Origin of the sequence: Microbacterium sp. NPDC008134, assembly GCF_042957055.1 — a bacterium.
GTDB lineage: Bacteria > Actinomycetota > Actinomycetes > Actinomycetales > Microbacteriaceae > Microbacterium.
On record NZ_JBIBHO010000001.1, the window covers coordinates 1,585,840 to 1,642,314 of the forward strand.

54 protein-coding genes (2 of these 54 cut by a window edge) are annotated in these 56,475 nt (G+C 68.4%); 36 read left to right on the forward strand and 18 right to left on the reverse strand.

The annotated features are described in order from the left end of the window. On the forward strand, positions 1-276 hold the 3' end of the coding sequence (gene mutM / locus ACFY9N_RS07460) for a bifunctional DNA-formamidopyrimidine glycosylase/DNA-(apurinic or apyrimidinic site) lyase (protein ID WP_391477785.1). Its footprint begins 588 nt before the window's first position; 276 of the gene's 864 nt are visible here — the last part of the coding sequence; the start codon falls outside the window, past its left edge; the stop codon is at positions 274-276. 12 nt (positions 277-288) lie between these two features. On the opposite strand, the gene ACFY9N_RS07465 is transcribed toward mutM, so the two are convergent. Genes ACFY9N_RS07465 through ACFY9N_RS07475 form a run of 3 tightly spaced genes read right to left on the reverse strand, consistent with a single transcriptional unit; the run spans position 289 to position 2,739 of the window. Continuing rightward, positions 289-1,365, reverse strand: coding sequence for a GNAT family N-acetyltransferase (locus ACFY9N_RS07465; protein ID WP_391477787.1), 1,077 nt, complete (start codon positions 1,363-1,365; stop codon positions 289-291). After that, entirely contained in the window at positions 1,362-2,450 is a 1,089-nt protein-coding gene (locus tag ACFY9N_RS07470) for a GNAT family N-acetyltransferase (RefSeq protein ID WP_391477788.1), read from the reverse strand. Before ACFY9N_RS07470 ends, ACFY9N_RS07465 begins: the two co-directional genes overlap by 4 nt. Before the next feature lie 13 nt (positions 2,451-2,463). Next, complete coding sequence (locus ACFY9N_RS07475; protein ID WP_391477789.1) at positions 2,464-2,739, reverse strand: hypothetical protein; 276 nt, start codon at positions 2,737-2,739, stop codon at positions 2,464-2,466. Between the two features lie 505 nt (positions 2,740-3,244). Here ACFY9N_RS07475 and smc point away from each other — a divergent pair. The 3 genes from smc (at position 3,245) to ACFY9N_RS07490 (ending at position 8,277) form a co-directional block, all read left to right on the forward strand. Next, on the forward strand, positions 3,245-6,790 hold the full coding sequence (smc, locus tag ACFY9N_RS07480; protein WP_391477790.1) for a chromosome segregation protein SMC: 3,546 nt from the start codon (positions 3,245-3,247) through the stop codon (positions 6,788-6,790). Positions 6,791-6,859: 69 nt separating this feature from the next. Beyond that, positions 6,860-7,732 carry a signal recognition particle-docking protein FtsY gene (ftsY, locus tag ACFY9N_RS07485; protein WP_391477791.1) on the forward strand — a complete coding sequence of 291 codons (873 nt, stop codon included), beginning with the start codon at positions 6,860-6,862 and terminating at the stop codon, positions 7,730-7,732. 44 nt (positions 7,733-7,776) lie between these two features. After that, positions 7,777-8,277 (forward strand): DUF2004 domain-containing protein, encoded by a 501-nt coding sequence (locus ACFY9N_RS07490; RefSeq protein WP_391477792.1) that lies wholly within the window; start codon positions 7,777-7,779, stop codon positions 8,275-8,277. A gap of 30 nt (positions 8,278-8,307) precedes the next feature. Here ACFY9N_RS07490 and lipA read toward each other — a convergent pair whose 3' ends face one another. Both lipA and lipB read right to left on the reverse strand, forming a co-directional pair. Then, positions 8,308-9,297 (reverse strand): lipoyl synthase, encoded by a 990-nt coding sequence (gene lipA / locus ACFY9N_RS07495; RefSeq protein WP_391477794.1) that lies wholly within the window; start codon positions 9,295-9,297, stop codon positions 8,308-8,310. Beyond that, on the reverse strand, positions 9,294-9,932 hold the full coding sequence (lipB, locus tag ACFY9N_RS07500) for a lipoyl(octanoyl) transferase LipB (protein ID WP_391477795.1): 639 nt from the start codon (positions 9,930-9,932) through the stop codon (positions 9,294-9,296). The genes lipA and lipB overlap by 4 nt, the downstream gene beginning before the upstream one ends. Positions 9,933-10,026: 94 nt before the next feature. Between lipB and ACFY9N_RS07505 the strand changes: the two genes are divergently transcribed. Next, positions 10,027-10,614 (forward strand): TetR/AcrR family transcriptional regulator, encoded by a 588-nt coding sequence (locus ACFY9N_RS07505; RefSeq protein ID WP_391477797.1) that lies wholly within the window; start codon positions 10,027-10,029, stop codon positions 10,612-10,614. Between the two features lie 61 nt (positions 10,615-10,675). Further along, positions 10,676-12,232 (forward strand): signal recognition particle protein, encoded by a 1,557-nt coding sequence (gene ffh, locus ACFY9N_RS07510; protein WP_391477798.1) that lies wholly within the window; start codon positions 10,676-10,678, stop codon positions 12,230-12,232. Here ffh and ACFY9N_RS07515 read toward each other — a convergent pair. Then, the gene (locus ACFY9N_RS07515) at positions 12,129-13,094 is read right to left on the reverse strand and encodes an EamA family transporter (RefSeq protein WP_391477800.1); all 966 of its coding nucleotides are present in this window, start codon (positions 13,092-13,094) and stop codon (positions 12,129-12,131) included. The two genes, ffh and ACFY9N_RS07515, sit on opposite strands and share 104 nt — an antisense overlap. 78 nt (positions 13,095-13,172) lie before the next feature. Here ACFY9N_RS07515 and ACFY9N_RS07520 point away from each other — a divergent pair, with 78 nt between their 5' ends. Then, the gene (locus tag ACFY9N_RS07520) at positions 13,173-14,072 is read left to right on the forward strand and encodes a LysR family transcriptional regulator (RefSeq protein WP_391477802.1); all 900 of its coding nucleotides are present in this window, start codon (positions 13,173-13,175) and stop codon (positions 14,070-14,072) included. Positions 14,073-14,144: 72 nt separating this feature from the next. On the opposite strand, the gene glpK is transcribed toward ACFY9N_RS07520, so the two are convergent. The 3 genes from glpK to ACFY9N_RS07535 all read right to left on the reverse strand — a co-directional run bounded on the left by glpK (position 14,145) and on the right by ACFY9N_RS07535 (position 18,247). After that, the gene (gene glpK, locus ACFY9N_RS07525) at positions 14,145-15,659 is read right to left on the reverse strand and encodes a glycerol kinase GlpK (RefSeq protein ID WP_391477803.1); all 1,515 of its coding nucleotides are present in this window, start codon (positions 15,657-15,659) and stop codon (positions 14,145-14,147) included. A 35-nt stretch (positions 15,660-15,694) separates the two neighbouring features. Next, positions 15,695-16,450, reverse strand: a complete 756-nt coding sequence (locus tag ACFY9N_RS07530; RefSeq protein WP_247622605.1) for an MIP/aquaporin family protein — start codon at positions 16,448-16,450, stop codon at positions 15,695-15,697. Between the two features lie 87 nt (positions 16,451-16,537). After that, a complete protein-coding gene (locus tag ACFY9N_RS07535) occupies positions 16,538-18,247 on the reverse strand; it encodes a glycerol-3-phosphate dehydrogenase/oxidase (protein WP_391477804.1) in 1,710 nt (569 codons plus the stop codon). A 101-nt stretch (positions 18,248-18,348) separates the two neighbouring features. On the opposite strand from ACFY9N_RS07535, the gene ACFY9N_RS07540 reads away from it, so the two are divergent. After that, entirely contained in the window at positions 18,349-19,320 is a 972-nt protein-coding gene (locus ACFY9N_RS07540; RefSeq protein WP_391477805.1) for a sugar-binding transcriptional regulator, read from the forward strand. 5 nt (positions 19,321-19,325) lie between these two features. Here ACFY9N_RS07540 and ACFY9N_RS07545 read toward each other — a convergent pair whose 3' ends face one another. After that, a complete protein-coding gene (locus ACFY9N_RS07545; protein ID WP_391477806.1) occupies positions 19,326-20,477 on the reverse strand; it encodes a glutamate--cysteine ligase in 1,152 nt (383 codons plus the stop codon). Between the two features lie 207 nt (positions 20,478-20,684). On the opposite strand from ACFY9N_RS07545, the gene rpsP reads away from it, so the two are divergent. From rpsP to trmD, 4 genes are read left to right on the forward strand one after another with little or no spacing between them, the layout of a single operon-like run. Next, a complete protein-coding gene (gene rpsP / locus ACFY9N_RS07550) occupies positions 20,685-21,122 on the forward strand; it encodes a 30S ribosomal protein S16 (protein WP_391477807.1) in 438 nt (145 codons plus the stop codon). A 6-nt stretch (positions 21,123-21,128) separates the two neighbouring features. Next, complete coding sequence (locus ACFY9N_RS07555; protein WP_391477808.1) at positions 21,129-21,359, forward strand: RNA-binding protein; 231 nt, start codon at positions 21,129-21,131, stop codon at positions 21,357-21,359. Continuing rightward, positions 21,343-21,975, forward strand: a complete 633-nt coding sequence (gene rimM / locus ACFY9N_RS07560; protein ID WP_391477810.1) for a ribosome maturation factor RimM — start codon at positions 21,343-21,345, stop codon at positions 21,973-21,975. The genes ACFY9N_RS07555 and rimM overlap by 17 nt, the downstream gene beginning before the upstream one ends. 19 nt (positions 21,976-21,994) lie before the next feature. Then, positions 21,995-22,690 carry a tRNA (guanosine(37)-N1)-methyltransferase TrmD gene (trmD, locus tag ACFY9N_RS07565; protein WP_391477811.1) on the forward strand — a complete coding sequence of 232 codons (696 nt, stop codon included), beginning with the start codon at positions 21,995-21,997 and terminating at the stop codon, positions 22,688-22,690. Positions 22,691-22,709: 19 nt separating this feature from the next. Here trmD and map read toward each other — a convergent pair whose 3' ends face one another. After that, complete coding sequence (gene map / locus ACFY9N_RS07570; protein WP_391477813.1) at positions 22,710-23,492, reverse strand: type I methionyl aminopeptidase; 783 nt, start codon at positions 23,490-23,492, stop codon at positions 22,710-22,712. Between the two features lie 113 nt (positions 23,493-23,605). On the opposite strand from map, the gene ACFY9N_RS07575 reads away from it, so the two are divergent. The 9 genes from ACFY9N_RS07575 (at position 23,606) to ACFY9N_RS07615 (ending at position 30,657) form a co-directional block, all read left to right on the forward strand. After that, a complete protein-coding gene (locus ACFY9N_RS07575; RefSeq protein ID WP_391477814.1) occupies positions 23,606-24,094 on the forward strand; it encodes an MFS transporter permease in 489 nt (162 codons plus the stop codon). A gap of 166 nt (positions 24,095-24,260) precedes the next feature. Then, the gene (gene rplS / locus ACFY9N_RS07580; RefSeq protein WP_391477816.1) at positions 24,261-24,608 is read left to right on the forward strand and encodes a 50S ribosomal protein L19; all 348 of its coding nucleotides are present in this window, start codon (positions 24,261-24,263) and stop codon (positions 24,606-24,608) included. Between the two features lie 117 nt (positions 24,609-24,725). Further along, a complete protein-coding gene (gene lepB / locus ACFY9N_RS07585) occupies positions 24,726-25,460 on the forward strand; it encodes a signal peptidase I (RefSeq protein ID WP_391477817.1) in 735 nt (244 codons plus the stop codon). Then, on the forward strand, positions 25,457-26,116 hold the full coding sequence (locus ACFY9N_RS07590; RefSeq protein ID WP_391477818.1) for a ribonuclease HII: 660 nt from the start codon (positions 25,457-25,459) through the stop codon (positions 26,114-26,116). The genes lepB and ACFY9N_RS07590 overlap by 4 nt, the downstream gene beginning before the upstream one ends. Before the next feature lie 68 nt (positions 26,117-26,184). Next, positions 26,185-26,511: a DUF2469 family protein gene (locus ACFY9N_RS07595; protein ID WP_017204525.1), complete on the forward strand. Its 327-nt coding sequence runs from the start codon at positions 26,185-26,187 to the stop codon at positions 26,509-26,511. Positions 26,512-26,626: 115 nt separating this feature from the next. After that, on the forward strand, positions 26,627-26,989 hold the full coding sequence (locus ACFY9N_RS07600; protein WP_391477820.1) for a YraN family protein: 363 nt from the start codon (positions 26,627-26,629) through the stop codon (positions 26,987-26,989). Then, entirely contained in the window at positions 26,986-28,515 is a 1,530-nt protein-coding gene (locus tag ACFY9N_RS07605; protein WP_391477822.1) for a YifB family Mg chelatase-like AAA ATPase, read from the forward strand. The genes ACFY9N_RS07600 and ACFY9N_RS07605 overlap by 4 nt, the downstream gene beginning before the upstream one ends. After that, positions 28,512-29,693, forward strand: coding sequence for a DNA-processing protein DprA (gene dprA, locus ACFY9N_RS07610; protein WP_391477823.1), 1,182 nt, complete (start codon positions 28,512-28,514; stop codon positions 29,691-29,693). The genes ACFY9N_RS07605 and dprA overlap by 4 nt, the downstream gene beginning before the upstream one ends. Positions 29,694-29,751: 58 nt before the next feature. Next, positions 29,752-30,657, forward strand: a complete 906-nt coding sequence (locus ACFY9N_RS07615; protein WP_391477824.1) for a tyrosine recombinase XerC — start codon at positions 29,752-29,754, stop codon at positions 30,655-30,657. A 10-nt stretch (positions 30,658-30,667) separates the two neighbouring features. Here ACFY9N_RS07615 and ACFY9N_RS07620 read toward each other — a convergent pair whose 3' ends face one another. Continuing rightward, positions 30,668-31,219 carry a murein hydrolase activator EnvC family protein gene (locus tag ACFY9N_RS07620; protein WP_391477826.1) on the reverse strand — a complete coding sequence of 184 codons (552 nt, stop codon included), beginning with the start codon at positions 31,217-31,219 and terminating at the stop codon, positions 30,668-30,670. Positions 31,220-31,519: 300 nt separating this feature from the next. On the opposite strand from ACFY9N_RS07620, the gene rpsB reads away from it, so the two are divergent. The 9 genes from rpsB to ACFY9N_RS07665 all read left to right on the forward strand — a co-directional run bounded on the left by rpsB (position 31,520) and on the right by ACFY9N_RS07665 (position 38,139). Then, the gene (gene rpsB, locus ACFY9N_RS07625; RefSeq protein WP_391477827.1) at positions 31,520-32,374 is read left to right on the forward strand and encodes a 30S ribosomal protein S2; all 855 of its coding nucleotides are present in this window, start codon (positions 31,520-31,522) and stop codon (positions 32,372-32,374) included. 44 nt (positions 32,375-32,418) lie between these two features. Next, entirely contained in the window at positions 32,419-33,246 is an 828-nt protein-coding gene (tsf, locus tag ACFY9N_RS07630) for a translation elongation factor Ts (RefSeq protein ID WP_391477828.1), read from the forward strand. 91 nt (positions 33,247-33,337) lie between these two features. Next, a complete protein-coding gene (gene pyrH, locus ACFY9N_RS07635) occupies positions 33,338-34,054 on the forward strand; it encodes a UMP kinase (protein WP_391477829.1) in 717 nt (238 codons plus the stop codon). A 68-nt stretch (positions 34,055-34,122) separates the two neighbouring features. Beyond that, a complete protein-coding gene (gene frr, locus ACFY9N_RS07640) occupies positions 34,123-34,677 on the forward strand; it encodes a ribosome recycling factor (protein ID WP_391477831.1) in 555 nt (184 codons plus the stop codon). Between the two features lie 6 nt (positions 34,678-34,683). Further along, on the forward strand, positions 34,684-35,823 hold the full coding sequence (locus ACFY9N_RS07645; RefSeq protein ID WP_391477832.1) for a phosphatidate cytidylyltransferase: 1,140 nt from the start codon (positions 34,684-34,686) through the stop codon (positions 35,821-35,823). Next, positions 35,820-36,392 (forward strand): DivIVA domain-containing protein, encoded by a 573-nt coding sequence (locus ACFY9N_RS07650; protein WP_391477833.1) that lies wholly within the window; start codon positions 35,820-35,822, stop codon positions 36,390-36,392. The genes ACFY9N_RS07645 and ACFY9N_RS07650 overlap by 4 nt, the downstream gene beginning before the upstream one ends. Before the next feature lie 158 nt (positions 36,393-36,550). Then, complete coding sequence (locus ACFY9N_RS07655; protein ID WP_391477834.1) at positions 36,551-37,123, forward strand: transglycosylase SLT domain-containing protein; 573 nt, start codon at positions 36,551-36,553, stop codon at positions 37,121-37,123. A gap of 9 nt (positions 37,124-37,132) precedes the next feature. Next, positions 37,133-37,420: a hypothetical protein gene (locus ACFY9N_RS07660; protein ID WP_391477835.1), complete on the forward strand. Its 288-nt coding sequence runs from the start codon at positions 37,133-37,135 to the stop codon at positions 37,418-37,420. A gap of 2 nt (positions 37,421-37,422) precedes the next feature. Further along, entirely contained in the window at positions 37,423-38,139 is a 717-nt protein-coding gene (locus tag ACFY9N_RS07665; RefSeq protein ID WP_391478469.1) for an alpha/beta hydrolase, read from the forward strand. Positions 38,140-38,150: 11 nt separating this feature from the next. Here ACFY9N_RS07665 and ACFY9N_RS07670 read toward each other — a convergent pair whose 3' ends face one another. After that, positions 38,151-39,206, reverse strand: coding sequence for an AI-2E family transporter (locus ACFY9N_RS07670; protein WP_391477837.1), 1,056 nt, complete (start codon positions 39,204-39,206; stop codon positions 38,151-38,153). Between the two features lie 178 nt (positions 39,207-39,384). On the opposite strand from ACFY9N_RS07670, the gene ACFY9N_RS07675 reads away from it, so the two are divergent. After that, positions 39,385-41,355, forward strand: a complete 1,971-nt coding sequence (locus ACFY9N_RS07675; protein WP_391477838.1) for a glycosyl transferase — start codon at positions 39,385-39,387, stop codon at positions 41,353-41,355. Beyond that, a complete protein-coding gene (locus ACFY9N_RS07680; protein WP_391477839.1) occupies positions 41,352-42,317 on the forward strand; it encodes a tetratricopeptide repeat protein in 966 nt (321 codons plus the stop codon). The genes ACFY9N_RS07675 and ACFY9N_RS07680 overlap by 4 nt, the downstream gene beginning before the upstream one ends. 36 nt (positions 42,318-42,353) lie before the next feature. On the opposite strand, the gene glgB is transcribed toward ACFY9N_RS07680, so the two are convergent. The 3 genes from glgB to glgX form a co-directional block, all read right to left on the reverse strand. Next, a complete protein-coding gene (glgB, locus tag ACFY9N_RS07685) occupies positions 42,354-44,558 on the reverse strand; it encodes a 1,4-alpha-glucan branching protein GlgB (RefSeq protein WP_391477840.1) in 2,205 nt (734 codons plus the stop codon). Then, positions 44,555-46,627 (reverse strand): alpha-1,4-glucan--maltose-1-phosphate maltosyltransferase, encoded by a 2,073-nt coding sequence (locus ACFY9N_RS07690; RefSeq protein WP_391477842.1) that lies wholly within the window; start codon positions 46,625-46,627, stop codon positions 44,555-44,557. Before ACFY9N_RS07690 ends, glgB begins: the two co-directional genes overlap by 4 nt. 65 nt (positions 46,628-46,692) lie before the next feature. Beyond that, on the reverse strand, positions 46,693-48,765 hold the full coding sequence (gene glgX, locus ACFY9N_RS07695; RefSeq protein WP_391477843.1) for a glycogen debranching protein GlgX: 2,073 nt from the start codon (positions 48,763-48,765) through the stop codon (positions 46,693-46,695). A 92-nt stretch (positions 48,766-48,857) separates the two neighbouring features. On the opposite strand from glgX, the gene ACFY9N_RS07700 reads away from it, so the two are divergent. Genes ACFY9N_RS07700 through ACFY9N_RS07715 form a run of 4 tightly spaced genes read left to right on the forward strand, consistent with a single transcriptional unit; the run spans position 48,858 to position 53,980 of the window. After that, a complete protein-coding gene (locus tag ACFY9N_RS07700; protein ID WP_391477844.1) occupies positions 48,858-50,030 on the forward strand; it encodes a cysteine desulfurase family protein in 1,173 nt (390 codons plus the stop codon). A 9-nt stretch (positions 50,031-50,039) separates the two neighbouring features. Further along, on the forward strand, positions 50,040-51,137 hold the full coding sequence (mnmA, locus tag ACFY9N_RS07705; RefSeq protein WP_391477845.1) for a tRNA 2-thiouridine(34) synthase MnmA: 1,098 nt from the start codon (positions 50,040-50,042) through the stop codon (positions 51,135-51,137). Between the two features lie 42 nt (positions 51,138-51,179). Next, the gene (gene ligA, locus ACFY9N_RS07710) at positions 51,180-53,513 is read left to right on the forward strand and encodes an NAD-dependent DNA ligase LigA (protein WP_391477847.1); all 2,334 of its coding nucleotides are present in this window, start codon (positions 51,180-51,182) and stop codon (positions 53,511-53,513) included. Beyond that, complete coding sequence (locus tag ACFY9N_RS07715) at positions 53,510-53,980, forward strand: hypothetical protein (protein WP_391477849.1); 471 nt, start codon at positions 53,510-53,512, stop codon at positions 53,978-53,980. The genes ligA and ACFY9N_RS07715 overlap by 4 nt, the downstream gene beginning before the upstream one ends. A gap of 15 nt (positions 53,981-53,995) precedes the next feature. On the opposite strand, the gene ACFY9N_RS07720 is transcribed toward ACFY9N_RS07715, so the two are convergent. Both ACFY9N_RS07720 and ACFY9N_RS07725 read right to left on the reverse strand, forming a co-directional pair. Beyond that, positions 53,996-55,831 carry a DEAD/DEAH box helicase gene (locus ACFY9N_RS07720; RefSeq protein ID WP_391477850.1) on the reverse strand — a complete coding sequence of 612 codons (1,836 nt, stop codon included), beginning with the start codon at positions 55,829-55,831 and terminating at the stop codon, positions 53,996-53,998. A gap of 48 nt (positions 55,832-55,879) precedes the next feature. Beyond that, positions 55,880-56,475, reverse strand: the 3' end of a protein-coding gene (locus tag ACFY9N_RS07725) for a long-chain-fatty-acid--CoA ligase (protein ID WP_391477851.1). The gene runs 1,105 nt beyond the window's last position; 596 of the gene's 1,701 nt are visible here — the last part of the coding sequence; its start codon lies off the right edge, out of view — the gene reads right to left on this strand; the stop codon is at positions 55,880-55,882.

Genomic DNA, 56,475 nt, shown 5'->3' on the forward strand with positions numbered 1-56,475 from the left:
CACCCCGAGACTCCGGCCGAGCGGCTGTCGACACAGGCCGTGCGTCGGCTTCTCGGGGAGGTGCGCTCCGTGCTCGCCAAGGCCCTTGCCGAGGGCGGGACGAGTTTCGACGCGCAGTACGTCAACGTCAACGGTCAGGCCGGCTACTTCGCCCACTCGTTGAACGCCTATGGGCGGCACGGCAAGGCGTGCCCGCGGTGCGGCGGCCCGATCCGGCGGGAGGCCTTCATGAACCGCTCGTCGCACTACTGCCCGCGCTGCCAGCGCCGCCGCTGATCGGTGCCCTCCTCAGAGCTTCTTCTGCCACGCGCCGGCATACGATACCGGCACGAAGCCGATCGCCTCGTTGATGTCGAGCATCGGCCGGTTCTCCTCGGCGTTGAAGGTCGAGACCCGCGTGGAGGCGGGAGCGAGACCGCGCCACCGCAGCAGGTTCGCGCACTTCACGATGGTGCCGAGGCGATGACCTCGGTGCTCTCGAGCGACGAGGGTGCCGAACTGGTGCGTCACTCCCGACCGGTCTTCCCCGATCAGCAGTTCGTTGTACGCGACGATCGCGCCGCTCGGCACGTGTTCCACTGCAGCGACCGAGACCATCTGACCCGCGCCCATGAGACGCGCATCACGGCGCACGACGCGCGCGGCATCCCACACTTCCGCGTCGAACTCCATGTCGCCACTGGGAGCATCGGTCACCAGGCGCGCCAGCACATCGGCGTACCCGTCGCGCAGCTCCGGCGGGGTCGGCAGGTTCCATTCGACCAGGCGGTAGTCGGCCCGCGCCCGCTCCACCGCGCGCGCCAGCGACTCGCGCAGCGGCGTCGGGTCGGCGGTGAGGTCTAGTTCGCTGTTGCGCTCGACCTGCTCGAGAAGGTACCCCTGCACCTCGAGGAGGTCGGTGAGCCCGATCGCCGGCACCCGTCCCCATCCTGTCTTCGGTACCAGCATCCGATCGTGCTCGACCGGGCGGTGCAGACTCCAGATCTGCAGGACGTCGCGTCCGCGGGTGCGCGCCTCGTCCTCCGCCCGATCGAGCAGCGCCGTTTCCACGCCCGCACCCCAGTATTCCTCCGGCACGAGCAGGTCGAACTCCGCCGCCCGCGCCCCGGCATCCTGCGCGTAGTCGATGGTGACCGCGCCGACGATGAGATCGCCGCGTCGGGCGAGGAAGCCGGTATGCAGAGTATCGGTCGCGTCGTGCCACGCGGGGAGCATCTGCGCGGCCGTCGGCGCGAGGTCGGGCAGGCCGACCATCTCGTCGCAAACTCGGTGTCCGAGTTCGCCGGACGCGAGGAAGCCCGCAGCATCGTCGCCGTCGAGCGCGGCGGGAGCCACGAGGGGGACGATCGTGATCGGAGCGGTCATGTCAGTTCCTTCTTCCACACGCCCTCGTAGGCGCACGCAGTGAAGCCCATCGCTTCGTTGATGTCGAGCATGGGCCGATTCTCTTCGGCGTTGTAGGTGATCACCCGCGTCGACGACGGAGCGACGTCGTTCCACGCCGCGAGGGCGGCGCATTTCACCCGTAGTCCGAGCCGATGCCCGCGGTGCTCGCGCAGCACGAGCGTGTCGTGCTGGATCGTCGTGGTCGATCCGCCCGTGCCGGTGCCGAGTTCGGTGAACGCCGCGAGTTCGCCGGTGCGGATGTGCAGGGCGGCGGTCACCTGCAGGGTGTGTCCCGCCTCGGCCTGGCGCTGCTCCATGCGGCGCACGCGCGCCGCATCCCAAGCCTCCTCATCGGTGTCGAGGTCGGCCGACGGTGCGTCCGTCGACATCCGCGACTTCAACCAGGCGTATCCGTCGACGTGCGCGTCCGGGGTCGGCAGCGTCCACGTCACGATCCGGTAGTCGCTCGAGGCCGCCTGCGCTTCGGCGGAGAGGTCCACGCGCCTCGCCCGCGCCGGGGCGTCGAGCTCGAGCAGGCTGATCCGATACACCTGTTCGAGCGAGAAGCCGCTCCGGGTGAGGAAGCGGGCGACGTGGTCGTCCGGGACGCTGCCGTAACCGGTAGGCGACGGGAGCTGCACGCCGTCGGTGGCGGGCTGTTCCGTCGAGTTCTGGATGACGCTGCGACCATGGGATCGCGCGGCATCCTCGATGTGCGGAAGGATCGCTCGTCCGATTCCACGGCCCCATGCATGCGGGCGCAGCTCAATCGTCGCGGTCGCCACTCGCGATCCCTCTTCGAGGGGGAGATCGACCATCGCGCGCCCGATCATCTCGTCAGAGAGGCGAACGGCCCATACGAGAGTCTTCTGCTCCTCCCGTGACCGCAATCGGGGAAGCAGCTCGCTCGGGGACAGGTCCTGCTCGTCTCGTCCGGTGAGTTCGCGGTACACGAGGTTGCGGACGCGGGCGAGTTCACGGAACTCGCCCGCGTCCGCTGCATCCGCTCGGGCCGGGACCGCGAGCGGATGCAGGGTCGCGCCTGCGCTGAGGGGGATGCTCATCTGATCCTCCTTCTCAGTGCATCTGGCGCTGGAGGTGGTACGCGAGGATCGTCGCGGTCTCCTGGGGGCTGCGGTGCTGCTCGTGAAGGAACAGCGGTGCGGCCGGAGCGAACTTGCGCTTCGGTCGGCGGGGACGCTGCGCCCGGCGGAGCAGCCAGAGGCCGACCCGCAGAGACAGGCGATCGCCGAGCGACAGCGCGCGAAGCTCGTCGTGTTCGGGGATGTGCAGGACCGTGCGGTCCTGAGTATCCGGTGGGTGGGTGATGTTGCGGGACAGCGTGATGTTCACGATTGTTTCCTTCGAAAGGGGTGTGCAGAGGTGCGGAAGCGCGACGTCGACGTCTGCAAGGAGCGGACGGACGAGCGCGGATGGCGCGGAGGGCGGATGCCGGATGACGGAGCCGAGGACCGGTGACGATCAGCGGCGGCGCACGGGGCGATCGACGCGGAGCGATCCCCTCGACGGGGATCAGCGAAGGGCAGGTGCTGTACTAGGAGACAGCGGTGCCGAAGACGCCGAGATCGGTTACCGAGTGCGCGAGGCGCAGCGCGGAAGCGCGCGCGACAAGGCCGGTGGCCTGTGCGGTGAGCTGGATGTTCATCATCGGTAACCTCCTTTCTTGAGGCGTCGGACGCCCAAGTTAGCGAACGTCGGCCCACAGAGTCAAGCAATTTCCCAGTTTCACGGCGTGTCGCGCGTGTCGGGCTCCCCGTTCCTCCGCGCGGTCTCCCGGCCGAACCGCGGGTTTCCGGTAACGTATGGGCGTGATTCTCCCCGAACGATCGGTGCCCCGATGCATCTGAAGAGCCTGACCCTCAAGGGCTTCAAGTCGTTCGCGCAACCGACCAGTTTCGTCTTCGAGCCCGGCGTCACGTGCATCGTCGGGCCGAACGGCTCGGGTAAGTCGAATGTGGTCGACGCCCTCGCCTGGGTCATGGGGGAGCAGGGGGCGAAGACCCTCCGCGGCGGCAAGATGGAAGACGTCATCTTCGCCGGTACCTCGACGCGCGGCCCGCTCGGTCGTGCAGAGGTCCAGCTCACGATCGACAACAGCGACGGCGCACTCCCGATCGAGTACGCCGAGGTGACGATCAGCCGCACGCTCTTCCGCAACGGATCGAGCGAGTATGCGATCAACGGCGACAGCTGCCGACTGCTCGATGTGCAGGAACTGCTCAGCGATTCCGGCCTCGGTCGTGAGATGCACGTGATCGTCGGTCAGGGCCGTCTCGACACGGTTCTGCAGGCGTCGCCCGAGGACCGGCGCGGATTCATCGAAGAAGCCGCGGGCATCCTCAAGCACCGTCGTCGCAAGGAGAAGACGGTGCGCAAGCTCGACGCGATGGAGACGAATCTCACGCGTCTCAGCGATCTCGCCGGCGAGATCCGGCGCCAGCTCAAACCGCTCGGTCGTCAGGCCGAGATCGCGCGTGAGGCGCAATCGATCGCGGCCGTCGTGCGCGACGCGAAAGCGCGCATTTTCGCCGACGACGTCGTCGCTCTGCGCACGGCGCTGGCCGACCATACGCGCACCGAGAAGGAGCGGCACACCGAGCGCCTCGTGCTCTCGGACCAGGCGGAGACCGTGCGAGCGAGCATCCATCGGCTCGAGCAGGATCAGAACTCCGTCGCGGTCGATCAGGCGCGTGGCGTGGCGTTCGGGCTCGAGCAGGTGCAGGAGCGCATGCGGGGTCTCTACACGCTCGCGAATCAGCGGCTCGCCCTCCTCGGTTCCGAGGACGACGATGCCGCCGTGACCGCGGTCACCGTGACGCAGGCGACGATCGACGAGGCCACGGACGACATCACCGAGATCTCGGCCGGTCTCGGCGACGCCCAGGATGCGGCGGTCTCGGCGAGTCGCGAGGTCGTGAATGCTCGGGCCGAGCTCGACACCCTCGACGTCGACATCGCCGAGCAGAGTGCGCTCGTGTCGGAGTACGACATGCGCCTGTCGGAGTTGCGCGGAACGGCGGACGCCGCGGCGTCCGCCCTCGCCGCTGTGCGCGGTGCAGTTCTCCGCCAGGAGAATGCGCTCGAGGCCGCGAACGATCGGCGTCGTGAAGCCGCCGAGGCGCTCGAGGCGGTCGAGGATGCCGAGGCCCCGGAAGGTTCGGCGGCGGAGTACTCCGCCGCGTACGAGAGCGCGCAGCGCGCGGCGACGGCTGCCGAGACGGAGAGGGAGACCCTGCGCGAACGGCTGCATGCCGCCGAGCGCGAGGTCGACTCGCTGACCGCGAAGGCGGCCGCTCTCGGGAGCGCGCTGGCGCTGTCGGGAGGTTCTGCCGAGATCGTGAAGGCCGGCGGTCCGGGTATTCGGGGGCTTGTCGGCGACGCGGTGCAGGTGCGCTCAGGGTTCGAAGCGGCGGTCGCCGCGGTACTCGGGCCATTGGCAGAGGGTGTGCTCGTGGACACGACGATGGATGCCTTTGCCCTGGCATCCGAGGCGGCCGACCAGCGCCGCGGAGTCGTGGACTTCGTGGCGGCCGAGACGGCTCGACGCGCGGTCGAACTCCCACAGCTCGCCGGAGTGACTCCCGCTGTGGAGGCGGTCGAGGCGCCTCAGGGAGTGCTCGGCATCCTCGCGCACGTCGTCATCGCCGACGATCTGGCTGCGGCGCGGACGGCGCGCGCGGCGCTCGACGCGCTCGACGACGAGTCGACGACCATCGTCACCGTCGGCGGAGACGTCGTCACCGCGCACAGTCTGCGCACGGGGTCGGGAGGAGAGCGTTCACGCCTCGAACTCGCCGCCGAGCGCGACGCCGCCACGGAGCGGCTCGCTGAGGTGCAGGTGATCGTCGACTCGCTCCGCGAAGCGCGGCAGGACTCCGACGATGCCGTTGAGACGACGCGGCGTCAGTCGAAGGACGCCCTGCGCGCCTTGCGCGAACTGGATGCGGCACTGGCCACCCATGCAGAGCAGGTGAACCGCATCACCGTGCGTCACGAGGCCGCGGTCGCGGAGTGCGAGCGCCTCGAGACCGGCCTCGCCCAGGCGCAGTCGGCGGTGGCGGATGCCGAGGCGAAGGCGGAAGCCGCGAAGAACGCACTCGAGGGTGCCGTCTCCGCGCCGCGCCCTGTGCTCGATGCCTCGGCGCGTGACGGGCTGCTCGAAGCGCTGGAGGCGGCGCGCGAGGGCGAGGTCCGCGCCCGACTCGAGATCGAGACGCTTCGCGAGCGCGTGCGTGCGGCGCAGTCGCGGGTGACCGCGCTCGAGCGTCAGCGCGAGCAGGAGCGGGATGCCGCGGCCGAAGCCGCGCGTCGTGCCGTGATCCGCCGCGCGCAGCGCGAGGCGGCGGCCGGCGTCGCGGAGGAGCTTCCGCGCGTGCTCGACTCGCTCGACCGATCGGTCACCGAGGCGCGAGTGGCGCTGGCCGAGGCCGAGACGGCTCGAGCCGCTCAGAGCCAGGAGCTCACCGGTCTGCGCGCTCAGGAGTCCTCGTTGCGCGAACGTCTGGCCGGTCTCACCGAGAGCGTGCACGGCCTCGAGCTGCAGATCCACGAGAAGAAGCTCCATCTGACCGGACTGCTCGAGCGCGTCGCGTCCGAGCTCGCGCTCGACGAGGACATCCTCGTCGCCGAGTACGGTCCCGATCAGCCCGTCCCGCGCGACGTCGCCGAGGTCTCGGACGATCACGAGATCGAGGCCGAGATGACCATTCCGTTCGATCGGCGCATCCAGCAGCGCCGTTTGGCCGACGCCGAGCGCAAACTCGCACAGCTCGGGCGGGTGAACCCGCTCGCGCTCGAGGAGTTCGCCGCACTCGAGCAGCGGCATGCGTTCCTCACCGAGCAGCTCGCGGACCTCACGCAGACGCGTCAGGACCTGATGACGATCATCGCCGACCTCGACGAGCGGATGCAGACCATCTTCGCGAGTGCGTTCGCCGACACTCAGGAGGCGTTCGGCGAGGTCTTCCCGCTGCTGTTCCCCGGCGGGTCGGGGAGCATCTCGCTCACCGATCCGGAGAACATGCTCACGACCGGGATCGAGGTCGCCGTGCGCCCGGTCGGGAAGAAGATCGAGCGGCTCTCCCTGCTGTCGGGCGGAGAGCGGTCGCTGGCGGCCGTTGCTCTGCTCGTGGCGATCTTCAAGGCGCGTCCGAGCCCGTTCTACATCCTCGACGAGGTCGAGGCCGCACTCGACGACGCGAACCTGGGGCGACTCCTCACGGTCTTCGAGCAGTTGCGAGAGACCTCGCAGTTGCTCGTGATCACGCACCAGAAGCGCACGATGGAGATCGCCGATGCGCTGTACGGCGTATCGATGCGCCAGGACGGCGTCTCCGCGGTGGTCGGGCAGCGCGTGGGTGATCGCGCGGCGGCGGCGAGCTGACACCGACCGGCGAATCGCCGGGCGACGGCGGCGGACTCGGCCAGGCGTCCGGCCCCGTAGGCTGGGGGGATGGCGGAGAAGTCCTGGTCCCTCGGTCGCGCGCTGCGCGGCATGTTCGTCAAGCCCACGATCGATGAGACGACCTGGGACGATCTCGAGACCGCGCTGATCACGGCGGACTTCGGTCCGGACATCAGCGAGCGGATCGTCGATGAGCTCCGGGAGAAGGTCGAGCGATACCGTACGACCGATCCGAAGGATCTCCAGCGCATGCTGCGAGAGACGCTCGAGGAGCATTTCGCGAAGTTCGACACGACCCTGAAGCTCACGGAGCGCCCTGCCGTGGTGCTCGTGGTGGGTGTGAACGGTGTCGGGAAGACGACCACGATCGGCAAGTTCACGAAGTTCCTGCGCGGGTTCCAGCGCAGTGTCGTCGTGGGCGCGGCCGACACCTTCCGCGCGGCGGCCGTCGACCAGCTGGCCACCTGGGCCCAGCGCGGCGGCGCCGCCATCGTGCGGCCGCAGCAGGGAGGGCAGGATCCCGCGTCGGTCGCGTTCCAGACCATCGAGTACGCGCAGCGCGAGGGGATCGAGATCGCTATCATCGACACCGCCGGGCGTCTGCACACCAAGGGCGGTCTGATGGACGAGCTCGGCAAGATCCGCCGAGTGGTCGAGAAGCAGGCGCCGATCAGCGAGGTGTTGCTCGTGCTCGACGCCACGACCGGTCAGAACGGTGTGATGCAGGCGGAGTCGTTCCTGCAGCATGCGGGCGTCACCGGACTCGTCCTCACGAAGCTCGACGGCTCCGCCAAGGGCGGTTTCGTCCTCGCGGTTCAGGAACGCACCGGCATCCCCGTGAAGCTCCTCGGTCAGGGCGAGGGTATCGATGATCTGACCGGATTCACCCCGCACGTGTTCGTGCAATCACTCGTCGGATGACGACGGGACTACCGTCGCGAGCATGAGGCTGGTTTCATAGCGGTATGGCGATCGAACACGACTACTTCGGGCTCCTCTCCTCAGGGCCGGACGGATCGATCTTCTGGTCGGAGACGGTCGAACTCGGTGACCAGAGTGTCACCGTCGACCTCACCGCGCCCGATCAGGACGACGTGTCCTCCGAGGCGCTCGACATCGCCGCCTCGCTGATCGCCGGACTCGAGAACGTCGACGGCACGGCACGCCGCGGGATGCTGTCCGAGGTCGACGACAGGACGAGCGAGGTGACCGAGTACATCCTGCAGCAGCAGGAGGCCTACGGTGATGACCTGCCCGATGTCCTCGTCGATGTTTCGGGCGACGCCGCCGTCGACATCATCCGCTCCCTCCGCCTGATGAGCATGACGATCCTCGCCGACGAGCACGGAGGATCCGAGCCTTTCGCCGTGCTCGAGTACGCGCTCGACGCGGGCACGACCGACGACGTCCTCCTGGTGAATCTCGGATCCGACGGCAGTGTGCAGTCGGTGATGAGCGCGGACTGACGCGACGAGGTCTGCGAGGGCGACTGCCGCTCAGACCGCCTGGGCGAACCCGAGGTCGGCACTGTCGGCGATGTGGGCGAGGTGCGCCGGGATCTCGCGTCCCTTCGACGCCATCGACTGCGCCCACAGGCGCCCCGCGCGGTAGGAGGAACGCACGAGCGGGCCGGCCAGCACGCCGAGGAATCCGATGCGCTCGGCCTCGTCCTTGAACTCCACGAACTCCGCAGGCTTCACCCACCGTGCCACCGGGAGATGGCGCGGTGACGGGCGCAGGTACTGCGTGATGGTGATGATGTCGCACCCGGCCTCGTGCAGGTCCTGCAGCGCTTGGACGACCTCCTCCGGCTCTTCGCCCATGCCCAGGATGAGGTTCGACTTGGTGATGAGGCCGGCGTTCCGCGCCTGCGTGATGACATCGAGTGAGCGCTCGTAGCGGAACGCCGGACGGATGCGCTTGAAGATGCGCGGGACGGTCTCGACGTTGTGGGCGAACACCTCGGGGCGGGCGTCGAAGATCTGGCCGAGGAAGGCCGGGTCGGCGTTGTGCTCGTTGGCCAGCAGCTCGACACCGGTGTTCGGGTTGAGCTCGTGGATCTTGCGCACCGTCTCGGCGTTGAGCCAGGCTCCGGTATCGGGCAGATCGTCGCGTGCGACGCTCGTCACCGTCGCGTAGCGGAGGTTCATCCGGACCACGCTCTCGGCGACCCGACGCGGCTCGTCGGTGTCGTAGTCGGCGGGCTTGCCGGTGTCGATCTGGCAGAAATCGCAACGGCGCGTGCACTGCGAGCCCCCGATGAGGAACGTTGCCTCGCGGTCCTCCCAGCACTCGAAGATGTTGGGGCACCCGGCCTCCTGGCACACCGTGTGCAGATCCTCGCTCTTCACGAGCGACTGCAGGGCGGTGTACTCCGGGCCCATCTTCGCCTTGGTGCGGATCCATTCGGGCTTGCGCTCGATCGGCGTCTCGGCGTTGCGTACTTCGAGGCGGAGGAGCTTGCGCCCCTCGGGAACAGCGGTCATGCGGTGACTCCTGTGTACTCGGTGGCGAAGGTGCGGATCACGGAGGAGAGGACATCGGCGGGGGAGACGTCCGCCCCCACGATCTCGCTGATCGTGGTGACGCCCGCGTCGGTGATCCCGCACGGGATGATGTCGCGGAAGCCCGCGAGCGAGTTGTCGCAGTTGAGCGCGAACCCGTGCATCGTCACGCCCTGCTGCACACGGACGCCGATCGCCGCCACCTTGTCCTCGGATAGCGGGCGCCGCACCCAGACACCGCTGCGGCCGGAGACCTGGTAGCCGTCGACACCGAGGGGTCGGAGGATGTCGATCAGCAGCTGCTCCAGGCGTCGTACATGGGCGACGACGTCGAGCGGCTCCTCGAGTCGGACGATGGGGTACCCGACGAGTTGCCCCGGGCCGTGCCAGGTGATCTTTCCCCCGCGGTCGACGTCGATCACGGGCGTTCCGTCGGCGGGACGCTCGTGCGGTTCGGTGCGTTTGCCGGCGGTGTACACGGCTTCGTGCTCGAGCAGGATCAGCGTGTCGGGGCGAGTGCCGTCGACGACGTCGGTGTGGATCCGTCGTTGGAGGTCCCAGCCGTGGGCGTAGGGAACGAGATCCGGAGCGAGTCCGGCCGTCACGATGTCGAGCATCCGATCTCCCGTCGGCGTATTTTTGGAACGCGTCCAACAATACGCCCTGAGAGGGAAGCGACGACGCACCGGCGCGGCGCGGTAGCGTGAGGGCATGAAGTCCACCGGTCGTGCCGGACGCCCGAAGGCGTCGTCCCGGGAGACGCTCGCCGAGGCCGCGTGCGAGCTCTTCCTCGAACAGGGATACGAGTCGACGTCGATCGCCGAGATCACCCGACGGGCGGGCGTGAGCAGGTCGAGCTTCTTCAACTACTTCACCTCGAAGGGCGACGTGCTGTGGTCGGGCCTCGACGCTCGCATCGACGAGGCATCCGAGGCTCTCGATGCTCTCGGCCGAGGCGCGAGCGACGCGGACGTTCGCGGGATCCTGCTCGACGCGGTGCGGGAATTCGCCCCCGACCCGCTGGCCCTCGCGCTGCGCAACGTCGCTGCGATGGGTCTCGACGACGAGCTCCCGCGCGATGTGGGCGTGCGCCAGGCGCGATTGGCTGCGGCGATCGCGCGGGCGGCGCGGACCTCGGGGATCGGCGAGGTGCGCGCCGATATCCTCGGAGCAGCGTATGCCGCCGCGGTACTCTCGTCGTTGCGCGTCTGGGCGGAGCAGGGGGCGGGGCGCGCCGCTCCCGAGAGCGTGCTGCGAGAGGCGCTCGACGTCATCGGCGATCTCCGCTGGTCGCGCTGATCCGAACAGCCGGGTCGAGCCGACGATCCGTCGCGACCGACTCGCGTAGAATCGGAGCACCATGGCTACGTTTGGCACGCTTTCCGATCGGCTCACCGAGACCTTCCGCAATCTGCGCACGAAGGGAAAACTCACCGCGAGCGATGTCGACGGCACCGTGCGCGAGATCCGCCGCGCGCTGCTCGATGCCGACGTCGCGCTCGCGGTCGTCAAGGACTTCACGGCGAAGGTGCGCGAGCGCGCGCTCGGTGACGAGGTCAACAAGGCTCTGAACCCTGCCCAGCAGGTCGTCCAGATCGTCAACGAGGAGCTCGTGCAGATCCTCGGCGGCGAACAGCGCCGGCTGCAGTTCGCCAAGACGGCTCCGACGGTCATCATGCTCGCCGGACTCCAGGGGTCCGGAAAGACCACGTTCGCCGGCAAGCTCGCCAAGCAGCTCGAGGGCGAGGGGCACACGCCTCTCCTCGTGGCCGCCGACCTCCAGCGTCCGAATGCCGTCAACCAGTTGCAGGTCGTGGCCGAGCAGGCCGGAGCCACCGTCTACGCCCCCGAGCCGGGCAATGGCGTCGGGGATCCGGTCAAGGTATCGCGCGACGGCGTCGAGCACGCGCGTCGACAGCAGCACGACGTCGTGATCATCGACACCGCCGGACGTCTCGGCGTCGACGCCGAGCTCATGAAGCAGGCGGCGGACATCCGCGCCGCGGTGCAGCCCGACGAGGTCCTGTTCGTGATCGACGCGATGATCGGTCAGGACGCCGTCAACACGGCGAAGGCGTTCCAGGAGGGTGTCGACTTCACCGGTGTCGTGCTCTCGAAGCTCGATGGCGATGCGCGCGGTGGTGCCGCGCTCTCGGTCGCATCGATCACCGGCCGTCCGATCATCTTCGCCTCGACCGGTGAGCGCCTCGAGGATCTCGAGCCCTTCCACCCGGATCGGATGGCCAGCCGCATCCTCGATCTCGGTGACATCCTCACCCTGATCGAGCAGGCGCAGCAGGCGTTCGACGAGGAAGAGGCGATGAAGGTCGCCGAGAAGCTCGCGACCGAGCAGTTCACCCTCGAAGACTTCCTCGAGCAGCTTCAGCAGATGAAGAAGATGGGCTCGATGAAGAAGATGCTGGGCATGCTTCCCGGCATGGGCCAGATGAAGCAGCAGCTCGACGATTTCGACGAGCGCGAGATCGACCGCACCGAGGCGATCATCCGCTCGATGACGCCGGGGGAGCGCCGCAACCCGAAGCTCCTCAACGGCTCGCGCCGCCTGCGCATCGCGCGGGGTTCGGGCATGACGGTGACCGACGTGAACCAGCTCGTCGCCCGGTTCGACCAGGCCGCGAAGATGATGAAGACCGTCGCGCGCGGCGGCACCCCGAACATCCCCGGTATGGGGCCGGTTCCCGGGATGGGGCGTCCCGGGGCATCGTCCAAGCGCGGCAAGAAGGGCAAGTCCTCGGGCGGATCCCGCTCGGGCAACCCGGCCAAGCGTGCTGCCGAGAACTCCGGAGCGGTCGCTACCGCACAGCCGACCGGTTCGGGCTTCGGCCTGGGCGGCGGTGCGAAAGCGCCGACCGAGGCCGATCTCGCCGAGATCCAGAAGCTGTTCGGCAAGAGCTGACGGCTCGCCCGGGTCGATTCGCCACCTGGCCACCGATCAACGCGGTGAGTACCACGGCGATCCCGATGCCCTGGGCCGCCGTGAAGGTCTCGCCGGACACGACGACACCGAGAACCGTCGCCACGACCGGCGACAGCAGCGCGAGGAGTCCGGGCGCGATCACCGGGAGCTGCTGGATGCCGCGGAACCACAGCGTGTAGGCGAACAGGCCGCCGACGGTCGCGAGCCAGAGATAACCGAGCGCGGCCGTCGCATCGATGGTCGGCGGTACGCCCTCGAGCAGAAGCGTGAGAGGCAGCAGCACCAGTCCGCCGGCGGAGAGCTGCCATCCGGCGTATCCGACCGGGCCCACGCCCTCGGGTCGGCCCCAGCGCTTGGTGAGCACCATTCCGGCGCCGGTCGCCGTCACTCCGCCGAGGGCCGCGAGGACTCCCCAATAGTCGAGCTCGGACGCCGGGCCGAGCACGATGAAAGCCACCCCCGCCGTACCCGCCAACGCGGCGATCGCCGAGAGAGGGCGGATGCGCTCCCGCACGACCAGTGCCCCAAGCGCGAGCACGATCAGCGGCTGCGCGCCGGCGACGGCCGCGGCCACTCCGCCGGGGAGACGTTCGGCGGCGAGGAAGAGCAGGGGGAAGAACGCGCCGATGTTGAGGACCCCGAGCACCAGGGCCCTACCCCACCACGCGCCGCGCGGGAGGGAGCGCGCGAAGACGATCGCGATCAGTCCGGCGGGGAGCGAGCGCAACAGTCCAGCGAAGAGCGGATGCCCTGGCGGCAGCATCTCCGTCGAGACGAGGTACGTCGTCCCCCACGCCATGGGTGCGAGAGCGGTGAGGAGGAGGAGGCGGAATCGAGGCATCACCTCAGCCTGATCGCCTTACTCAGATGAGTCCAACGCATCCATCTCATGATTTGCATGACATGCGATCATGGTCGGGTGGAACTGCAGCAGATGCGTTACGTCGTCGAGGTGGCCGCCACGCTGAGCTTCACCCGAGCGGCCGAGCGATGTTTCGTCACGCAATCCGCGCTGAGTCACCAGATCGCAGCTCTGGAACGGGAGCTGGGGCAGCGGCTCTTCGTGCGCTCGAGTCGCGACGTCCGGTTGACAGAGGTGGGCGAAGCACTCCTCCCGCATGCTCGCAGCGCGCTCGACTCCGCGGAGCGCGCCCGCGACGCGGTGGCCGCAGATCCCGAGATGCTCGCGGGCACCGTGCGCATCGGCATCATCCCGACCGTCGCCGCCGTGGGTGTTCCCGCCCTCCTCTCGGCGTTCCGTGCGGCGCACCCGGCGGTACGCGTGGAACTGGAGATGGGCAACAGCGACGCCCTCGCCGCGAAGGTGCGACGCGGTGATCTCGACGTGGCGCTGCTCGGTTTGCGCGTCGGGTCGGTTCCGCAGGGGGTCGGGTACCGGGAGATCGCGTCCGAGCACCATCGCGTGGTGGTTCCCGCAGCACACCGCCTCGCGACGAGCGAGAAGCTGCGCCTGAAGGATCTCGCCGGAGAGACGTTCGTGGACTTTCCTGCAGGGACCTCGGGGCGGGCGCAGACCGACGTGGCGTTCAGCGATGCGGGCGTCCACCGCGACGTCGCATTCGAGGTCGACACGGCCGGCATCATGCTGGGGCTCGTCGCCGGCGGCCTCGCGATCGCGCTTCTCACCCCCGGAGTGATCCCCGAAGGGCTCGCGGGTGTGTGCGCCATCGACGTCGTCGACGGTCCGCGCCGCACGGAGTACGTGGCGTGGGATCGCGAATCGCCGCGTCGGGTCGCACGAGCACTGCTGGCGGTGTTCGAGCGAGAAGCAGCCGCGCACTCGGCATCCGACGACTGATCGGGTGCGGGAACGGCGAAAGGGCGGGCCCGGAGATAATCTCCGAACCCGCCCTCACGTGGTGATGCTGCGTTACTTGACGTCCTCGTCGACCCAGTCCATCGACTTGGTGACGGCCTTGCGCCACAGGCGCAGCTGGCGGTCGCGCTCGTCGCCCTCCATCGTGGGCTCCCAGCGGCGGTCTTCCTGCCAGTTGGCGGACAGGTCGTCGAGACCGCTCCAGAAACCGACGGCGAGACCGGCGGCGTACGCGGCGCCGAGAGCGGTCGTCTCCGCGACGACCGGTCGGACGACCGGCACGCCCAGGACGTCCGCCTGGAACTGCATCAGCGCGTCGTTGGCGACCATGCCGCCGTCGACCTTGAGCTCCGTGAGATCCACGCCCGCATCCGCGTTGACCGCGTCGAGCACGTCGCGGGTCTGGAAGGCCACGGCCTCCAGCGCGGCGCGCGCGATGTGGTTCTTGTTCGCGTAGCGGGTGAGACCCACGATGGCTCCGCGGGCATCCGGTCGCCAGTACGGGGCGAACAGTCCGGAGAACGCGGGGACGATGTACACGCCGCCGTTGTCCTCGACCTTGTCGGCCAGCTCCTCGACCTCGGGGGCGGAGGAGATGATGCCGAGCTGGTCGCGCAACCACTGGATCAGCGATCCGGTGACGGCGATGGAGCCCTCGAGCGCGTAGTGCGTCGGAGCGTCGCCGAGCTTGTAGCCGACGGTGGTGAGCAGACCGTTCTTCGAGTGGACGATCTCCTCGCCTGTGTTGAAAATGAGGAAGCATCCCGTTCCGTAGGTGTTCTTGCTCTCACCCGTCTGGAACGCGGCCTGTCCGAAGGTCGCGGCCTGCTGGTCGCCGAGGATGCCCGCGATCGGGGTCTCGCGAAGCAGCGAGGAGTCCTCTGCCGCACCGTAGACCTCGGACGAGGAGCGGATCTCCGGCATCATCGAGCGCGGCACACCGAACGCCTCGAGGATGTCGTCGCGCCACTCGAGCGTCTCGAGGTCCATGAACATCGTGCGCGAGGCGTTCGTGACGTCGGTCACATGCACACCGCCGTCGACGCCGCCCGTGAGGTTCCAGAGCACCCAGCTGTCGGTGGTGCCGAAGATGAGATCCCCGGCCTCCGCCTTCTCGCGCGCGCCCTCGACGTTCTCGAGGATCCAGGCGATCTTGGTGCCCGAGAAGTACGTCGCGAGGGGAAGACCGACGATCGGCTTGAATCGCTCGACGCCGCCGTCCGCCGCGAGGCGGTCGACGATGTCCTGCGTACGCGTGTCCTGCCAGACGATCGCGTTGTAGGCGGGCGTGCCGGTGGTCTTGTCCCAGACGACGGCCGTCTCGCGCTGGTTGGTGATGCCCACCGCCGCGATGTCGTGACGGGTGAGGTCTGCGCGGCTCAGTGCGAGGCCGATGACCTCCTGCACGTTGCGCCAGATCTCGGAGGCATCGTGCTCCACCCAGCCGGCCTTCGGCAGGATCTGCTCGTGCTCCTTCTGGCCCGTCGCGATGATGCTGCCCTTCTTGTCGAAGATGATCGCGCGGCTGGAAGTGGTTCCCTGATCGATGGCGAGGATGTAGTCAGCCATTGTGTGTTCTCCTTTGAAGTGGGATTCGGGTGGCGTCAGGCGGCGAGGCCGAGAAGTGCGGGAGCGGCGAAGGCCGCGATCGCACCACCGATGAGCGGTCCGACGACCGGCACCCAGGAGTAGCTCCAGTCGCTCGAGCCCTTGCCCTTGATCGGGAGGATCGCGTGCGCGATGCGGGGGCCGAGGTCACGGGCCGGGTTGATCGCGTAGCCGGTCGGTCCACCGAGCGAGGCGCCGATGGCGACGACGAGCAGCGCGACGGGGAGTGCGGTGAGCGGTCCGAGGCCTCCGGGCACGCCGACCTCGATGTCGCCGTAGTCGGCGAATCCGAAGATCACGAACACGAGGACGAACGTTCCGATGATCTCCGTGACGAGGTTCCAGCCGTAGGAGCGGATCGCGGGGCCGGTCGAGAAGACGCCGAGCTTGTTGGCGGCCTCCGGCTCCTCGTCGAAGTGCTGCTTGTAAGCGAGCCAGACGACGATCGCACCGAGGATCGCACCGAGCAGTTCAGCTGCGGTGGCGACGAGGAACATCGTGAAGGTGATCTTGCCGGCGATCGCCAGGCCGATACCCACGGCCGGGTTCAGGATCGCACCCGAGTACGCCGAGACGATGACACCCGCGAACACCGCGAGGCCCCATCCCCAGTTGACCATCAGGAAGCCGCCGCCGAAGCCCTTGTTCTTGGCGAGGGCGACGTTGGCGACGACACCGCATCCGAGGAGGACCAGCATCGCCGTACCGACGAACTCCGACAGGAAATAGAGACCGAGATTGACATCAGGCATGTCTTCTTTGACCTTTCTTACGTGTCACGTCATCCCTGCCGTGACACTTCTTGGGTTACGTCGCGGGGAGGCGACGGTTCCTTCTCGTCAGCCGCGGGTGCGGGACGAGATGTCGAGGCCGTGCCGCTCGTTCAGCAGCTGGCGGGTCTGTTCGAGTTCAGCATCGTGCCTCGCGCGGTCCCAGTCCAGTAGCGGCGCGAGCGCGTCGGCGATCTCATCGAGCACCTCGGCGTCGGCATGGCCGGTGAACGCGATGCTCGTCCGACGCAGGATCACGTCCTGGAGACGGGCGACGAGCTCGTTCTGCACCATCCATTCGAGCTCGCGAGTGGAGAGGTCGCCGCCGGCGAGCGGTGCGTCCGGGCCCTGCTCGACGTACTCCCAGACCTGGGCGGCGCGGGTGCCGTAGCGCGCGAGGAGCTTCTCGGCGCGGTCTCCGGCGCCGGCGAGGTTCTCCTGGATCCAGATGCGCTTCGCCTTCTCGGTGCGCGGGAAGTCGCGGCCGCCGCCGATCGCACGGCCGGCTGTCGACACCGTGCGGGTCCGGTTCAGCAGACCCAGGACCACGTCCGACAGCGACTCGCCGAGTGCACGGAAGGTGGTCCACTTGCCGCCGACCAGGCTCACGAGTGGAACGGCGCCCTTCCGGTCGACCTCGATGCGGTAATCGCGCGAGACGAAGCCGGGTGCGGTGTCCTCGTGGCGGGGGAGCGGGCGGATGCCGGAGAACCGGTACACGATCTGCTCGCGGTCGACCGCGATCTGCGGGAACACGTGGTGGATCAGGTCGAAGAAGTAGTCGACCTCTTCCTCGGTGCACACGGCGACCTCGCGCGGATCAGCGTCGATGTCGGTCGTTCCGACGAGGACCTTGCCCTTGAGCGGGTAGATCAGCACGATGCGGCCGTCGGAGTGCTCGAAGAAGATCTCGCGCCCACGCGTGGCTGCGAGCAGTTCCGGGTGGTCGAGCACGATGTGCGATCCCTTGGTGCCGCCCATGAAACGCGTGTCGGTTCCCAGAGCGTCGTTCGTGAGATCGGTCCACGGGCCGGAGGTGTTGACGACGACGTCGGCCTTCACCGTGAACTCCGTGCCGCTCTCGCGGTCGCGGAGAACGATGTTCTCGCCGTCGCGGGCGATCGCCTCGACGTAGTTGAGGGCGTGCGCACCGGGGTGCGCGGACCGGCCGTCCTGCAGGACGTCGAGCGCGAGGCGCTCGGGATCGTGCATCGACGCGTCGTAGTACGTGGCCGTGTACTTGATGTTCGGGTCGAGGGCCGGAAGCTCGGCGAGCGAGCGCTTGCGCCCGAGGAAGCGGTGGCGCGGGACGCTGCCGCCGTCGCGGGAGAAGGTGTCGTAGATCGTCAGACCGATCTTGATGAGGAACGCGCCGCGCTCCTGGGGCTTGCCGCTCTTGTGCGTGAGGAAACGCAACGGCGCGGACAGGATGCCCGAGAACGTGGAGTAGATCGGGATCGTCGTCTGGAGGGGCTTGACGTAATGCGGCGCGATGCGCAGCAGACCGTTGCGCTCTTCGACCGACTCGCGTACGAGACGGAACTCGCCGTTCTCGAGATAGCGGATGCCGCCGTGGATCATGTGGCTCGACGCCGCCGAGGCGCCCGAGGCGAAGTCGCCGCGTTCGACGAGGACGACGTCCACGCCCTGGAGGGCGAGGTCACGGAATGTCGATATTCCGTTGATGCCGCCGCCGATGAGCAGCACCGTCGTACGTCCGGATTCACGGAGCGCGCGTACGTCGTCGCGCTCTGCAGATGAGTGTGTCGATTCGATCATTCTCGAGCTCGCTTCCTTGCTTGCCCCCAGCATCGACCTCTCGTCCGCTGTGCGCAAGCCCAGTGCACATATGTGCAAGGATCGAGGGCGAGGAGGCCGCCGTGGCAGATCACAGTGCACATCCGCGGGACGGAAAGCTGGTCGCCGCGCTCACCGCTGCGCAGCTGTACTACATGCAGGACAAGACGATGGAGGTCATCGCCCGCGAACTGGGAACCTCTCGTTCGTCCGTCTCGCGTCTGCTGAGCTACGCGCGGGAGAGCGGTCTGGTCGACATCCGCATCAATTCGCCGCTCGAGCGACTGGGGATGCTCGAGCAGCGGATCCGCGATCGTCACCGGATCGTCGCGCACGTCGTGCCGATGCCGGAGATCGTGAGCGAGGTGGAACGTCTGGAGCGGGTTGCGTTGACCGCGGGGCGGCTGCTGTCGCAGTTCGTCGAGTCCAACATGGTGGTCGGCGTGGCGTGGGGGTCGACCATCAGTGCGGTCAGCCGTGGCCTCACCCAGAAGGAGACGCACAACACGACATTCGTGCAGTTGAACGGCGCGGGCAACACCCAGACCAGCGGGCTCGACTACTCCAGCGACATCCTGCAACGGTTCGGCAGCGCCTTCGGCGCACAGGTGCAGCAGTTCCCCGTGCCCGCATTCTTCGACGACCCGGCTACGCGGGAGGCGATGTGGCGGGAGCGGAGTACGCGACGCGTCCTCGACCTGCAATCGAAGATGGACATCGCGGTCTTCAGTCTCGGATCGCCGGCAGCCGAAGTGCCCAGTCGTGTCTACGTCGGGGGCTATCTGGGCCGCGAGGACTATCGGAGTCTGCGGGAGGATCACGCGATCGGCGACGTGGCGACCGTCTTCTTCCGCGCCGACGGATCCTGGAAGGACATTCGACTCAACGCCCGGGCGACCGGTCCGACGCTCGATCGGCTGCGCCGCGTTCCCCGGAGGGTCTGCGTCGTGTCCGGCGTCCCGAAGCTCGCCAGTGTCCGCGCCGCGATCGCCGCGGATCTGATCACCGACGTCGTGCTCGACGAGGGGCTGGCCCGCCGCCTGGCGGAGGACTGAAGAGATCAGGCCTCGTTCGTCGATGCCTCCGGGCCGGAGCGGAATTCCCGGATGAGGTGCTGCACGACCTCGCCGAGGTCGCCGTCGGCGGCATCCGCGACCGCCACCTGCCGGGCGTAGCTCGCCCCGTCGCGCAGGATCGTGGCGACGCTGGCGAACTCCCTCTCGCAGGAGAGCGATCGCGCGACCGGGGCGAGTTCATCGAGGGTCTCGGCGAGGTGATCCCTCACGTCGCGCTGCGTTCCGGAATCGTCGACGATCACCCGCGCGTCGAGTCCGTAGCGTGCCGCACGCCACTTGTTCTCGCGGTGGAACCACGAGGGCAGGGTCGGAAGGGGGCGCCCCTCGTCGAGCTCTCGCGAGAAGTGCTCGACGAGCACCTGCACGAGCGACGCGACCGCCGCGAGCTCCGGCAGTGTCGACATGCCGTCGCACGCGCGCACCTCGATCGTGCCCCAGCGGGGTGCGGGGCGGATGTCCCATCGCACCTCGGAGGCATCCTTCATCACGCCGGTGCGCACCATGTCTTCGAGATAGGACTCGAACTGCGCCCAGTCGTGCAGGGGCCAGGGGAGTCCGGCGGTCGGCAACTGCTGGAACACGAGTGCACGATTGGACGCGTATCCCGTGCGCTCCCCGGCCCAGAACGGACTCGATGCCGCCAGCGCCTGCAGATGAGGAAGGTAGGCGGTGAGCGCGTTGATGATCGGGAAGACCTTGCGGTGATCGTCGACACCGACGTGCACGTGGATGCCCCAGATCATCATGTTGCGTCCCCACCACTGCGTGCGCTCGATGAGCGTGTGGTACCTCGTCTTGTCGGTGACCTGTTGGTCGTACCACTGTGCGAAGGGGTGGCTGCCGGCCGACAGCAACTCGATCCCGATGGGCTCGGTGGCTTCACGCACGGCGGAGATCGCGCGGGCGATGTCATCCACGGCATGAGCGACGGATCGGCCGACGCCGCTCGTCACCTCGATCGTGTTGGTCAGCAGCTCGCCGGTGACGGTGTGGCGCTCGCTCGCGCTCTGCTCTTCGAGCACATCGAGGAGTTCGGGCGCCCGTCCCGTCAGATCCCCGGATGCCGGATCGGCGAGCATGATCTCCCACTCCAGGCCGACGGTGGAGCGGGCTGACGGGGCGAACTCGAGCGTCACGTGCACATTCTGGCACGCGGCCGGTACGACACGACAAAGCGCGAGTCCTCACGTTTCGCGCCCGGGCTCGGCATCTGGCAGAATAGAGGGTCGGACGGCATGCTCGACCCTCTATCCAGCATCCGTCCTCCCTTTGAGCTTCCGCCGGATGTGCACCCCACTCTCCAGGCGATCAGTTCGTTTCCTTCCACACAATTCAGGAGAATCGTGGCTGTCAAGATTCGTCTCAAGCGCCTGGGCAAGATCCGTGCGCCGTACTACCGCATCGTCGTCGCCGACTCGCGCACCAAGCGCGATGGTCGCGTGATCGAGGAGATCGGCAAGTACCACCCCACCGAAGAGCCCTCGTTCATCGAGGTCGACTCCGAGCGTGCGCAGTACTGGCTCTCCGTCGGCGCGCAGCCGACCGAGCAGGTCGCCGCGATCCTCAAGATCACCGGTGACTGGGGCAAGTTCAAGGGCGACGCCGACGCGAAGTCGACCCTCAAGGTCGCCGAGCCGAAGGCCGCCTTCGAGGCCGACTCCTCGAAGAAGTCCGTCGTCAAGCCCAAGGCGGAGAAGAAGGTGGAGGCTCCCGCTGAGGAGGCTCCCGCCGCCGACGCCGACGCGGAGGCCGCTGAGGCTCCCGCCGCCGACGCAGAGTAATCCGTCGTGCTCGCCGCCGCGCTCGAACACATCGTCAAGGGGATCGTCGATCACCCGGAGGATGTGCACATCACCGCTTCCACCTCGCCGCGAGGCGATCTCCTCGAGGTGCGCGTGCACCCCGATGACCGTGGACGCGTGATCGGGCGCGGCGGCCGCACGGCCAAGGCACTCCGTACGCTCGTCGCCGCCCTCGCCGACGGCCGTCGCGTGCGCGTCGATGTCGCGGACGACTGACGTGGTGCCGCAGGACACGCAGCAGGGCAAGAACCAGCTCCGGGTGGGGCGCCTCGTGAAGGCCCACGGCCTCAAGGGCGGACTCAAACTCGAGCTGTACACCGACAACCCGGAGCGTCGTTTCGTCACGGGTGCCGAGTTCACGTTGCAGGTGCCCGAGGCATCTCCGTGGCACGGCAAGACCATCACCGTGCGCGAGTACCGGGTGATGAACGGCAACCCCGTCGCCTTCTTCGAGGACGTCGACGACCGCACCGCCGCCGAAGGCCTCGTGCGCGCCATCCTCTGGATCGATCAGGACGTCGACGAGACCGAGGACGACGCGTGGTTCGACCACCAGCTCGTCGGCCTCGACGTCGTCCGCGACGATCTGGTGATCGGACGCGTCCAGCGCGTCGAGCACTTCCCCGCGCAGGACCTTCTCATCGTCAAGGCCGGCGACAAAGAGGTCATGGTGCCGTTCGTGTCGGCGATCGTGCCGACGGTCGACGTCACTGCGGGTCGGGTGATCGTCACGCCGCCGGCCGGGCTCTTCGAAGAGCTTCCGGATGCCGATGACGAATCGTCCGTGCCCGAGGAGTCGGGTCCTGCCGAGGATTCCCCGGCGGCCGAGTAGCGGCTGAGAGGTCACTCCCGTGCGCATCGACGTCCTCTCCATCTTCCCGTCGTACTTCGACGGGCTCACGCTCTCCCTGCTGGGCAAGGCGCGTGACGCCGGCCTCCTCGACCTCAACCTCCACGACCTCCGGGACTGGACCTCCGATCGTCACCGGACCGTCGACGACACCCCGTACGGCGGTGGTGCCGGCATGGTCATGAAGCCGGAGCCGTGGGGCCTCGCTCTCGATGAGGTCGCCGGGGCATCCGAGCGCCCGACCATCATCTTCCCGTCGCCGGCCGGTGAGGTCTTCACGCAGGCGACCGCACGCGACCTCGCGACGCGGAAGCACATCGTTTTCGGCTGCGGCCGCTACGAGGGCATCGACGAACGGGTCTTCGAGTACGCCGCGGCGCTCGGCGAAGTACGCCTGATCAGCCTCGGCGACTACGTCCTCAATGGCGGCGAGGTGGCCACGATGGCCATGATCGAAGCCATCGGGCGCTTGGTCCCGGGGGTCGTCGGCAATCCGGAGAGCCTGGTCGAGGAATCGCACGAGGACGGCCTTCTGGAGTACCCCTCGTACACGAAGCCGGCGATCTGGCGCGAGCGCGAGGTGCCCGATGTGCTCCTCAGCGGCAACCACGCGCGCATCGCGCAATGGCGCCGTGAGCAGCAGTTCGAGCGCACGCGTGCCCGTCGGCCGGACCTGCTCCCCGACGACGCCGACTGAGCAGGCCTGCCGCGACCGATCAGTCGACGCCGAGGAACGACCGATCGGTCAGGACGATCGGTCCTTCCGCGGTGATCGCGACGGTGTGCTCGGAGTGCGCGCCGCGGGAGCCGTCGGCACTGCGCAGAGTCCACCCGTCGGGGTCGGTGACCAGCTCATCGGTCGTCGCGAGGAACCATGGCTCGAGCGCGAGTACGAGGCCGTCGCGGAGCGGGAATCCGCGTCCGGCGCGTCCGTCGTTCGCCACGTGGGGGTCGCCGTGCATGGTGCGGCCCACGCCGTGGCCGCCGAAGTCGGTGTTGATCGAGTAGCCCTCGCCGTGGGCGACGGTCGCGACGGATGCCGAGATGTCGCCGATGCGGTTGCCGACGGTCGCGGCGGCGATCGCGGCGTCGAGCGCACGCTCCGTCGTTGCGATCAGCCGGAGGTCCTCGTCACGCGGCGTTCCGACGACGAATGACACGGCCGAGTCCGCCACCCATCCGTCGACGGAGACCGCGAAGTCGAGTGAGACGAGGTCGCCGTCGCGCAGCGTGTAGTCGTGGGGGAGTCCATGCAGCACGGCGTCGTTCACCGATGTGCAGATGACCTTCCCGAACGGGCTGGCGCCGAAGGACGGGTGGTAGTCGATGTAGCAGGACTCGGCACCGCGCTGACGGATCAGGTCGTGGGCACGACGATCGATGGTGAGGAGGTTGGTCCCGACCTTCGTGTCGGCGCGCAACGTAGCCAGCGTTTCCGCGACGAAGCGGCCGGCGGCACGCATCTCGTCGATCTCGGCAGGGGTGCGCAGTTCGATCATTCGGGGGAGTCCTCTCGTCCTCGTCCATTCTCCCCGATCCGAGCGGACCCGTCGTCGCCGCGCTCAGAGCGAACAGCCGTGCGAGACGTCTCCCACCGGCATACCATCGGAGCATGTGGTTGCGTCAGGCGTTCTTCCGCTGGCTTCTGCCGGCGGCCTTCCTGTTGCCCCTGTGGCTCCTCGTCGGGTGGGGCGTGTTCCAGGGCGGATGGGCCATCCTCTGGGTGCTGTTCATCGCGATCCCCTCGGTGTTCCTCGGACAGCTCCTCCTCACTCTTCTCACCCGCTCGCGTCCATCGGTGCGCGCCGACCGCGCCGTGTCCTGGTGGGATGTGGCGGGGTTCACCCTCTGGCACGGACTCACGATCGCCGTCGGATGCTTCATCCCGGGCGCCTTCCCGTGGGTGCTGACCGGCGCAGTGGTCGTCGGGATCGCGCTCGTCTGGCTGCAGGGATGGCAGCTCTGGCGCGAGGCGAAGGTGAGCGGGACACGATTCCGCGAGACGATCGCGTGGTCCTCGTTCCCGGCTTCCGACGACTCCGTGGCCGAGCCGCGTCCGCGCGACGTCATCATCGTGCAGGAGAAGGACCCGCTCGCCTGACGGCGTGTTTTGGCTGCGGCAGGCATCCATGGCAGAATGGATGCTTGTGCCGTGACCGGTTCTGCCTCAGGGGAACCCGCGGATGCTTCGGCCCCGTACGGTGCACACCCATTCTTGTTCCTTCCACCATGCATGCGACCTGAGGCGAGTGCAGAGAGAGACGATCATGCAGATCCTCGACGCCGTAGATGCGGCTTCCCTCCGTTCGGACATCCCGGACTTCTTCCCCGGTGACACCGTCAAGGTGCACGTCAACATCACCGAGGGCAACCGCTCGCGTATCCAGGTCTTCCAGGGCGTCGTCATCGGCCGCTCGGGCGACGGCGTGCGCGAGACCTTCACGGTCCGCAAGATCAGCTTCCAGGTGGGCGTCGAGCGTAAGTTCCCGGTGCACTCCCCGGTGATCGACCACATCGAGGTCGTCACCCGAGGTGACGTGCGTCGCGCGAAGCTCTACTACCTGCGTCAGCTGCGTGGCAAGAAGGCGAAGATCAAGGAGAAGCGCGACCGCTGAGTCGACGCATCTCCACAGCACCCCGGGACACGACGTCCTGGGGTGCTGTGTTTTCTGCCCGGTATGCGAACCTTGATACTGCCGCTCGATGGCACGCACGACTGACGAAGGATGCCGATGACCTCTGAACCCTCCGCCGCGCCCGCCACGGGCACGAGGCGGCGCCGCGGACTGCTGGTCTTCCTGCGCGATGTGCTGATCATCATCCTGATCGCCGCGCTCGTCTCCTTCGTGGTCAAGACCTTCATCGTGCGATCGTTCTACATCCCGTCGGCATCCATGGAGCGTACGCTCATGGTCAACGACCGCATCCTCGTCGACGAGCTCACGCCGCGGTGGGCGGGGTACGAACGCGGAGACGTGGTGGTGTTCCAGGACCCGGGAGGATGGCTCGGCGACCAGCCGCAGCCACCGGCATCGCCTCCGCTCGTGCAGGCGATCGACGGCATCCTGACGTTCATCGGAATCTCCGCCTCCGATTCGCAGGACCACCTCGTCAAGCGCATCATCGGGCTCCCCGGCGATCACGTGGTGTGCTGCAACGCGCTCGGACAGATCACGATCAACGGCGCCCCGATCGACGAGCTCGACTACCTGAACCTCCCCGAGGGCAACACGGCTGCGTCGAACGAGCCCTTCGATGTCGTCGTCCCCGACGATTCGCTCTGGCTCCTCGGCGACAACCGCACGCGTTCGCGGGACTCGCGAGCGCACCAGGAGCTTCCCAGCGGCGGATTCGTGCCCGTCTCGAACGTCGTCGGCAAGGCGTTCCTGACGACGTGGCCGTTCGGTCGGATCGGGGCGATCGACGGGCACCACCAGGCCTTCGACAGCGTTCCGGACGAGGAATGACTCCGATCGCCCCGACCCTGGCGCTCGAGCGGCGGATCCTCGCCGACAGAGAGGTGATCATCTCCCTCGACGAGGTCGGTCGTGGAGCCCTGGCGGGACCGGTGGCGGTCGGCGCGGCGGTGATGGATGCCGCGGGCGCGCGGCGCCGTGTGCCCGAAGGGCTTCGGGACTCCAAGCTCGTCACGGAGCGCCGGCGCCCCGATGTCGCGGAGCGTGCGACCGCATGGGTGCGAGCCTCTTCGGTCGGATGGGCAAGCGCCGCGGAGGTCGACGAGGTCGGCATCATCCGCGCATTGGGCCTCGCCGCCTCGCGCGCGGTCGACGCCGTGGTCGCCCAAGGGACGTCGACGGCAGGAGCGGTCGTCCTGCTCGACGGGAACCACGACTACCTCTCGGCCGTGCACCACTCGGTGCTCGACGTGCGTCCGGTGATCAAGGGCGATCGGGACTGCGCCTCCGTCTCGGCAGCGTCCGTGATCGCGAAGGTCGCGCGCGATGCGCACATGGCGGATCTTCACGCCGACTACCCCCAGTACCAGTGGGATCGCAACAAGGGATACGCCAGCACCGAGCATCGGGAGGCGATCCGCACTCTCGGGCTCTCCCCGTTGCATCGCGCGTCGTGGGCGATCGCCGATGCGCCCGCCCTGTTCTGAACGTCCGGACGTTGCCGCGCTCGGGCAGTGCCGCACCCGGGCGTTCGCGACCCTAGGATGGAACCACCATGGATGAGGAAGCCTTCGACGACTACGACCGCGAACTCGAACTCGCGCTGTTCCGCGAGTACCGAGACGTGGTCTCGCAGTTCCAGTACGTGGTCGAGACCGAGCGCCGGTTCTACCTGGCGAACGAGGTCAACGTCGTGCGGCGCGACACCGAGCACGATTTCTACTTCGAGATCTCGATGAGCGATGTGTGGGTGTGGGACATCTACCGCGCAGATCGATTCGTGAAGGCCGTGCGCGTGTTGACGTTCAAGGACGTCAACGTCGAGGAGCTCCAGCGTCGCGAGTTCGAGCTTCCCCAGGAACTGTCGCTCGACGGTGAGTGAGCGGGGACGCTCACTTCTCCTGCACGGCTGACGTCTGACACCCGATTCTCCGCTCGGCGGTGGATGCCGGGAAACGGCCCCGGCGCACGGCTGAGCCGATCGCCATGCTGTCGGAATGGCAGCGAAGGATGACATCGGCAGGGCCGGGGAAGAACGGGCGGCGCGGCATCTCGTCAGCGCCGGGTACACACTCATCGAGCGCAACTGGCGGTGCGCGCAGGGCGAGATCGACATCGTGGCCCTTCAGGGCGAGGAGCTCGTCTTTGTCGAGGTGAAGACGAGACGCACGATCGCGTACGGTCATCCGTTCGAGGCGATCGACTCCCGCAAGAAGCGGCGGATGTGGGGGCTCGCCCATGCATGGGCCATCGCGCATCCCGATCACGCGCGGGGGCGTCGGATCAGGCTCGATGTCGTGGGAATCGTGGGCCAGGACCCGTCGACCGGCTCGCTCGAGCACGTGGCGGATCTCGTATGAGCACCACGCGCACCTGGGCGGTCGCCATCACCGGGGTGGATGGGCGCATGGTCGAGGTCGAGGCGGATCTCTCGAACCAGACGCCCGAGTTCAAGATCATCGGGTTGCCCGACAAGTCCCTCGGCGAGGCGGTGCAACGCGTGCACAACGCCTGCAAGAACGCCGGATTGGACCTCCCGAGGCGACGGATGACGGTGAATCTGTCACCGGCGAGCCTGCCGAAGCACGGATCCGGCTTCGACCTCGCCGTCGCCGTCGCGACGCTCGCCGCCGGGGATGCGATCTCGGCGCGGTCGATCCGCAGCACCGTGCACATCGGCGAACTCGGCCTCGACGGTCGTGTACGCCCGGTGGCGGGCGTGCTTCCCGCGGTGTTCGCCGCGGCGCGAGCGGGTTTCGATCGGGTGATCGTGCCCCAGGCGAACGTCGCCGAAGCGCAGCTGGTGACCGGGATCGAAGTGCGCGGTGCGGGCTCGCTCGCGGAGGTGGCCGTATGGCACGGGGCGGAGGTCGAGATCCCCGAGACGGCTGCCGATGAGACTTCCGTCGCGGACGAGGAGACGAGCGAGCCGCTCGACCTCGCGGACGTCGTGGGGCAGGAGGAGGCGGTGGAGGCGCTCGTGGTCGCTGCGGCGGGCGGGCACCACATGCTCCTCAGTGGTCCGCCGGGCGCCGGGAAGACGATGCTGGCGCGTCGTCTGCCGGGAATCCTTCCACCGCTGACCGATGAGGAAGCCCTCGAGGTTGCATCGATCCGCTCGCTGATGGGGGAGCGGGTGGTGTCGCTCGACCGGACTCCGCCGATCGAGGCACCGCATCACAGCGCGTCCGTCGCCGCTCTGGTCGGGGGCGGTTCTCGCGCGGCACGTCCCGGCGCGATCGTTCGCGCGCACCGAGGTGTTCTCTTCCTCGACGAAGCAGCCGAGTTCTCCCGCGTGGCGCTGGATGCGCTGCGTCAACCGCTCGAGTCCGGAGCGATCGAGGTCACCCGCGCGGGGTTCACCGCGCGGTTCCCCGCACGGTTTCAACTCCTGCTCGCGATGAATCCGTGTCCGTGCGGCAACTACGGCGTGCGGGGAGCGGAGTGCACCTGCCCCTCGCAGGCGATCAGAAGATACGCGACGCGGCTTTCCGGGCCGCTCCGCGACCGTGTCGACATCGAGCTGCGTGTCTCGCGAGTGGCCGCGTCACGAGCGACCTCCGGTGGTCGGGCGGAGCTCGACACGGCGACGGCGCGACAGCGGGTGGCCGATGCGCGGGGTCGCGCAGCGGAGAGGTGGGCGGGGACGCCCTGGTCGCGGAACGCCGACATCCCGGGGACATGGCTCCGCCAGGGGGAGTATCGGTTGGGCACCGGGGATCGAGCCCCGCTCGATCGCGCCCTCGAGAGGGGAGCGCTGACGCTCCGCGGATACGACCGCGTTCTGCGTCTGGCCTGGACGATGGCGGATCTCGCCGGACTCGAACGTCCGGGACAGAACGAGCTCGGTCGAGCGCTCCATCTCAAGCGGGGGATGACCCCGTGACGCTCGAGCTGATCGGTGATCGCGAGATCGGTCAGGCGGCGGTTGCTGTGCGGACGGATGGGGGAGAGCCATCGCCGGAGTCGATCGCGCGTGCGGCCTGGTCGGTTCTCGCGGAGCCGGGCGATGGTGTCGCCGGAGCGCTCATTCGTGAACTCGGCGGTGTCGATGCGCTGGAGGTCGCACTCGGGGAGTCGAAGGTGGGTTCGGGTAGCACCGCGACGGCCCAGCGTGCGTTGGCCGAGGGGCGAGCGCGATGGCGGCCGCGTGCGCACGCGCGCGCGGTGATCGACGCGCTGCGCGGAGCGGGCCACGTCGGTGCGCGACTGGTGATCCCCGGTGATCCGGAGTGGCCGGATTCGCTCGGAGATCTGGGGGAGCACGCCCCGCCGGCGCTGTGGGTCCGTGGCGATACCCGCCTTCTGACGGCGAGTCCGCGTGCGGCCATCGTCGGTGCCCGGGCCGCTACAGGGTACGGCGAGCACATCGCCGCCGAGATCGCGGGGGATCTCGCCGCAACCGGAGTCACGGTCGTCTCGGGTGGGGCGTACGGCATCGACGGGGTCGCGCATCGTGCGGCGCTCGGAGTTCGCGGACCGACCGTCGCGTTCCTCGCCGGGGGCGTCGATCGCGCTTACCCGTCCGGGCATCAGGAACTCTTCACACGCATCGCCGCGCACGGCGCCGTCGTCAGCGAGCTGCCGTGCGGTGCGGCACCCACGAAGTGGCGATTCCTCGCGCGTAACCGCCTGATCGCGGCGCTCGGCCAGGCGACCGTGGTCGTGGAGGCAGGGTGGCGGAGCGGATCGCTCAACACGGCAGGCCATGCGGCGGCGCTCGGGAGACCACTCGGCGCCGTTCCTGGCCCCGTGACGTCCGCGGCATCCGCAGGGTGTCATCGTCTTCTGCGCGAGTACGACGCGCGTTGCGTGACCTGCGCGGCGGAAGTCCGCGAACTCTGGGGAGACGAGGTGCAGGAGGCGTCGTTCACCCGACCGGCGGATCCCGACCGCATCCGCTTGCTCGATGCCCTCGGAACGAGGAAGCCTCTCGACGTCGAGGAGATCTGTCGGCGAAGTGGACTGGCCCCCGACCGGGTGCGAGCGTTGCTCGGCCTGCTCGACCTGGAGGGGATGCTCACGCCCTCCGACCAAGGATGGGTGCGCGCGGCCACTCCGTGATCGGGCGGCGACGGCGAGGTGCGATCCGTCACATCCTCATCCGGTGCATGCTGGAGCAATGCAGCTCGCCGCCGCCGCGCAGGCCTTCACCGAGTACCTCGAACGGGTACGCCGGCTGTCGGCGGCGACGGTGCGCGCGTATCGATCCGACCTGCGGGACCTGTCGGTCTCGGCGGGGGACATCACGATCGGCGATGTCGATCTCGAAGTGCTCCGCGACTGGCTGTGGAAGGCGACCCAGCGCGGCGACGCGCGGTCGACGCTGGCGCGGCGCGCTGCGGCGGCGCGATCGTTCTTCGGCTGGGCGACCGAGCACGAGATCATCGCCCATGATCCGAGCCTTCGCCTGATCGCTCCCAAACGCGGTCGCGCTCTGCCGGTCGTCGCATCGAAGGATGCCATGAGCGCACTTCTCGAACATCACCGCACCCGCGCGACCGCCGGAGGGGACCCGCGCGAGCTTCGCGACCACGCGATCCTCGAGACGCTGTACGGCTCGGGCATCCGTGTCTCCGAGCTGTGCGGCTTGGACATCGACGACCTCGACATCGATCGCCGGACCGCGCGCGTCCTCGGCAAGGGGGCCAAAGAGCGGGTCGTCCCCTTCGGGTTGCCGGCGAGGGAGGCGCTGAACGCGTACTTGCGTCGCGCGCGACCGGTGCTCGCCGCCCGCGGTGATCGTGCCGGCGGGGCGGTCTTCCTCGGCAGCCGTGGTGGTCGCATCGGCCCGCGGGCGGTCTACTCACTGGTGGCGGACGTGCTCGGTCCGCTCGTGGGGTCGGAGACGGTCGGACCCCATGCGCTCCGGCACACCGCGGCGACGCATCTCCTCGACGGTGGTGCCGACCTGCGTGCGGTGCAGGAGATCCTCGGCCATGCGAGCCTCGGGACCACACAGATCTACACCCACGTCTCGGCCGAGCGACTGACCGCCACCTATCGCCTCGCCCATCCGCGCGCCTGAGGGGACGAGCCTAGGCGCAGCATGGCAGCAGGACCGCTCTGGGCGGGGAGCCGAAAAGCAGGAGCGGATCGATGTACACGCCGTCGAGACGCACTCCCACGTGGACGGTCCCGTGCGCACTGTGCCCGCCCTGCGCGACGACGCCGATGACGTCGCCCGCAGCGACGATGTCTCCGGGGCTCAGGGGGGAATCCAGAGGTTCATAGGTCGAGACGTAGCCTGCGCCGTGATCGAGGGTGAGCAGCGGGCGATCGACGACGGTGCCTCGGAACGCGACGACGCCTTCCGCGGGTGCATGGAGCTGCTGCCCGGGGGCGGCCGCGATGTCGATACCGCGGTGACCCGCACCGTACTCGTGAGCGGGGGCCCGGTACGGCGCTGCGACGGATCGCGGGCCGTCGAGAGGCCAGCGCCACTTGCCGTCGCTCGCATCTGCTGCGCGAAGGGCCGAGAGGCCGAGCGGCTCGGCAGCGGAAGCAGGGCCCCGTGCTCCGAGTGCGGGTCCGAGCGTGAGCACGATGAGGGCGGCGGCGACCAGGCGGATGCGTCGAGGCGGGGTCATTCGGAGAGTCTCCCGGTCGACAGGGGGCCCGTAGGGTGCCCTGTCGGACTGTACCCGCATGCGGGGGAGAAGCGCGCGACGACGCCGCCTGTGGAGAGCAGGACAGCCGTCCGTTCTCCTGTATGCTGGAGGGGCACCTCGAAAACGGGGTGACTACGCGTGCCCAGAGCGACTCCGGTCGTGGCATCCACTCCCACAGGTCCTTCCCCGGAAGGCGGGTGTGCGCCGGGCACCAGGAAGTCCGATCGAACGATCGGCGATAACCTCAACGGCGCCCCGCGCCAGAACCAGGAGACGACCATGGCTGTGGTCACCATCCGCCAGCTGCTCGACAGCGGCGTGCACTTCGGACACCAGACCCGTCGGTGGAACCCGAAGGTGAAGCGCTTCATCCTCACCGAGCGCAGCGGCATCCACATCATCGACCTGCAGCAGTCGCTCGGCTACATCGACAAGGCCTACGACTTCGTCAAGGAGACCGTCGCCCACGGTGGCACGATCCTCTTCGTCGGCACCAAGAAGCAGGCTCAGGAGATCCTCGCGGAGCAGGCCACCCGCGTCGGCCAGCCCTTCGTCAACCAGCGCTGGCTCGGTGGACTCCTCACCAACTTCCAGACGATCTCCAAGCGTCTCGCGCGCATGAAGGAGCTCGAGGAGCTCGACTACGAGACCCCGGCGAACAGCGGCTTCACGAAGAAGGAGCTCCTGCTCAAGAAGCGCGAGCTCGACAAGCTGCACAAGTCGCTCGGCGGAATCCGCAACCTCACCAAGACGCCGTCGGCCATCTGGGTCGTCGACGCCAAGCGCGAGCACCTCGCCATCGATGAGGCCAAGAAGCTCGGCATCCCCGTGATCGGCATCCTCGACACGAACGCCGACCCGGACGACTTCCAGTACCCGATCCCCGGTAACGACGACGCGATCCGCTCGGTCTCGCTGCTGACGCGCATCATCGCCGACGCCGCCGCCGAGGGCCTGCAGCAGAAGCACAACCCCGAGACGGGCGACGCCGAGCCGCTCGCCGACTGGGAGCGCGAGCTGCTCGAGGCTCCGGCCGAAGAGGCTCCCGCCGCTGAGGCCGCCGAGGCGCCGGCCGCTGAGGCCGAGGTCGTCGAGGCTCCCGCTGCTGAGGCAGCCGAGGCCGACGCCAAGTAATCCCGCGACCACCACACACATCACGAAGCAAGGAGCCACCACACATGGCCAACTTCACCATCGCTGACCTCAAGGCGCTGCGTGAGCAGCTCGGTACGGGAATGGTCGACACCAAGAAGGCGCTCGAGGAGGCCGACGGAGACGTCGAGAAGGCCACCGAGATCCTGCGTCTCAAGGGTGCGAAGGGCAACGCGAAGCGCGCTGACCGCTCGACCAGCGAGGGACTCGTCGTCGCTCGCGAGCAGGCCGGCGCCGTGACGCTGATCGAGCTCGCCTGCGAGACCGACTTCGTCGCGAAGAACGACCGCTTCATCGCGCTGGCCGACAAGGTCGCCGACGCCGCTGCGGCAGTCAAGGCCGACTCGGTCGAGGCAGCCCTGGCCGCCGACGCCGCGGGTCAGTCCGTCGAGCAGCTGATCTCGGAAGAGGCAGCCATCATCGGCGAGAAGGTCGAACTGCGTCGCGTGCGCACGGTCGCCGGTGACAACGTCGAGGTCTACCTGCACCGCACGAGCAAGGACCTGCCGCCGCAGATCGGTGTCGTCGTCGCCTACTCGGGTGACGACGCCGAGACGGCGCGCAGCATCGCTCAGCACATCTCGTTCGCCAACCCGTCGTACCTCTCCCGCGAGGACGTTCCGGCCGAGGCCGTCGAGAAGGAGCGCGAGATCGTCACCGAGATCTCGCGCAACGAGGGAAAGCCCGAAGCGGCTCTCCCCAAGATCGTCGAAGGCCGCGTCTCCGCGTTCATCAAGCAGGTCGCCCTGCTCGAGCAGGACTACGCCAAGGACAACAAGCTCTCTGTCGCCCAGGTGGCGAAGGACGCCGGTATCACCGTGACGGACTTCGCGCGCTTCAAGGTCGGCGCGTAGCAGAGTCGAAGGGGTTCGGATCCATGAGATCCGAACCCCTTCTTCATGCCCAGAAGGCACTATCTTGAATCGGGACGAGAGGACAACACCCATGACCGAACGCACCGGACGCCGCCGCGTCCTTCTCAAGCTCTCCGGAGAGGCATTCGGCGCCGGTCAGCTGGGCGTCAACCCGGATGTCGTCGGCCAGATCGCGCGGGACATCGCCGCGGCGGTCGACCGCGTCGAGGTCGCCATCGTCGTCGGCGGGGGCAACTTCTTCCGCGGCGCCGAGCTGAGCCAGCGCGGCATGGACCGTGGACGTGCCGACTACATGGGCATGCTCGGAACCGTGATGAACGCGCTCGCGCTGCAGGACTTCCTCGAGCAGGCCGGCGCGGCGACGCGTGTGCAGTCGGCGATCTCGATGACACAGGTCGCCGAGCCCTACATTCCGCGCCGGGCGGAGCGTCACCTCGAGAAGGGCCGTGTCGTGATCTTCGGCGCGGGCGCGGGTCTCCCGTACTTCTCCACCGACACGGTCGCCGCTCAGCGCGCCCTCGAGATCGGTGCGGAGGAGGTCCTCGTCGCCAAGAACGGCGTCGACGCCATCTACACCGCCGACCCCAACAAGCACGCGGATGCCGAGCGCATCGAGCAGGTCACCTACAGCGATGCGCTGCAGCGCGGACTGAAGGTCGTCGACTCGACCGCCTTCAGCCTCTGCATGGACAACAACATGAACATGCGCGTCTTCGGCATGGAGCCCGCGGGCAATGTGACGCGCGCCCTCCTCGGCGAGCCGATCGGCACCCTGGTCACCACCTGAGTGTGTGACGCGGCGGAGAAGGCTTCGCCCGATAGAATTTGCAGAACACCCCGACGATAGGAGTCACCGTGATCGCGGACGTCCTCGCTGAAACCACCACCCGCATGGACCGGGCGGTCGAAGCTGCCAAGGAGGACTTCTCCACGGTGCGCACCGGTCGCGCGAACCCCCAGCTGTTCCAGAAGGTCCTCGTCGACTACTACGGAACGCCGACCCCGATCGGCCAGCTCGCGTCGATGGCCAACCAGGAGGCTCGCACCCTCGTGATCACGCCGTACGACAAGTCGGCGCTCAAGGCGATCGAGCAGGCCATCCGCGACATGCCGAACCTCGGGGCGAACCCGACGAACGACGGCAACCTCGTCCGCGTGACGATGCCGGAACTCACGGCCGAACGCCGCAAGGAGTACGTCAAGCTCGTCAAGTCGAAGGGTGAGGACGCCAAGGTCCACGTCCGCGGCATCCGTCGCAAGGCGAAGGACGACCTCGACGCGCTCAAGAGCGAGGTCGGAGAAGACGAGATCGCACGGGGCGAGAAGGAGCTGGATGCTCTCACCCGCCAGCACGTCGACCTCATCGATGACGCGCTCAAGCGCAAAGAGGCAGAACTCCTCGAGGTGTGAGGGCGGATGTCTGACACGCGAGATTCCGAGGACGGCGTGCCGCTGACCCGCCGCGAGGCGCGGGACGCGACGACGCCGGACTCGGGCATCCCGTTGGCGGACGAGGCGTTCCCCGCCTTCGACGCCTCGCTCATCCCGCCGCGGCCGCCGCTCCCCGAAGAGCCGGCCGTCGTGATCCCCGACACGATCGACACCGCGGACCACAATGCGATCCGCGAGCAGTGGCGTGCGAAGCGCGACGAGTTCGGCAGCCACGTCTCGCACGCGCGCGACCAGATCGATCAGGCGAACGAGCGGATCAAGCAGCGGACGGGGCGCGACCTCGTGCTCGCGATCCTCATCGGTCTCGCGTTCGGGGCGGCCCTTCTGGGCTCGCTCCTGTTCATCAAGGTGCTGTTCGTTCCGTTCGCCCTCGCTGCGGCGTTGTTGGGCGTCTACGAGTTCGCTCGCGCTCTCCGTACTTCGGGTCGACGCATCGACGTCGTGCCGCAGCTGGTGGCGGCCACGGCCCTCGTGCTCTCCGGCTACTTCGCGGACATCTGGCTGTGCTGGATCGTCCTGTTCCTCGCCGTGGCGTTCGTGATCGTCTGGCGTCTCATCGCGCAAATGTTCGCGCAGGACGGCCGGACCTACGGTGATGTGCTGGCGGATGCCGTCATCGGCGGCTTCGTGCAGGTCTACGTCCCGTTCCTCGCGGCGATCGCGCTGATCCTGCTCGGGCAGGAGGGCGGCCAGTGGTGGGTGCTCGGTTTCATCGCCATCGCGGTGGCAGCCGACACCGGTGCCTATGCGGCGGGCCTCGCCTTCGGGCGGCATCCGATGGCTCCCCGGATCAGCCCCAAGAAGACGTGGGAGGGGTTCGCCGGCGCGGTCGTCGCCTCGCTGACCGCCGGTGTACTGCTCGCGATCTATCTGCTGGAGCTTCCCTGGTGGGGCGGTCTCGTCTTCGGCGCGGCGATTCTCCTGTCGGCGACCCTGGGTGATCTCGGCGAGTCGATGCTGAAGCGCGATCTCGGGATCAAGGACATGAGCTCCTGGCTCCCCGGACACGGCGGCCTGCTCGACCGCCTCGACAGCATCCTGCCGTCGACGGTCCCCGCTCTCTGCCTCTACTTCCTCCTCTCTCCCTGGGTGGTGCTGTCATGAACGACCAGAAGACCGAAGAGCAGCAGCCTGTGCGAGCGGCTTTCGCCGTCGCGACGGGGCGGACAAAGGGCTATCACCCCGCAGCCGTCGACACGTTCCTCGCCTCGGCGCGCGCGGCGTTCGAGCACGGGGGAGATTTGGGTGCGGCCGACGTCCGTACCGCTTCGTTCCCTCTCGTCAAGGGCGGCTACGTGGTCGGTGACGTCGATGCTGCGCTGAGTCGCGTCGAGGACGCCTTCGCGGCGCGTGAGCGCGACCACGCTGTTCGCTCCGAAGGCGCGGGCGTCTGGGTTGAGCAGGCCCGCGACGAAGCCCAGGTGATCCTCGATCATCTCGCGCGCCCGCGTCGCCACCGGTTCGCTCGCACGGGCGCGCTCACTTTCGGCTACCGCGTCGATGAAGTAGACCACGTGGCGACCCGCATCGTTCGCTACCTTCGCGACGGCGATGCGTTGAGCGCGGAGCAGTTGCGCTCGGCGGCCTTCCGCATGCAGCGCGGCGGGTATCGCGAGGAGCAGGTCGACGCTCTGCTCGACGCGGCGATCGACGTGATCCTCGCCGTCCGCTGACCTTCTCATGGCCGTCCCAGGCAGTCTTGCGTAGACTGTCGATCATCGTGAACTCCCGAAACGACATGACACCTGCACGACGTGACGCCTCGCCGGTCCCTGTGGCGACGGCGAATTCGGTGCATCGCGGTACTCGTCGATGGTCACGACGTCGTGGAGTGGTCGCCGCGTTCGCGTCGCTCGCGGTCGTGGGATTCGCGGCAGCGATGGTCGCCCCGACCGCTGTCGCCCTCGCGGATCCGCCCGAGCAGGAGACGCCGGAGAGCGCCTATTCCGTCGCGCTCGAAGACACCCAGAATCTGACGGTCACCGTCGAGGGCGCCGAGATCGCACCCGTCGAGCGCGGGTCCTTCGAGGTCTATGTGACGCCGAAGCCGACCCCGACGCCGACTCCGACGCCGGCCTCGAATACCGGTTCCTCCGCGCCCGCAGCCCCGCTCTTCTACACCGGCGGTGGCGCCCCGGCGGACTGGATGGCGGCCGCAGGGATAGCCGAAGGCGACTGGGGCTACGTCGACTACGTCGTGTCGCGCGAGAGCGGCTGGAACCCGAACGCCACGAACAGCAGTTCGGGCGCGTGCGGCCTGGTGCAGGCTCTGCCCTGCAGCAAGGTGCCCGGCAACGGATACGACCCGGTCGACAACCTGCGTTGGGCGAACGGCTACGCCACGGGGCGCTACGGCAGCTGGGCCGGCGCCTACAACTTCTGGATCAACAACCACTGGTGGTGAGCAGGCACGATGCCCCGCTCCCGCAGGCGGCCTCCTTCGCGATCTGAGGCCGACGAGTCCTTCGAACGCCTCCTCGCGGGGTGGAAGCGCACCGAGACGCGCCGAGGTTCGGAATGGACCGTGCAGCCGGTTTCCGCGATACAAGCGCAGAAGTCCTACGTGTGTCCGGGGTGCTCCCGCATGATCGAACCGGGCACCGCCCACGTCGTCGCGTGGCGGGCCGACGGGGTTCTCGGAGACGCCGCCGACCTCGCGGCACGCAGACACTGGCACACACACTGTTGGAGGCAATCGTGACCATCGAGATCCGCGGGCCGCTCGAGCTGCCGGCTCGACGGGAGGACATCGAACTGCGCACCGCAGACGGCCTCGCTCTCGTCGGCGAACTCGCCCTCCCCGAGGTCGCGGAGCCTGCCGCGACGCTGGTCACGTTGCACCCGCTCCCCACCGCGGGCGGGTTCATGGACTCGCACATCCTGCGCAAGGCCGCAGCGCGGCTTCCTGCCCTCGCCGATCTGGCGGTGCTGCGGTTCAACACGCGCGGAACCACATCGCCCCGCGGCACCAGCGAGGGGGCGTTCGATGGCGGTGGCGCGGAGCAGTTCGATGTCGCCGCCGCGATGGAGTTCGTGCATGACCGCGGCCTGCCGCGCCCCTGGCTCCTCGGATGGTCGTTCGGCACGGAGCTGGCCCTCAAGTACGGGCGGGACCATGACATCGAGGGCGTCATCCTGCTCTCGCCGCCGCTGCATCGCGCGACGGACGCCGAGGTCGCGGCGTGGGCTCAGTTCGATCGGCCGGTCGTGATCCTCGTTCCGGAGTTCGACGACTATCTCCGCCCCACGGAGGCACGCGAGCGCTTCGCGTCGATTCCGCACGCGACGCTCATCGCCGTCGAGGGAGGAAAGCACCTCTGGGTGGGGGAGTCGCAGACGCGGCGCGTGCTCACCGAGATCGTGGCCGCCGTGAACCCCGCAGCCCTTCCGCTGCCGACCGAGTGGCCGGTCTCGCTCTGACCTGAGCGGCGTCAGAGTTCGTTCATGCGCGGGATGAGCACCTGGCGGTAGATGATCAGGATGCTCGCAGCCACGGGGATCGCGATGAGCGCGCCGAGGAGTCCGAGCAGACTGCCGCCGGCGAGTGCGGCGACCACCACGACTGCGCCGGGCACCGACACCGCACGGCTCATGATTCGCGGGGAGATCACGTACGCCTCGATCTGCATGTAGATCAGGTAGTAGACGCCCGCGGCGATCGCGGTCGCGGGGGAGCCGAGGCCCGGGATCAGGCAGATGAGCACGATGAGCGTGGACCCCGTCAGCGTCCCGACGAGCGGGATGAGAGAGAAGAAGAAGGCGATGACCGCCAGGACGGCGGGGAAGGGCGCCTGGATGATCGATAGGTAGATCGCACTCAGGACGCCGTTGATCACACCGAGCGAGACCTGGCCCATGACGTAGTAGCCGACCGAGTCGGTGATCTGGTCGGCAAGGTCGATGAAGCGCTCTCGCTTGGATGCGGGCGCGAGCTGATAGACGGCGCGCTTGAGCGAGGGGGTGGACGCCGTGAGATAGACGGTGAGGATCAGGACGATGAATGCGCCGAAGAGACCGGTGACGATCGAGGTGCCCACGACGATCACGCTCTCGGTGATCGATCCCCAATTCTCGAGCAGCCAGTCGGTCGCGCGCGTGAACGTGTCGTCGATGAACGAGGGCTGCAGCCCGGGGAAGACGTCGGTGATCCAGTCCTTCACATCGCCGATGTAGGTGCTCTGGAGGAACAGGGTGATTCGCCGCACGAGTTGACTGATCTGATCGATCAGGATCGGCAGCACCATCAGGACGATGCCGGCGAAGACGCCCAGCACACCGAGGATCGTGACGAGTACGGCGAGCCAGCGGGGGAGCTTGCGGCGTTCGAGGAACGCGACCACCGGATCGAGGCCGAGGCTGAGGAACAGCGCGGTGCCGACGTAGAGCAGGACGGTCGAGAGGTTCTGCAGGCTTCCGATCAACAGGATGCCGAGGCCCACTCCGAGCGTCGCCACCAGGGCGGTGCGGAAGGGGTTGTGGATCTTCATCTCGACTCCTCAGGACGGGTGCTGCCAGGCTATCGATCGTGCCATGCGCAGCTCGCGCGACGTGCCGTCGCGCACCGCGGGAATCGCCCTTGTGGGCAACACACAGGTGGTTTCGCTAGTCTGAAATGTCGAGTGTTGCGTCCCGGGTCATCGTGCGGGATGCGTGAGGAGACTATTCGTGCGTTTCGTATGGGCCGTCGTGGCCTTCGTCCTGGCCGCGGCCCTGATCGGTGCCGGCATCGCTCAGCGCACCATCTTCATGGGGCCGGATTCGGTGCAGGAGACGGTGCAGATCGACGAGCCGGCTCCGTTCATCCTGATCGACGGTGACGTGCTGCGAGCGCACCCCGGTGCGCAGACGCTGCTGATCCGCGGCGACGGTGAGATCTTCTCCGCGTACGGCCGCACACCTGACATGGAGGCGTGGCTCGCCGACTCCGACTACAACCAGGTGACCGTCGACGACGACGGCTCTTTCCAGGTCGAGCACGTCGTCGCTCCCGAGGCGGAAGACGACGCCGTCGATTCCGGAGACACGGCGACCGAGGAACCGACCACCGAGGACGACCCGGCCGCCGTGACGGGGCGCGACCCCGCCGGTTCCGATCTCTGGCTGAACTCGTTCAGCGACACCGATTCGCTGTCGCTCGACAACCTCCGCCTTCCCGAGGGCGTCAGCGTGCTCGTCGCCTACGACGGCACCGAGAACGCACCCGACGACATCGTGGCGTCCTGGCCGCTGGACACCTCCACGCCGGCCGCCGGACCGCTCATGGTCGCCGGTGGCGTGCTCCTTCTCGTAGGGCTGATCCTCTATGCGCTCGGCATCCGTCATCAGCGTCGCGGCCGTGGTCCGCGTCGCAAGGGGCCGGGCCCGTTGCCCGTGACCGAGCCCATCGACCTCGCCTCGCTCCCCGCAAGCGATCGTGCAGCGATCGAGAGCGGGGCGGCCGGCCCGAAGGCGCAGACCGCGGATGGCATCCAGGATGCGGAGATCGTCGACGAACCGTCCACCGCCGAGGGCGGTGCGGACGATGGGAAGACCGAAGGGCAGTCGAAGATGAAGTCCGCAGACCCCGCTCGCCGTCGTCGCCGTCTCCTGGTCGTGCCGATTCTGGGACTCACCGCCGTGCTCGCCGCCGGATGCTCCTCCGATTCCTGGCCGCAACTGGGCGCCCCCGAAGCGACGCCGTCGCCCACTCCGACAGTGATCGCCCCGGAGAATCAGAAGCCGCCGGCGGTGACCGAGGCCCAGGCGGAGCGCATCCTCGGGGAGATCTCCGCCACGCTGGCTGAGGCGGACACGAACCGCGATCTCGATCTCGCCAAGACCAGGCTCGACGGCCCGGCGCTCACGGCTCGAACCACGGACTACGCACTTCGCACCGCGATCGCCGATTCTCCCGTTCCCGCTGCGATTCCCACCGACGATGTCGAGGTCGTTCTCCCCGAGGCGACCGACCGCTGGCCCCGCACGACGCTCCTGCTCTCCAGGAGTGCGGATGACGAGACCGTCCCGCCGGTGCTGCTCACGATGACCCAGCAGGATCCGTGGTCGAACTACAAGGTCACGAACATCGCCGAGATGTCCGCGGACGCCGTGTTCCCCGACGTCGCCGCGGCGTGGCTCGGCACCGCGCTGGTCCCCGACGACTCCGCATTCCTCAGCATCGCGCCCGGTGAACTCGCCGCCGCCTTCGCGGACGTCGTCGACACCGGCGAGAAGAGCGCCTCCAACGGCCTCTTCGATGATCTCTCGCAGAAGCTCGCGACGTCGATCCGCGACAGCCGCCAGACCGTCGTGCAGAACCTCATCGACAACGGTGCGGCAGAGACATCCGAGGTCAGTTTCGACATGTCGCCGGCCGACGATCCCGCCGTCTCCATGACGACGCTCGACAGCGGCGCGATCGTCGGCATCACGCTGACGGATGCCGAGACGGTCAAGCCGACCTCCGCCGATGCGGTCATCCGATTCGGCGACAACGCGAAGGCCAATGCCCTCACCGGCGTCTCGGAGTCCGCAAAGGGCGTCGTGACGACGTACGAGTTCCAGCTCTTCTTCTCGGTTCCCGCGCAGGGATCCACCGAGCAGATCAAACTCCTGGCGTCGCGTCAGGATCTCGTTTCCGTAGAGGTGATCAAGTGACCGAGTTGTCTCCTGCGGCGCTGCGTGGTGCCGTCGATCTGTCGAGCCTGCGCAACCGGCCGGCCGCTCCCGCCCCCGGCGCTCCGGCCGCTCCCGCCCCCGGTGCTCCGGCCGCTCCCGCCCCGGGTGCGCCGTTCGCCGATCTCGTGATCGATGCGACGGACGAGACCTTCGGGCAGGTTCTCGAGCTCTCGCGAACCGTGCCGGTCGTCGTCGACCTCTGGGCGGAGTGGTGCGGGCCGTGCAAGCAGCTCAGCCCCATCATCGAGAAGGTCACCCGCGAGCTGGGCGGGCGCGTCCTGCTGGCCAAGGTCGACGTCGATGCGAACCCTCAACTGGCGCAGAGCTTCCGCGCGCAGTCGATCCCGATGGTCGTCGCGGTCATCGCCGGGCAGCCGGTGCCGATGTTCAACGGCGCCGTTCCCGAGGAGCAGGTGCGGGCGGTCTTCGCCCAGCTCCTGCAGCTGGCCGCGCAGAACGGTGTGACCGGTTCGCTGGCGATCGACGGTGCGGCGGCCGCGGAGGACGCACCCGCCGAGGAGCCCGCGCTTCCGCCGCTTCACGCCGAGGCGTTCGCCGCGATCGAAGAGGGCGACTACGCCGCCGCGATCGTCGCCTACGAGAAGGCGCTCGCGGAGAACCCCCGCGACGAGGACGCGATCGCCGGACTCGGACAGGTGCGCCTCCTCGATCGCGTTCAGTCGCTCGACCTGCAGGCCGCTCGTGCCGCCGCGGCGGCAGCGCCGCTCGATGTCGCCGCGCAGTTCGACGTCGCCGACCTCGATCTCGCGGGCGGCCACGTCGACGATGCGTTCGGCCGTCTCCTCGACCTCTTCGCACAGCTCCCGACGCACGAGCGCACACCCGTGCGCGAGCGTCTCGTCGAGCTGTTCGGACTCATCGGGGCCAGCGACCCGCGCGTCGTCTCGGCGCGGAATCGCCTGACGTCGCTGCTCTTCTGAGCTGCTTCTCGGAGGCCCCGCCCCGGGGTCTCCGACCTAGCCGCGGGTGACGCTCGGCACATGCGGGTCGGTCTGATAGCGGAGCCACAGCGTCGACAGCGCCGGGAGAGTGATCGTCGCCGTCGCCGGACCACCGTCCTCGGAGTGGGCGACGACGACCCCGAGGTTGCCGGATCCACGACCGCCGAACGCCGAGGCATCCGTGTTGAGGATCTCCTCCCAGACCCCCTCGCGGGGGAGCTCGAGCCGGTAGCCGACGTGTTCGATCCCGGAGAAGTTGCTGACCACGACGATCCGTCCGCCATGACCGTCACGGCGCTCGAAGGCGATCACGTTCGGGTCCCAGGTGGGCGCGCCCAGACGAGAGAACGACGAGGCATCGCTGTCGCGAGCCCAGAGCGGTGCCTGCACGCGATACGCGGTGTTGAGAGCGGCGACGAAGTCCCGGAGCTGCGCATGCGACGGCTGATCGAGCAACCACCAGTCCAGCTCGCGTGACTCCGACCACTCGGCGAGCTGCCCGAACTCCTGGCCCATGAACAGCAGGTTCTTGCCGGGGTGACCCCACATGTAGCCGAGGTAGGCGCGCACGTTGGCGAGCTTGTGCCAGTGATCGCCCGGCATCTTCGCCACGAGGCTGCCCTTGCCGTGCACGACCTCGTCGTGACTGATCGGCAGCAGGTAGTTCTCCCCGAACGCGTAGACGAACGAGAACGTCATCTCGCCCTCGTGATGCGCACGGTACATCGGGTCGCGGGCGATGTACTGGAGCGAGTCGTTCATCCAGCCCATGTTCCACTTGAAGCCGAATCCGAGGCCGGCATGATCGGTGGGTGCGGTGACCCCGGGGAAGCTCGTCGATTCCTCGGCGATCATCATGATCCCGGGGTGGAGGCGGTATGCCGTCGCGTTGACTTCCTGGAGGAACCGGATCGCCTCGAGATTCTCGCGACCGCCGTGGATGTTCGGTTCCCACTCGCCCTCGTTGCGCGAATAGTCGAGGTAGAGCATCGATGCCACCGCGTCGACGCGGAGACCGTCGACGTGGAACTCCTCGAGCCAGTACAGGGCGTTGGCGACGAGGAACCCCCGCACCTCGGGTCGCCCGTAGTCGAAGATGAGCGTGCCCCAGTCCTGGTGCTCACCGCGCCGCGGGTCCGGGTGCTCGTAGAGGGGCTGGCCGTCGAAGCGGGCGAGCGCGAAGGCGTCCTTCGGGAAGTGGCCGGGAACCCAGTCCATGATCACGCCGATGCCCGCCTGGTGCAGGCGATCGATGAGGTACCGGAGGTCGTCGGGCGTCCCGAATCGGCTCGTGGGCGCGTAGTACCCGCTCACCTGGTAGCCCCAGGATCCGCCGAACGGATGCTCGGCCACCGGCATGAACTCGACGTGGGTGAACCCGGTCGCCGTCACGTGCTCGATCAGCGGCTCGGCGAGATCGCGGTACCCGAGTCCGCCTCGCCACGATCCGATGTGCACCTCGTAGACCGAGAGGGGCTGCGCGACCGCGTGCGTGGCGGCGCGCCTGGTCATCCACGCGCCGTCGGCCCATCGATAGGAGGACGCCGTGACCACCGAGGCGGTGCTCGGCGGAACCTCGGCCCACTGCGCCATCGGGTCGGCCTTGAGGATCCACTCGCCGGAGCGCGTCCGGATCTGATACTTGTAGCGGGTGCCGATGGCGAGATCCGGCACGAACAGCTCCCAGATACCGCTGGCGCCCATGGAGCGCATGGCGTGGGACTCACCGCTCCAGCCGTTGTGGTCGCCGACGACGCGGACGGCGGTGGCATTCGGCGCCCAGACGGCGAAGGCGACGCCGTTCTCGCCGTCGACCTCTCGGGCATGCGCGCCGAGCACGTGCCAGAGACGCTCGTGTCGTCCTTCGGCGATCAGGTGGATGTCGAGCTCGCCGAGGGTGGGGGAATGGCGATACGGGTCGCCGGAGACGGCCTCCTCATCGTCCCCGTACGCCGTCGCGAGACGGTACGGGACGGGCGGGCCGTCGTGCTGCGCCTCCCAGATTCCGTGCGCGATGTGGGCGAGGTCGAGACGCTGGCCGTTGCCGAAGACGGCGGCGACTGATGACGCGAGCGGCCGGCGTGCGCGGATCACCGTGACGGTGCGGTCGGCACCGTCCTTGCGCGGGTGCGCGCCGAGGACGGCGTGCGGGTCGTGGTGCGTTCCGGAGGACACGGCCCCCCACTCGGCGGATGCCGTCAGGTCATCGATGGAGGTCATGAGCGGTGCCTCACCTTCAGGATGTGCACGGGCTCGGCGAAGGCGTCGAGGCGTACGTAGTTGTGGTCCGACCAGGTCCAGACCGCTCCCGTGAGCAGATCCTCGACCTCGAACTGCGCGCCGAGGGGGATGCCCCAGCGGGACGTGTCGAGGTGAACGGTGGTCTCGCGGACGGAGTGCGGATCGATATTGGCGACCACGATCAGCGTGTCCGGGGAGCCGGTGCCGGTGAAAGCAGCGTCGAGGTGCTTGCTGTACACGAGCACGTGGTCGTCGTCGCTCCAGTGCACATCGAAGTTGCGCAGTTGACGGAGTGCCGGATGCTGTCGGCGGATCTCGTTCAGACGGCGAAGGAGGGGAGCCAGCGACTCGCCTCGCGCCTCGGCGCCGTCCCAGTCGCGGAACTTGTACTCGTACTTCTCGTTGTCGATGTTCTCTTCGGAACCGGGGCGGGCGACGTTCTCGAGGAGCTCGTAACCGGCGTACACGCCCCACAGTGGCGCAGCGGTCGCGGCGATGCACGCGCGTACGCGATACGCCGCGCGCCCACCGAACTGCAGGTACTCGGTGAGGATGTCGTGGGTGTTGACGAAGAGGTTCGGACGCATGTAGTCGCTGGTCTCGTGCGACACCGAGGTCAGGAACTCTTCGAGCTCGGCCTTGGTGTTGCGCCACGTGAAGTAGCTGTAGCTCTGCTGGAATCCGACGGCGGCGAGCGCCCGCATCACGGCGGGCCGCGTGAAGGCTTCGGCCAGGAAGATCACATCGGGGTCCTGCGCGTTCACGGTTGCGATGAGCCACTCCCAGAACTGCAGCGGCTTGGTGTGCGGGTTGTCGACGCGGAAGATCTTCACGCCCTGCGTGACCCAGTGCTGCACGATCCGGAGCATCTCGGCGTAGATACCGGCCGGATCGTTGTCGAAGTTCAGGGGGTAGATGTCCTGGTACTTCTTCGGCGGGTTCTCGGCGTATGCGATCGTGCCGTCGGGGAGCGTGGTGAACCACTCGGGATGCTCGGCGACCCACGGGTGGTCTGGCGATGCCTGGAGAGCGAGATCGAGGGCGACCTCGAGCCCCTCCTTCCGGGCGGCGCGGACGAACGCGCGGAAGTCGGCGGCGTTGCCGAGGTCGGGGTGGATCGCGTCGTGTCCGCCGTCGGCCGCGCCGATCGCGTAGGGCGACCCCGGATCTCCGGGCTCGGTGGTGAGGGTGTTGTTGCGCCCCTTGCGATTCGTCGTGCCGATGGGATGGATCGGCACGAGGTAGAGGACGTCGAAGCCCATCGCCGCCACACCGGGCAGACGTCTGGTCGCGCTGCGGAAGGTGCCGCTCTTGACCGTCCCGTCCTTCAGCCGCTTCGCACCCTCGGAACGCGGGAAGAACTCGTACCAGGACGCGACACCGGCGATGGTCCGGTCGACGACGAGCCGATGGGCCTGCGTGGCGGAACGCAGGCTGGTGGCGGGGCGATCGGAGAGGATGCGGGCGAGATCGGCATCCGTCGCCAGCGCCGACGTGGTCTCGGCATCCGCAGAGGCGAGCGAGGCCGCCGCTGCCGTCAGCCGCTTGCGCTCTGCGGCCGGTCGGTCGCGCTCCGCTGCGGCGCGCTGGAGGATCTCGGCGCCGAGCGCGGCCATCACCGGCACGTCGACTCCTGCGGCCACCTTGAGCTCTGCGGCATGCGCCCAGGTCGCGAAGTCGTCGGAGAACGCTTCGAAGCGGTACGTCCACGATCCCTGCGCGTCGAGGGCGATCTCCGCGGCCCAGGTGTCTGTGCCGTCCCGGCGAGGGGTGAGTCGGTGCAGGCTTTCGGTGCCGTCCGGCGCGGTGAGCCGGAGATGGACACCGATGATGTCGTGTCCCTCGCGGAATGAGACCACACTGAACGGCACGACTTCGCCCGCGAACGCCTTGGCCGGGAATCCGCCCGGTGCGGAGGGCTGCGGGTGCGTGAGCGGGAGCCGGCCGGTGATCAGCCCCTCGCCGAGCGCTTCGTCGCCGAGAGGGCGCAGGGGGATCCGGGCGGGGCTCCGAAGAGCCGAGGGAGAACTTCCGACGCGTGCAGCCACACCCCGAATGTACCGCTCCGGTCAGACCTCCGATACCGGGTGGACAAGCGCGTCGCGACCCGACATCATTCGACCAGGAAGAGGCGCATCGACGTCCCGGGGATCGGCAGGACATCACCGGGCCCGAACACCTCGTGGTCGTCCGACGGACGCTCATCCGCGCTGGACCAGAGCGACACGAAGCGTGTGGCGCCCTCGAGCTCCTCGGGCAGTCGCACGTCGATCGGCGACTCGGTCCCGTGCACGATCAGCAGGATGCGGTTCGCGTCCTCGGCATCCGGAGTGGACGCCGCGACGTACTGGAGCGTCCGGTTGCCCGGGTCCGTCCACTGGTCGCTCTCCATCGTCTCGCCGTTCTGGTCGAACCAGTCCATGACCGAGGCGTTCGGGATGTGCTCACCGAGGCGCGCGTACCTGCTCGGTCGGAGCGCGGGGTTCTGCGACCGCAGCTCGATGAGGCGTGCGACGTGCGCCTGGAGATCGAGCTGCCACGGCTCGTAGTCCCACGCGAGCCAGGTGAGCGCGGAGTCCTGCGCGTAGGCGTTGTTGTTGCCCCGCTGGGTGCGCCCGACCTCGTCGCCCGCGGTGAGCATCGGGATGCCGGCCGAGAGCAGGAGCGTGCCGAGGAGGTTGCGCATCGCCTTGCGGCGGGCGGTGAGGATCGCGACATCGTCGGTCGGCCCCTCGACGCCGTGGTTGAATGCGCGGTTCGTGTCGGCGCCGTCGCGGTTGTGCTCGCCGTTCGCCTCGTTGTGCTTGACGTCGTAGGAGACGAGGTCGTGCAGGGTGAAGCCGTCGTGAGCGGTGACGAAGTTGACGCTCGCGAGCGGCCCGCGCTTCTCGTCGAAGGTGTTCGACGACCCGGCGAGTCGCGTCGCGAATCCGCCGATGCCGACGGGCGCCGACGCCCGACGCGCGTAGTCGATGTCGCTGAGCCAGAAGTTGCGCACCCGGTCGCGGTAGCGGTCGTTCCACTCGTGCCATCCGGCCGGGAAATTACCCGTCTGCCATCCGCCGAGTCCGACGTCCCAGGGCTCGGCGATCAGCTTCGTGTCGCGCAGTACCGGATCGTTCGCGATCGCGGTCAGAAGCGGATGCTCGGGGGAGTAGGTGTGCCCCGCGTCCCGCGCGATGGACGTCGCGAGGTCGAAGCGGAACCCGTCGATCTGCATCTCCTGCGCCCAGTAGCGCAGGGAGTCGAGCACGAGGCGCGCACCGGCATCCGTCGAGGTGTTGAGGGTGTTGCCGCAGCCGGTCGTGTCGATGTACACGCCGCTCGCGTCCTGCCGGTAGTAGCTCGCGTTGTCGAGCCCGCGCAGGCTGGAACGCGGTCCGCCGATGCCCTCTTCGGACGTGTGGTTGTAGACGACGTCGAGGATGACTTCGAGACCGGCCTCGTGGAGCAGTCGCACCATCCCCTTGAACTCGGCGAGCACCGCCTCCGGACCCTCCTTGCGCGCGTCCTCCGAGGCGTAGGCGGTGTGCGGTGTGAAGAAGTTCAGGGTGTTGTACCCCCAGTAGTTCGTCAGCCCGCGCTCCAGCAGGCGCGGCTCCGGGACGAACGCGTGGACGGGGAGGAGCTCGATCGAGGTGATCCCGAGGGTGTGGAAGTACTCGATCATCGCCGGGTGGGCGAGGCCGGCATAGGTGCCGTGCAGCGCGGGCGGCACATCGGGCTGCCGCTTCGTGAGCCCCTTGAGATGGCCCTCGTAGATGATCGTGCGGTCGAGGGGGATCCGCGGTTTCCGGGAATCGCCCCAGTCGAAGCCGTCGACGATCACGACCGACCGCCACTCCTCGTAGCCGTCGCCCTGGGCGAGGCCGCGGGAGTACGGGTCGAGGAGCAGTGTCTCCGGATTGAAGGTGTTCCCGGGTCCGTGCGGGCCGCCGACACGGATCGCGTAGCGTGTGCCGGGCTGCAGCAGCGGTGTCGTGACCTCCCAGACCCCGCCGGGAAGCCGTTCGAGAGCGATCTGATCGGTCGCCCAGTCGAGATCGGTCGCGTCGAACACCACGAGCTCGACGGAGGACGCGTTCTGGGACCAGACGCGGAGCGTGCCGACCCCGTCGTGCAGGCGCACGCCCAGATCATCGAGGGTGTTGCCGCCGGGCGCGGCGAAGTCTCGGGTCTCGGGCATGAATACACCCTAGAGTGCTGCGCCCGGGTGTCAGCCCCATGTGCACCGGGTTCCGTGCGCCGATCCGCGTCGGAATGGGGGAGAGTGGAGAGATGCACTATCTCGACCACGCCGCCACGACTCCGCTGCGGCCGGAGGCGCGCGACGCCTGGCTGGCCGCGACCGAGACGATCGGCAACGCGTCGTCGACCCACGGCGCCGGTCAGGATGCCCGCAGGCTGCTCGAGGAGTCGCGGGAGCGGGTCGCCGCGGTGCTCGACGCCGACCCGATCGAGATCGTCTTCACCTCGGGAGGCACGGAGTCGATCAATCTCGCGCTCCAGGGGAGCTGGCACGCTCGCGCACAGGGGCGCGATGCGATCGTCCTGCCCGATGGAGAGCACCACGCGACGATGGACACCGTGGAGGCGCTTCAGAGCGTGGGTGCGGTCGTGCGCCCGGTCGCGCTGACATCCACGGCGCACATCGACCCGGATCGCTTCGCGGCAGCACTGCCCGGAGCGGCTCTGGCGACAGCGCTGGTGGCGAACAATGAGGCGGGCACCGTGAACCCCGCCCCAGCGCTGGCCGCCGCGGCAGCGGATGCCGGCGTGCCCCTGCATCTGGATGCCGTCGCCGCGCTCGGCCATCTGCCGCTGTCGTTCCGAGGGCTCCGCGGCGATGCGAGGACGGGGGTCGGACTCGTGGCTCTCAGTCTCGCCGGGCACAAGATCGGCGCGCCGGTCGGAGTCGGCGCACTGATCGTCGCCCGGACGGCTCGCCTGGCCCCGCTGCTCCGGGGCGGGGCACAGCAGCGCGGTCTCCGGGCCGGGACCCAGGACGTCCCCGGCGCCGCCGCGTTCGCCACGGCGCTCGAACTCGCCGAGCGCGAGCGTCCGCTCGAGGCGATCCGACTCGCCGCTCTGCGGGACAGGCTGGTCGACGGCATCCGAGCGCGGGTTCCCGAGGCGGTCCTGCTCGGCGATGCGATCGATCGGCTCCCGGGAAACGCGCACGTCCTCTTCCCCGGGGCGGTGGGGGAGAGCCTGCTGTTCCTCCTCGACACGGCGGGAATCGCGGCCTCGACGGGCTCGGCGTGCCAGGCCGGCGTCGCGGAGCCCTCGCACGTGGTGCGGGCGATGGGGCGGAGCGAGCAGGATGCGCGCAGCGTCCTGAGATTCAGCCTGGGACGCACATCGACGGACGACGACGTCACCGCCGTCATCGAGGCGATCGGGGACGCGTATCTCCGCGCATCCGGCTCCGGCACAGCCGGGCGCTCGTAGACTGGACCCATGCGAATCCTGGCGGCGATGAGCGGTGGAGTGGACTCCGCCGTTGCCGCGGCGCGCGCGGTCGAGGCCGGTCACGAGGTCGTCGGTGTGCACCTCGCCCTTTCTCGTGCGGGTGGAACGCTCCGCACGGGCAGCCGCGGATGCTGCACGATCGAGGACGCCATGGATGCCCGTCGCGCAGCGGACAAGCTCGGCATCCCGTTCTACGTCTGGGACTTCTCGGAGCGTTTCCGCGACGACGTGATCGACGACTTCATCTCCGAGTACCAGGCCGGACGTACTCCGAACCCGTGCATGCGCTGCAACGAGAAGATCAAGTTCGCGGCTCTGCTCGAGCGGGCGATCGAGCTGGGCTTCGACGCGGTCTGCACGGGCCACTACGCCACGCTGATCGACGGAGAGGGCGGCCTCGAGCTGCACCGGGCGTCCGACAATGCGAAGGACCAGTCGTACGTGCTCGGGGTGCTCACGGCCGAGCAGCTCGCCCACACATACTTCCCGCTGGGGACGACGCCGTCGAAGGCGATCGTCCGTGCGGAGGCGGCAGAGCGCGGTCTGAGCGTCGCGCAGAAGCCGGACAGCCACGACATCTGCTTCATCCCCGACGGTGACACACGCGGCTGGCTGGCGGAGAAGGTCGGTACCGCGACCGGCGAGATCGTCGACCGCAGCGGCGCCGTCGTCGGCTCGCACGAGGGAGCCCACGGCTACACGGTCGGACAGCGCCGCGGACTGAAGCTCGGTGTCCCGGCGGCCGATGGCAAGCCGCGTTTCGTGCTCGAGGTGCGTCCCGTGTCGAACACTGTCGTCGTCGGGCCCAAGGAAGCACTCGCGATCCGTGAGATCTCGGGTGAGAGGTTCAGCTGGGCGGGAGCGGCGCCGACGGTGCCCGAGTTCGAGTGTCACGTGCAGATCCGAGCCCACGCCGAGCCCGTCGAAGCCTCCGCATCGGTCGACGCCGAGGGCGTGCGCGTGGTTCCGGTCGTGCCGCTCGACGGAGTCGCCCCAGGTCAGACGGCGGTGCTCTACGTGGGTACGCGTGTGCTCGGGCAGTTCACCATCGATCGCACGGTTTCGGCGGTTCCCGTCGACGCCTGAGCGGCGCCCCGTAATGTCGGTGTCCGCTCGTAGACTTGCCGGGTGCCCGACATCATCTCGCTCGAAGACGCCCGTACCGAGGCCGAGGAGCTGACCACCCGCATCCTCGAGGCGAAGGATGTCTATTACGGTCGCGATACCTCGCTGGTGGACGACGCGACGTACGACGGATGGATGCACCGGCTCGAGGAACTCGAGCGACTGCATCCCGAGCTCCAGGGGCAGGATTCGCCCACCCAGATGGTCGGTGCGGCGGAGACGACCGGCCTTGCGACGATCGAGCACGCCGAGCGGATGCTGAGCCTCGACAACGTGTTCTCCCTCGACGAGCTTCGCGAGTGGGCTGCGAAGACGCGGGCATCCGCCGGTCGCGAGGTCGCGTGGCTGACCGAGCTGAAGATCGACGGGCTCGCGATCAATCTTCGATACGAGGACGGCGTCCTCACGTCCGCTGCCACGCGCGGTGACGGACGGGTCGGTGAGATCGTGACCGAGAACGCGCTGCGGCTGCCGGAGATCCCAGAGCGCCTCGACGGGGAGGGCCACCCTCCGATCGTCGAGGTGCGCGGCGAGGTCTTCATCCCGGTCGCCGCGTTCGAGCGACTCAACGCGGCTCAGGCGTCGTTCCGGGAGCGCGCATATGCCGATGCGCTCTCGCGTTGGGAAGCCCGCACCGGCGCGAAGCGGCCCTTCGACGAGGAGAAGGCGCGCACGGCGGCTGCTCGTCGTTTCCCCTCGTTCGCGAATCCCCGCAACGCCGCGAGCGGGGGGCTGCGCCAGCAGATCGACAAGAAGGACGGGCTCGAACTCGAGGCGGGTCTGCTGCGCATCGAGTCCCTCGCCCTCTACGTGCACGGCATCGGCGCCTGGCAGAGTCCACCGGTCTCCGCGCAGAGCGAGGTCTACGACCTCCTTTCGACCTGGGGCCTCCCGACGAGTCCGCACACGAAGGTCTGCGCGAGTATCGACGAGGTCTCGGACTTCGTGGAGTACTTCGGCGAACATCGACACGACATCGAGCACGAACTCGACGGGATCGTGGTCAAGGTCGACGAGCTCGAACTCCACGACGAGCTCGGCGCGACGAGCCGCGCGCCCCGCTGGGCGATCGCCTACAAGTACCCGCCCGAAGAGGTGCAGACGAAGCTGCTCGACATCGTCGTCTCGGTCGGGCGCACCGGGCGCGCCACGCCCTTCGCGGTGATGGCTCCCGCGCAGGTGGCGGGGTCCGTCGTGCGGCAGGCGACGCTGCACAACAAAGACGTGGTCAAGGCGAAGGGCGTACTGATCGGCGACACGGTCGTGCTCCGCAAAGCCGGCGATGTGATCCCCGAAGTGCTGGGTCCGGTGGTCGAGCGTCGCGACGGCTCGGAGCGAGAGTTCGTGATGCCGGAGGCGTGCCCGGAGTGCGGTACGACGCTGCGCCCGATGAAAGAGGGGGACATCGACCTTCGGTGCCCGAACGCCCGCTCGTGCCCTGCTCAGGTGCGCGGACGCGTCGAGCACATCGGTTCGCGCGGTGCGCTCGACATAGAGGCGCTCGGCGAGGTCACGGCAGCTGCGCTCACGCAGCCGACATCACCGACCGTACCGCCGCTGGTGACCGAAGCGGGCCTGTTCGATCTGTCGCTGCAGCAGCTCGTCCCGATCGAGTTGTTCGTCCGCGATGCCGAGACCGGTCTGCCGAAGCAGGACGACGACGGCGTCGTGAAGACCCGTGCGCCGTTCCGTCGCAATCCGACCGCGGCTGAGAAGAAGTCCGGCATCGAGGGCCCTCAGCCGTCATCGCAGGCGGTGACTCTTCTGGCCGAGCTGGGGAAGGCGAAGACCAAGGAGCTCTGGCGGCTGCTGGTGTCCCTCAACATCCGTCACGTCGGACCGGTCGCAGCGCGCGCTCTCGCCCAGTGGTTCGGCTCTCTCGACGCGATCCGTGCGGCATCGCGCGACGAACTCGCGGCGGTCGAAGGAGTGGGTGGAATCATCGCCGACTCGCTCCTCGCCTGGTTCGAGGTCGATTGGCACGTGGCGATCGTCGAGCAGTGGGCAGCGGCAGGAGTGCAGTGGGCGACACCCGGTCACCCCGGTCCCGGGGCGGCCGTGTCGGCCGGCGGCGTGCTCGAGGGACTCACGATCGTGGCGACGGGCTCTCTCGACGGCTACACCCGCGAGGGTGCCCAGGAAGCGATCATCCAGGCCGGTGGCAAAGCGGCATCGAGCGTCTCGAAGAAGACCGACTTCGTCGCCGCGGGACCGGGAGCAGGATCGAAGCTCGGCAAGGCCGAGGAACTCGGCATCCGTATTCTCGACGCCGCGCAGTTCCATCTGCTGGTGACCGAGGGCCCCGACGCGCTCGGCGAGGCTCCGTCCGCGGAATGAAGCGCTACGGTCCGCTCATCGTCGCCGACGGCGTTCTCGTCGTGGGCGATCCGGGGCGCGGTCACCTCCGTCTCCGGGAGGATGCCGTCGTTCACCGGCACGGCGCCGGCGCCGGTGTGGTGTTCGCCTGGGAGCACCTCTCGTCGGTGCGATTGGACGTTCCGACGACAGGTTTCCGCTATCCGGGACTGGCGAGCACGATCGGCCTGGGGCTTCTCGCTGCGGCCGCGCAGGAGGACGTCGGCATCGGGCCGGACGACGGATCCGTCGAGATCATCGTCAACGGCGAGTCGCAGCGCCTCGATCTCGGGCGTCATCACGTCGGAGGGTACTGGCGACCGACCGTCGTCGGTGCGCAGCGGCTGCTCGACCAGTTCATCGCGCACCCCGAGCAACGCCGTCTGCTGGCGCGACCCGAAGTGCTCGTCGACCTCGCGGCGAAGCTCGCCCGGCACAGGGCCGGCTGACTCCGCCGCGTACCGTCAGTTCTTGTGGCGCGGCTTGCGGAAAGGCTTCTCGTCGCGGTCGCCACGCGGCGCACGACTGTCGTCGTTGCGGCGCGGACGGTCGTCCCGATCACGTCGGTCGTAGCGAGCGCCGCCATCGCGCGGGCCACCGCGTCGCGCACCCGGGCCGCGATCCGGCTTGATCTGGATGAGCTGGCCCGAGATGCGCGTTCCGCTCAGCTTGTCGAGGACCGCCGGGTCGAGGTTCGCGGGGAGCTCGACGATCGAGAAGTCGGGACGGATGTTGATCGCGCCGAAGTCGTCGCGTCCCAGGCCGCCCTCGTTCGCGAGCGCACCGACGATCTGTCGCGGCTCGACGCGGTGACGCCGGCCGACCTCGATCCGGTACGGGGCGTAGTCTCCGCGTCCGCGACGTTCCGTGCGGGGTTCGCGCGGCTCCCGCGTGTTGCGTTCGCGCGGCGGTCGGTTGTCCGCGGCCACGGCCTTCGCGAGGGGGTCGTCGGCCGGGTCGAGAAGCAGGGGAGTGTCCCCCTGAGCGACGATCGCGAGGGCGGCGGCGACGTCGGCTTCGGGGACGTCGTGGTTGCGCACGTAGTGCGCGATCACGTCGCGGAAGGTCTCGATCCGCGAGGAGTCGCCGAGAGCAGCCGTGATCGCGTCGTCGAAGCGCGTCAGGCGCGTCGAGTTCACGTCCTCGGTCGTCGGGAGCTGCATCTGCGTCGGCTCCTGACGCGTGGCCTTCTCGATGTGCTTGAGCAGGTAGCGCTCGCGCGGCGTGATGAAGCTGATCGCATCGCCGGTGCGCCCGGCGCGACCGGTACGACCGATGCGGTGCACGTACGACTCCGTGTCGGTCGGGATGTCGAAGTTGACGACGTGGCTGATGCGCTCGACGTCGAGGCCGCGGGCGGCGACATCGGTGGCGACGAGGATGTCGAGCTTGCCGTCCTTGAGCTGGTTGACGCTGCGCTCGCGCTGCACCTGGGGCACATCGCCGTTGATCGCGGCGGCCGAGTAGCCGCGTGCGCGCAGTTTCTCGGCGAGGGTCTCGGTCTCGTTCTTGGTGCGGACGAACACGATCATGCCGTCGAAGTTCTCGACCTCGAGGATGCGTGTCAGCGCATCGACCTTCTGCGCGTACGAGACGATCAGGTACCGCTGCGTGATGTTCGTGTTCGTCGCGGTCTTCGACTTGATCGTGATCTCTTCGGGCTCGCGCAGGTACTTCTGGGCGAGACGACGGATCTGCGGCGGCATCGTCGCGGAGAAGAGGGCGACCTGCTTCTCTTCGGGCGTCTGCGCGAGGATCTGCTCGACGTCCTCCGCGAAGCCCATCTTGAGCATCTCGTCGGCCTCGTCGAGCACGAGGTAATGGAGCTCGGAGAGGTCGAGGGTCCCCTTCGCGAGGTGGTCCATGATGCGGCCGGGGGTACCGACCACGACGTGGACGCCGCGGCGGAGCGCGGACAGCTGGACGCCGTAACCCTGGCCCCCGTAGACCGGCAGCACGTGCACACCCTTCATCTTCGAGGCGTACGACTCGAACGCCTCGCAGACCTGGAGCGCGAGCTCGCGGGTCGGCGCGAGCACGAGGGCCTGCGGCGTCTTCTGCGACACGTCGAGGCGCTCGAGAACGGGAAGCGCGAAGGCCGCCGTCTTTCCCGTTCCGGTCTGCGCCATACCGACGACGTCACGGCCCGAAAGAAGGGTCGGGATCGTGGCCGCCTGGATCGGCGACGGGGTCTCGTAGCCGAGATCGCGGATGGCCTTGAGGACGGACCCGGTGATGCCGAGATCCTCGAATCCGGGGGTCGCGGGGGCGTCGGTCAGCACTGCATCTTCAGGGGTCACTTCCCAAGGGTAGCGCCCCGAGGCCTCCGCGCGCCTGTGAGGGCGACCTCAGGAGCCGGACGTGAGCGCGAGCAGACGCTCCTTGACCTGGCGTCGGAGTACCTTGCCGATGAGGGACTTCGGCAGTTCGTCCACGACGAAGAGTCGGCGTGGAACCTTGTACGGCGTGAGAATGCCCCGGACGAACTCCCGGATCGCCTCGATGTCGACATCGGCCCCACCGTCGACGACGATCGCGGCGGCGACCTCCTCGCCGGAGTGCGCGCTGGGTAGACCGACGACCGCGGCGTCGGTGATCTGCGGATGCTGGCGCAGCGCGTTCTCGACCTCTGTCGGGGCGACGTTGAACCCGCCGGTGATGATGAGCTCCTTGATCCGATCGACGATCCGCACGAAGCCCGCCTCGTCGATCGTGACGATATCTCCGGTGCGGTACCAGCCGTCGACGAAGACGGCATCCGTCTCGTCCGGCTTGCCGTAGTAGCCGGAGAACACCTGGGGGCCGCGCACGACGAGTTCGCCGGCGGATCCGGCCGGGACATCGACGGTCGGGTTCTCCGGATCGACGACGCGGCACTCGGTGCCCGGGAGCGGAAGCCCGACGGTACCGGGAACGCGGTTGTCGGCGACCGGGTTGGCCATGA

What these genes read in the sequence shown, in the direction of transcription:
- ACFY9N_RS07530 (WP_247622605.1), bottom strand. Translation starts at nt 16,450, where the DNA reads ATGCCTGATGTCAATCTCGGTCTCTATTTCCTGTCGGAGTTCGTCGGT.
- smc (WP_391477790.1), top strand. Translation starts at nt 3,245, where the DNA reads ATGCATCTGAAGAGCCTGACCCTCAAGGGCTTCAAGTCGTTCGCGCAA.
- ftsY (WP_391477791.1), top strand. Translation starts at nt 6,860, where the DNA reads ATGGCGGAGAAGTCCTGGTCCCTCGGTCGCGCGCTGCGCGGCATGTTC.
- ACFY9N_RS07615 (WP_391477824.1), top strand. Translation starts at nt 29,752, where the DNA reads ATGCAGCTCGCCGCCGCCGCGCAGGCCTTCACCGAGTACCTCGAACGG.
- ACFY9N_RS07490 (WP_391477792.1), top strand. Translation starts at nt 7,777, where the DNA reads ATGGCGATCGAACACGACTACTTCGGGCTCCTCTCCTCAGGGCCGGAC.
- ACFY9N_RS07605 (WP_391477822.1), top strand. Translation starts at nt 26,986, where the DNA reads ATGAGCACCACGCGCACCTGGGCGGTCGCCATCACCGGGGTGGATGGG.
- rimM (WP_391477810.1), top strand. Translation starts at nt 21,343, where the DNA reads ATGTCGCGGACGACTGACGTGGTGCCGCAGGACACGCAGCAGGGCAAG.
- glgX (WP_391477843.1), bottom strand. Translation starts at nt 48,765, where the DNA reads ATGCCCGAGACCCGAGACTTCGCCGCGCCCGGCGGCAACACCCTCGAT.
- ACFY9N_RS07535 (WP_391477804.1), bottom strand. Translation starts at nt 18,247, where the DNA reads ATGATCGAATCGACACACTCATCTGCAGAGCGCGACGACGTACGCGCG.
- tsf (WP_391477828.1), top strand. Translation starts at nt 32,419, where the DNA reads ATGGCCAACTTCACCATCGCTGACCTCAAGGCGCTGCGTGAGCAGCTC.
- lipA (WP_391477794.1), bottom strand. Translation starts at nt 9,297, where the DNA reads ATGACCGCTGTTCCCGAGGGGCGCAAGCTCCTCCGCCTCGAAGTACGC.
- ACFY9N_RS07515 (WP_391477800.1), bottom strand. Translation starts at nt 13,094, where the DNA reads ATGCCTCGATTCCGCCTCCTCCTCCTCACCGCTCTCGCACCCATGGCG.
- rpsB (WP_391477827.1), top strand. Translation starts at nt 31,520, where the DNA reads ATGGCTGTGGTCACCATCCGCCAGCTGCTCGACAGCGGCGTGCACTTC.
- ACFY9N_RS07650 (WP_391477833.1), top strand. Translation starts at nt 35,820, where the DNA reads ATGAACGACCAGAAGACCGAAGAGCAGCAGCCTGTGCGAGCGGCTTTC.
- ACFY9N_RS07620 (WP_391477826.1), bottom strand. Translation starts at nt 31,219, where the DNA reads ATGACCCCGCCTCGACGCATCCGCCTGGTCGCCGCCGCCCTCATCGTG.
- ACFY9N_RS07660 (WP_391477835.1), top strand. Translation starts at nt 37,133, where the DNA reads ATGCCCCGCTCCCGCAGGCGGCCTCCTTCGCGATCTGAGGCCGACGAG.
- ACFY9N_RS07600 (WP_391477820.1), top strand. Translation starts at nt 26,627, where the DNA reads ATGGCAGCGAAGGATGACATCGGCAGGGCCGGGGAAGAACGGGCGGCG.
- ACFY9N_RS07575 (WP_391477814.1), top strand. Translation starts at nt 23,606, where the DNA reads ATGTGGTTGCGTCAGGCGTTCTTCCGCTGGCTTCTGCCGGCGGCCTTC.
- glgB (WP_391477840.1), bottom strand. Translation starts at nt 44,558, where the DNA reads ATGACCTCCATCGATGACCTGACGGCATCCGCCGAGTGGGGGGCCGTG.
- ACFY9N_RS07670 (WP_391477837.1), bottom strand. Translation starts at nt 39,206, where the DNA reads ATGAAGATCCACAACCCCTTCCGCACCGCCCTGGTGGCGACGCTCGGA.
- ACFY9N_RS07645 (WP_391477832.1), top strand. Translation starts at nt 34,684, where the DNA reads ATGTCTGACACGCGAGATTCCGAGGACGGCGTGCCGCTGACCCGCCGC.
- ACFY9N_RS07505 (WP_391477797.1), top strand. Translation starts at nt 10,027, where the DNA reads ATGAAGTCCACCGGTCGTGCCGGACGCCCGAAGGCGTCGTCCCGGGAG.
- lipB (WP_391477795.1), bottom strand. Translation starts at nt 9,932, where the DNA reads ATGCTCGACATCGTGACGGCCGGACTCGCTCCGGATCTCGTTCCCTAC.
- map (WP_391477813.1), bottom strand. Translation starts at nt 23,492, where the DNA reads ATGATCGAACTGCGCACCCCTGCCGAGATCGACGAGATGCGTGCCGCC.
- ACFY9N_RS07465 (WP_391477787.1), bottom strand. Translation starts at nt 1,365, where the DNA reads ATGACCGCTCCGATCACGATCGTCCCCCTCGTGGCTCCCGCCGCGCTC.
- ACFY9N_RS07590 (WP_391477818.1), top strand. Translation starts at nt 25,457, where the DNA reads ATGACTCCGATCGCCCCGACCCTGGCGCTCGAGCGGCGGATCCTCGCC.
- mnmA (WP_391477845.1), top strand. Translation starts at nt 50,040, where the DNA reads ATGCGAATCCTGGCGGCGATGAGCGGTGGAGTGGACTCCGCCGTTGCC.
- ACFY9N_RS07715 (WP_391477849.1), top strand. Translation starts at nt 53,510, where the DNA reads ATGAAGCGCTACGGTCCGCTCATCGTCGCCGACGGCGTTCTCGTCGTG.
- ffh (WP_391477798.1), top strand. Translation starts at nt 10,676, where the DNA reads ATGGCTACGTTTGGCACGCTTTCCGATCGGCTCACCGAGACCTTCCGC.
- ACFY9N_RS07700 (WP_391477844.1), top strand. Translation starts at nt 48,858, where the DNA reads ATGCACTATCTCGACCACGCCGCCACGACTCCGCTGCGGCCGGAGGCG.
- ACFY9N_RS07470 (WP_391477788.1), bottom strand. Translation starts at nt 2,450, where the DNA reads ATGAGCATCCCCCTCAGCGCAGGCGCGACCCTGCATCCGCTCGCGGTC.
- lepB (WP_391477817.1), top strand. Translation starts at nt 24,726, where the DNA reads ATGACCTCTGAACCCTCCGCCGCGCCCGCCACGGGCACGAGGCGGCGC.
- ACFY9N_RS07595 (WP_017204525.1), top strand. Translation starts at nt 26,185, where the DNA reads ATGGATGAGGAAGCCTTCGACGACTACGACCGCGAACTCGAACTCGCG.
- glpK (WP_391477803.1), bottom strand. Translation starts at nt 15,659, where the DNA reads ATGGCTGACTACATCCTCGCCATCGATCAGGGAACCACTTCCAGCCGC.
- rplS (WP_391477816.1), top strand. Translation starts at nt 24,261, where the DNA reads ATGCAGATCCTCGACGCCGTAGATGCGGCTTCCCTCCGTTCGGACATC.
- pyrH (WP_391477829.1), top strand. Translation starts at nt 33,338, where the DNA reads ATGACCGAACGCACCGGACGCCGCCGCGTCCTTCTCAAGCTCTCCGGA.